We start from the raw sequence: 57671 nt of genomic DNA on the forward strand, positions 1-57671 counted from the left end.
TTTTGGCTTAGATCTAATGTCGCAAGAACATCATTATTAGCAAAGCTCAGATTTTCTAATAAGGTTAATGTCGAGAGTGGTACGGTAGTAAAATTATTGCTGCCTAAATTTAAATCCGTCAAATCGACAAAGATTTCTAACCCGCTAAAGTCGGTAATATCGGTTCTGGTAATGGTAATCGTTGTGATCGTTGTCGCATCACTATCTAGAATATCTCTGGTTAGGCCGTTGGTATCTATGCCTAAATCAATAAGTTCTTGCTCGAAATTGGCATCGGGTATTGGGGTCGTCTGAGCTGCTAGGGTACAAGCGAACAATAGCAACAAATAGGGTAGTATCTTTTTTGTCGTAAGTCTTGATTGGTTACCCGACAAATGGTAGGGTCTTTCGATAACGGAAACTAGTGGCGCTTATTATGTAACTCGCTGATTTTGTTGTGAATATGCGAGTTATGGATGTGGTCGAAAGATATTCTGCAATTTAATGCTGGTAATTTCTGTGATGGTAAGCGGATTTTGGTAACGGCAGAATGTGTTTTGCCATCATTTTCCTAGACTGAAAATTAGTGATACTGAATGATAGTTGTCAAAACTGTTACAACATCAAAACTTGGTGCATTTTACCTATGCCAGCTATATTGATTTTGGTTTTTAGCATCGAATTTTTCAGGCCCTACACTATTCTTTTGGAATATCCTTTTTGATCTCCGAAGCGTTTTCAGTAAAGCTATCTTTGTGCGAAGTTTCCGGTTGCGATACTTCCTGGTTACCCTCCAAACCATGATTATGCTCCCTTAAAGCATCTTCCGCCTCGTTTCTAGCCAAAAGTTCCTCATCAATTTCATCGAGCAGGGTACCCATCTTTTTCTTATCCTTGATCATGGCCCAGGTCATAATAAGGCTGGTGGCAATAATGACAAAAAGTAGCACCCCGGTAGGGAAACTTTCAATTTGAGCTTGCGCAGGTATGGCATAGAACAATAATACGGTAATCAATCCTCGGGGGGCGATAAAGAGCTGCGGTAGAATGTCCTTTCCGATAAACACCCTCAACAACACCCATCGAATGGCATAGATCGAGGCGATGATCAAAATACTGATTAGTGCCACATTGAGGCTAAAGAGGGAAGTCAGTACTATGGTCAGTCCAAAAATAACGAAGAAGAATGTACGCACTACAAAGGCCGTTTCGAGTGTGATAATATGTAGTTCGTGATAGATTTGGTGTATTTTTTCGTGCTCTAAGAACACTTCCATTTTTCCAGGGAAGAAGAGTTTTATGTTTTTGATGACCAGTCCGAAAATGAGTATAATGATTAAAGAAGATAAGTGCATTTTTTTTCCGACGGCATATAACAAAAGCAGTACGGCAATCAATAAAAATTGCTTCGCTTGGCTCTTAATCCGTTGAAAAATAAGGATCAGGGCGTAGCTGGCTGCTATGGCCACGACAATGGTCAAGACAATGTTTCCCGCAAAACCGGCAACACCACCATCTTGGGCAGGGTCTAACCCTCCTGCCAGAAAATAAAACATCATAATACCCATGATATCGGAAAAAGTGCTTTCGTAGATATGGAATTCTTTTTTATCCTCCGATAATCCTCCGACACTAGGTATGATAATCGCACTCGACAAAATAGAAAGTGGCGTGGCATACAACCAGGCCGATTGCATGGTCATTTCCGGAATGAATTGATAAATGATCAAAGCGGCCACCCAGGCCGAGGCGACCAGACCGATTAAGGCAATGGCCATCGATTTCAAGATAGGCACCAACTTTTCACGTTTCAGTTCAAGTTCCAATGCCGCTTCGAGTACGATCATAATCAATCCTACCGTTCCTAAAATCTCAAGCGATCCCGAGAAATCGGGCAAGGTGGGAATGAAATATTTTAAGATATACTGTAAGATGACCCCCAGTACGATCAACATCAGCACCGAGGGTATATTGGTCTTTTTCGAAATACCATTGAACCAAAATGAAAGAATTACGATGACGGCCGCTGCAATAATAAGATCGAATGAGGATAGAATTTCCATAAGGTTGGTTTTTCGAATTGAATTGTTTAAAAATAACATTTAAAAAGTTATGGTACTTTTTTAAGGCATCAAATAACAAGGGTGAGTGTAAAACCACGTATTGAATTCACAGTGGTTTTGTATGCCTAACAAGATATACGGATGACGATTATGTTGCATTTCAAAAAAAATGTATATTTGCACCACTGAAAGAATAGTAAAGTATTCATGAGGGGACCATTATAGTCCTCTTTTTTGTTTGTGAAACTTTGGTTTGAAAGGCTGAGAAGCAGTCGAATCAAACCAATCAGTTGAACAAATTCCCTCAAAGGCGGGAATCTGTAGCAGGCGGGAATCTCTTGAAAAGAAACAGGGCTATGTTGAAAGATAAGGCAGAGGTACTTTTGAAAGAAGCGGTGGCACAAGACGAATCATTGTTTCTGATCGATTTTTCGGTTTCGACCGATAACAAGGTAAAAGTGGTTCTTGACGGTGACAATGGGGTTTCGGTAGAAGATTGCATGAAGGTAAGTAGGGCCATTGAACACAATTTGGATCGTGAGGAAGAAAATTTCTCACTTGAAGTGGCCTCTGCCGGCGCAACGGCGCCATTGCATTTGCCCCGACAGTTTAAAAAAAATATTGGAAGAAAGTTACAGGTCGATACCCTTGAGGAGAGTTTTGAGGCTAATTTGACCGCCACCACGGACAAAGGAATTGTCCTGGAATGGAAAGCAAGGGAACCCAAACCCATAGGAAAAGGGAAAGTTACGGTTCAGAAAAAAAGAGAGATCGATTTTTCTGATATCAAGGAAGCAAAAGTTGTTTTAAAATTTTAATTCTAGTTTAGAAATGGAAAATATTGCGTTGATCGAGTCTTTCTCGGAATTTAAGGATGACAAGTTCATTGACAGGGTAACGCTGATGGCGATTTTGGAAGACGTGTTCCGGAATGCGCTTAAGAAAAAATTCGGATCCGATGATAACTTTGATATTATCATCAACCCAGACAAAGGAGATTTGGAAATCTGGAGAAATAGGATTGTAGTTGAAGATGGCGAGGTAGAGGAGCCCAACGAAGAAATTTCATTATCTGAGGCGCGTAAAATCGAGCCTGATTTTGAGGTTGGGGAAGACGTTTCTGAAGAGGTGAAATTAATCGATTTAGGAAGAAGGGCCATTTTAGCCCTTCGTCAGAATTTGATTTCGAAAATCCATGAACACGATAATACCACTATTTACAAACAATTTAAAGATCTTGAGGGCGAAATATATACCGCAGAGGTACATCATATTCGCCACAAGGCCATTATCTTATTGGATGATGAGGGCAATGAGATTATACTTCCGAAAGACCGTCAAATTCCTTCCGATTTTTTCCGAAAGGGAGATAATGTTCGTGGTATCATTGAAAGTGTTGAATTAAAAGGAAGCAAGCCGACCATTATCATGTCAAGAAGCTCGCCCAAATTTTTAGAGCAATTGTTCTTTCAAGAAATTCCCGAAGTGTTCGATGGGTTGATTACGATAAAGAAAGCAGTGCGTATACCAGGGGAGAAAGCCAAGGTTGCCGTGGATTCTTATGATGACCGTATTGACCCGGTTGGTGCCTGTGTGGGTATGAAAGGTAGTCGTATTCACGGCATCGTACGAGAATTGGGCAATGAAAATATCGACGTAATTAATTGGACGGCCAATCCACAGTTAATGGTCACCCGGGCATTGAGTCCTGCGAGAGTGACCTCGGTGAAACTGAACGATGAGAAAATGACTGCGCAGGTCTATTTAAAGCCAGAAGAGGTCTCCAAAGCTATTGGACGAGGCGGACATAATATTCGATTGGCAGGCCAATTGACCGGATACGAGATAGACGTCTTTAGGGAAGGCGTCGAAGAAGATGTAGAATTGACCGAATTCTCGGATGAAATCGAGGCATGGATTATCGAAGAATTCAAGAAGATCGGTATGGATACGGCACGTAGTGTCTTGGAACAAGATGTAGACGACCTGGTAAAACGTACCGATTTAGAAGAAGAAACAATTGTGGAAGTTGTACGTATACTGAAAGAAGAATTAGAAGATTAGCTATATATTAGCAGCAAATAACAAGGAAACGACTCATTTTTGATGTATTTCCGAAGAACAGGAAACGGTATTTATGGCAGATAATGCAACGGTAAGGCTTAATAAAGTTTTAAGGGAACTTAATATTTCTCTGGATAGGGCGGTTGATTTTCTCAACTCCATAGGTCACGATGTGGATGCACGTCCGACGACCAAAATTTCCAATGAGGTATATCAGGTGCTGCTTGATGAGTTCCAGACCGATATGAGCAAGAAAGTTGCATCAAAAGAGGTCGGAGAGGAAAAACGCAAGGAGAAGGAAGCCATAAGATTACAGTTGGAACAAGAACAGGAAGAAAGGCGTTTGGCACGTGAAAAACGTTCCGCAGCTTCCGAAATCGTAAAGGCCAAGGCAGCTGAATTGAGCGGGCCAAAAACCATTGGTAAAATAGACCTTAATCCCAAGAAAAAAGCCAAAGAAGAAGTCGCTAAGAAAGAAGTCGTTAAAGCGAAGGAGGAAAAACTAGAGGAAACTCCGGTCAAAGAATCAAAAGCTACAGAACCTGCTAAAGAAGAGGTAAATGAGGTAAAAAAGGAAACATCCAAAACGGATGAAGAACTCCCAAAAGAAAAAATAGAAACACAATATAAAAAGCTTTCAGGGCCAACGATAGCAGGAGACAAGATTGACCTTTCCAAATTTCAAAAGCCCAAAAAGAAGAAAGAAGAGCCGAAGACGGGTGATACCAACGACCGTAAGAAAAGAAGAAAACGAATTGTCAGCAATACCGACAGCTCGAGAAGGGGCTCAGGTTCCGATGCAAGAAAAGGTGGAAAACGTTTTGCGACCGTCAACAAGGTAGAGCCTACCGAAGAGGATGTGCAAAAACAGGTTCGTGAAACACTTGAAAAGCTTCAAGGAAAATCTAAAAAAGGGAAAGGCGCCAAATATAGAAGAGACAAAAGAGATCAGCACCGTCAACAGACAGAGGCCGATCTTGAACAACAAGAACTGGAGAGTAAAATCTTAAAGGTAACAGAGTTCGTAACGGCGAGCGAGGTAGCGACCATGATGGATGTTCCGACTACCGAAATCATTTCGGCTTGTATGTCTCTGGGCATTATGGTGACCATGAACCAACGTTTGGATGCCGAGACGCTATCCATAGTCGCCGATGAGTTTGGCTATGAAGTCGAATTCGTAACGGCCGATATCGAGGAAAGCATTATCGAAGAAGAAGATGCACCTGAAGATTTGGAGCCAAGAGCACCTATTGTTACCGTTATGGGCCATGTTGACCATGGTAAGACATCGCTGTTGGACTATATTCGTCAAGAAAATGTAATCGCTGGAGAAAGCGGCGGAATCACGCAGCATATCGGTGCCTACGCTGTAACCTTGGAAAACGGACAAAAAATCTCGTTCTTGGATACTCCGGGTCACGAAGCCTTTACGGCGATGCGTGCTCGTGGGGCTCAGGTGACCGATATTGCGATCATAGTCATTGCTGCGGATGATGACATCATGCCGCAGACCAAAGAGGCCATAAGCCATGCCCAGGCGGCAGGTGTGCCTATTGTTTTTGCAATAAATAAAATTGATAGGCCGACGGCCAACCCGGATAAAATTAAAGAAGGGCTTGCCAACATGAACCTTTTGGTCGAGGATTGGGGAGGAAAAATCCAATCGCACGACATTTCCGCAAAGACGGGTGAAGGAGTTAAAGAATTGTTGGAAAAAGTATTATTGGAGGCCGAACTTTTAGAATTAAAAGCCAATCCAAATAAATTGGCCAGTGGAACCGTAGTAGAGGCATTCTTGGACAAAGGAAAAGGATATGTTTCCACGATATTGGTACAAGCGGGAACCTTGAAAATCGGGGATTATGTATTAGCAGGAACGTGTAGCGGTAAGATTAAGGCCATGCAAGACGAACGCGGAAAAATTGTCGAAAAAGTCGGGCCTTCTTCGCCCATCTCGATTTTAGGTCTTGACGGCGCGCCACAAGCTGGTGACAAGTTCAACGTCATGGAAGATGAGCGTGAAGCAAAAGGCATTGCGAACCGCAGGTCTCAGTTACAACGCGAACAGTCCGTTAGAACGCAGCGGCATATAACGCTTGATGAAATTGGAAGACGTATCGCCTTGGGCGACTTTAAAGAGCTGAATATCATTCTTAAAGGTGATGTGGATGGTTCCGTAGAGGCTTTGACCGATTCGTTCCAACAATTGTCAACCGATGAGATTCAGGTGAATATCATTCATAAAGCGGTCGGACCGATTACAGAGTCCGATGTATTGTTGGCCTCCGCTTCCGATGCGGTAATCATCGGGTTTAATGTGAGACCTATGGGTAATGCGAGAACGGTTGCCGATAAAGAGGAAATCGATATCCGCATGTATTCCATCATCTACGATGCCATTAATGATCTCAAAGATGCCATGGAGGGAATGCTCTCCCCAGAAATCAAGGAGGAGATTACGGGCACTGCCGAAATACGCGAAACCTTCAAAATTTCAAAAATCGGTACCATTGCAGGATGTATGGTAACTAGTGGAAAAATATTCAGAAACTCAAATATTCGATTGATACGGGATGGTGTTGTCATCTATACCGGAGAACTTTCATCGCTGAAGCGTTTCAAAGACGATGTCAAGGAAGTGGCAAAAGGTTATGATTGTGGACTTCAGATCAAGAATTACAACGACATTCAGGAAAGTGATATCGTTGAGGCTTTCCAAGAGGTTGCCGTGAAAAAGAAGTTGAAGTCAAAAGCAAAATAGATGGGGTTTATTAAAACGCTATCGAATAGCTAAAAAAATCGACCTATTTGGTCGATTTTTTTGGTTTTAAAAGCATTGCGTCAGGATATTTTACCCGTACTTCCATAAACTTTCGTTCAGCATCCAGTTTGTCTTTGAATCGACCGATTCTTACACGATATGTAGGTGAGTCAAAATCGATTTTTGTTGGAAGATTAGGGAAATCTATTTCCACTTCCGATTTTATTCTTTCTGCTTTCGAAAGCGGCCCGAAACCCACTTGGATTCTATAATATTCAGCGTTTGAATTGGCTGATTTATAAATCTCGAGCAGGTCGGTAATTTTGGTATCCTGTTGAATGTTTACTTGACCTTGTTGGCCGTACGAGAAAGTAACGGCAAGTAGTATAACCAGTGTATAAATGGATGTTTTCATCACAATTTTCTATTAAAGGTAATGGATGGTACAAATGTAATTTTTAAATCCCTAAAGGGATCAAAATCTCATTTATTTAGAACAATTATAAATTATAAATTATAAATCCGTTAACATTTTCCAAATAAAGTCTATGTCGTATTTTTGCGGTCAATTTAGGTGTCGATAAAGACTACTTTCATCCTTTATATAGGAATTATCGTGCCAAGATTTCGATTGAAATATTCTATATATGAAAAAGGTTACATACCGCGATCAACTAGCCAAAGTTTTAGGTATCAGTTTATTAGTAATCCTATTTTTTTCACATTCTCTTATTGCGCAAGAAGAGGCCACAGATGAAATGATCGATATAGTCGAGACCGCTGTTTCAGATGCGGGTGAGGGTGATCCTGTGAACGGGAAGGCACTTTTCAATCAAAATTGTGCCGCTTGTCATGCCATGGATCGAAAAATGACAGGCCCGGCACTGGCAAATGTAGAAAGTCGTCTTGCCGAGGAAGAAGGTTTGGACAAGGCCTGGTTATATGCTTGGATAAAGAATAGTCCAGCAATGATTAAATCGGGCGATGCCTATGCCGTCAAAATCTACAACGAGTACAATCAGGCGGCGATGACCGCTTTCCCGACACTTTCTGACGGGGATATTGATGATATTTTAGCGTATACGGCAGCACCTGCAGCTGCACCTGCAGCCCAGGCCGCCACTTCGGACTCAGGTGGAGGAGATGCTTCAAAATCATCGGGAATTTCGAACGAACTCATTCTGGGGGCCTTGGCCTTAGTGTTCGCGTTACTGATTTTTATGCTTTTCTCTGTCAACAAAACATTGAGAAGGGTCATGGAGGCCAATGGGGTAGAGGTGGAAAAGGAAGTGGGTAAACGCACTCCTATTTGGAAGGCTTTTGCCAAAAATCAATTTTTGGTGCTTGTTACGGCCATATTTTTGCTTTTGGGAAGTGCTTATTTTGCCTACGGATGGATGATGCAAATAGGTATCGATCAAGGGTATCAGCCAATACAGCCTATCCACTATTCTCATAAAGTACATGCGGGTGACAATAAAATCGAATGTAAGTATTGCCACTCTTCGGCGAGGGTTTCAAAACACTCGGGTATACCTTCTTTGAATGTTTGTATGAATTGTCATAAGTCTATTTATGAATATAAGGGCAATCCTGAAGGGCCAAGTAGTGAAGATTTAGCCAACGGGTATACCAATGAATTCTATACTGGTGAAATCAAGAAATTGTACAAAGCCGTTGGGTGGGATGAAGAGAATCAGAAATACACTGGGGAGTCTCAGCCAGTAGAGTGGGTTCGAATTCATAACCTTCCCGACTTTGCTTATTTCAATCATTCGCAACATGTTTCGGTAGCGGGTATCGAATGTCAAACCTGTCACGGTCCTGTTGAGGAAATGGAAATTATGTACCAATATTCTCCGTTGACCATGGGTTGGTGTATCAATTGCCACCGAGAAACCAATGTGAAAGTCGAAGGCAACGAATATTATGAAAAAATTCATGCAGAGCTTTCCAAGAAATATGGAGTTGAGAATTTGACCGCGGCACAAATGGGTGGCCTTGAATGTGGAAAGTGCCACTATTAAACTATTAAGCAGCTAATTACAGAGATATACGTATGGCATCGAATAAAAAATATTGGAAGAGCGAAGCGGAGTTAAACCCTAACGATTCCATTGTTGAGACGCTAAAGCAGAACGAATTTGTCGAAGAAATTCCAGTGGATGAATTTTTGGGTGACAAAGAAGGTTTGTCATCAAGTAGTACCAATCGAAGGGACTTTTTGAAGTATGTCGGTTTCAGTACTGCTGCGGCTGCAATGGCGGCCTGTGAAGGCCCTGTGATTAAGTCCATACCGTATGTTGTACAACCTGAGAACATTATTCCTGGGGTAGCAAATTACTACGCGACTACCATTGCCAACGGATTTGATTTTGCCAGTATCTTGGTAAAAACACGTGAAGGAAGACCTATAAAAATCGAAAATAATACCGATGTAAAAGTAGGCGGAGGTGCCAATGCACGAGTACAGGCTTCTGTACTTTCGCTATATGATTCAACGCGTTTGCAAGGTCCGGTATCGGGCGGAGAACCTGTGGATTGGGATACTTTAGATACCCGGGTACGTGCCCAATTAGGAACGGCAAGTAATTCAGGAAAACAAATCGCCATATTGACACAGACCTATGCGAGTCCGTCGACAAAAAGATTGATGGCGGAATTCAAGGAGGCTTACCCGACCGCTACTCATATAACCTATGACGCTATTTCAGAAGATGCGGCCCTGACCGCTTTTGAAAACCAATACGGAGAACGTGCCTTAGCCGATTATGATTTTGAAAAGGCAGGACTCATCGTTTCTTTCGGAGCTGATTTCTTAGGAGATTGGCAAGGTGGTGGATATGATGGCAGCTATTCGAAAGGGCGTGTGCCAAAGAACGGTAAAATGTCACGACATGTGCAGTTCGAGGCCAATATGTCTTTGACCGGTGCCAATGCGGACCAAAGAATTCCTTTGACGCCGATGCAACAGAAAGTAGCTTTGGCGCAATTATATGCCAAGTTGAACGGTACAAGTATCGGTGGGGAGTTACCTGAATATGCACAAAGAGCATTGGATGTTATTGTAAAGCAAATCGGAGCGAACAAATCAGGAGCGGTAGTCGTTACCGGAATTGATGACGTAAACGCCCAAGCGGTAGTTTTGTCTATTAATGAAATGTTAGGTAGTACGGCCTTCGATGCCGCTGCACCCAGATATACAAGGCAAGGTAATACAAAAGCTGTCAACCAATTGGTAGCTGATATGAAGGCCGATAAGGTCGGGGTGTTATTGATGGATGGGGTCAACCCCATGTATTCGCTTCCCAACGCTTCCGATTTTAAGGAAGGTCTGGAAAAGGTTGATTTGTCGGTAGCATTTTCGACGAACTGGAACGAGACTACAGAGGCTGCTACGTTCACGGCCGCTGCCAATCATTATTTGGAATCTTGGGGTGATACCCAATTGAAAAAAGGTCATTATAGTTTGATGCAGCCCGCGATTCGTGAATTGTTCGATACCAGACAATTCCAAGGAGCGATGCTACAATGGATGGGCAGTGACAAAAGCTACTACGATTATATCAAGGAGACTTGGAACACTTTCGTTTTGAACGGAGGCAGTTGGAGCCAGGCTTTGCAAGATGGTGTGTTCTCTGGTTCAAGTGCGCCGATGGATTCGGAAAGTGAAATGGCCGATCCGGCCATATCTGCTCCGGTCATTGCCGATAAAGAAGCTGAGGATGAGACGGAAGAAGTTGCCGAAACGACTACGAATTCAATAGCGAATTCGGTTCAAAGTTTGGCTAATGCTACCAGTGGTGGCGGAATGGAATTGACACTGTATTCCAAAGTAGGCATGGGCGATGGTCAGCAAGCCAACAACCCATGGTTACAAGAGTTTCCGGATCCGATTACCCGTGTAACTTGGGACAATTATGTTATTGTTTCAAGAGCAGATTCAGAAAAATTGGGACTTGAAAATTGGAATGTTGCCAATGGTGGCATGAATGGTAGTTATGCGAAAATTACAGTGAATGGCGTGACGATTGACAATGTTCCTGTTATCGTTCAACCGGGTCAAGCAAACGGGTCTATAGGTCTTTCATTCGGTTATGGCAAGAAAGTCGGAATGAAGTCGGAAATGCAGACCGGTGTGAACGCCTTTTTATTATATCAAGGATTCAATAGTATTCAATCTGCAACAATAGAAAAATCTGCCGGGGAGCATGAATTTGCTTGTGTTCAGCTACATAAGACATTGATGGGTAGGGGCGATATTATTAAAGAGACCACTCTAGAAATATTCAATACCAAAGATCATTCGGAATGGAACGAAGTTCCTATGGTGTCTTTAAACCATCAAGAAGTTCCTGCCACAACGGTAGACCTTTGGGATAGTTTTGATCGCTCAATCGGGCATCATTTTAATATGTCCATCGATTTGAATGCCTGTACGGGTTGCGGTGCTTGCATTATTGCCTGTCATGCCGAGAACAACGTTCCGGTGGTCGGAAAACAAGAGGTACGAAAAAGTAGGGATATGCACTGGTTGCGTATCGATAGATATTATTCCTCCGAAGAAACATTTGAAGGGGATAATACCAAAAAAGATGAATTTGATGGTCTTTCTGGAGAGAAGGGTTCTTTGGGTGGGTTTGGTGAGTTGGAGCATCCAGCGGCCAATCCTCAAGTGGTTTTTCAACCTGTGATGTGCCAGCACTGTAACCATGCGCCGTGTGAAACGGTCTGTCCGGTTGCGGCAACATCGCACGGTCGTCAGGGTCAAAATCAGATGGCATACAACCGATGTGTAGGTACGCGGTATTGTGCGAACAACTGTCCGTACAAAGTGCGTCGATTTAACTGGTTCCTCTATAACAATAATGACGAGTTCGATTTCCATATGAACAATGATTTAGGCAAGATGGTATTGAATCCTGATGTGAACGTTCGTTCAAGAGGGGTTATCGAAAAATGTTCGATGTGTATCCAAAAAACACAGAAAACGATTTTGGATGCCAAAAGGGATGGTCGATTGATTAAGGATGGTGAATTCCAGACCGCATGTTCATCCGCATGTAATAACGGAGCCATCGTTTTTGGAGATGTTAATGATAAAGAAAGTAAAATTGCCGAGTTGAAAGAAAGTGATAGGATGTACCATTTATTGGAGAGTGTGGGAACAAAACCCAATGTATTCTATCATGTAAAAGTGAGAAACACTAACGAAGCATAAAAATATAATTAGAAAGTAACTATAATAGAAGTCTATGGCGTCGCATTACGAAGCACCTATACGAAAACCCTTAGTTATCGGAGACAAAGGCTACCACGATGTTACCGTGGATATTGCCGCTCCTGTAGAAGGTAAGGCCAATAAGCACTGGTGGATTGTTTTTACCATTGCGTTGGTAGCATTCCTTTGGGGCGTTGGGTGTATTATCTACACGATTTCAACAGGTATCGGTACATGGGGTCTTAACAAGACCGTAAACTGGGCCTGGGATATTACCAACTTCGTTTGGTGGGTAGGTATTGGTCATGCAGGAACACTAATTTCAGCAGTACTCCTGCTCTTTAGACAAAAATGGAGAATGGCCATCAACCGTTCTGCGGAGGCGATGACCATTTTCTCGGTGATTCAAGCTGGACTTTTCCCGATCATTCACATGGGTCGCCCTTGGTTGGCCTATTGGGTTTTACCTATCCCGAACCAATTCGGTTCGCTTTGGGTCAACTTTAATTCCCCTTTATTGTGGGATGTATTCGCGATATCGACCTATCTGTCCGTTTCACTGGTTTTCTGGTGGACAGGTTTGTTGCCTGATTTTGCCATGATCCGAGATCGCGCGGTAAGACCTTTTCAAAAGAAAATTTATAGCCTTTTGAGCTTCGGATGGAGTGGACGCGCAAAAGATTGGCAGCGATTTGAGGAGGTTTCCTTGGTATTGGCCGGACTAGCTACTCCGTTGGTACTTTCTGTTCACACCATTGTATCCTTCGACTTTGCTACCTCGGTCATCCCCGGATGGCATACTACCATTTTTCCACCCTACTTTGTTGCCGGTGCGATTTTCTCAGGTTTTGCTATGGTGAATACCCTTTTGATAATTATGCGTAAAGTATGTCATTTAGAAAATTATATTACCGTACAGCATATCGAATTGATGAATATAGTCATCATGTTGACAGGATCTATTGTAGGTTGTGCCTATATCACTGAGTTGTTTATGGCTTGGTATTCAGGGGTTGAATATGAACAATATGCCTTTTTGAATAGGGCAACAGGACCGTACTGGTGGGCCTATTGGTCAATGATGACCTGTAATGTATTCTCGCCTCAGTTCATGTGGTTCAAGAAATTGCGTACCAGTATCATGTTCTCGTTCTTTATTTCGATTGTGGTAAACATAGGTATGTGGTTCGAACGTTTTGTAATTATCGTGACTTCGCTTCACAGAGATTACCTTCCTTCTTCATGGACGATGTTCTCACCAACATTTGTCGATATCGGAATTTTCATCGGTACCATAGGATTCTTCTTTGTATTGTTTCTCTTGTATGCAAGAACCTTCCCGGTAATTGCTCAGGCCGAAGTAAAATCCATTTTGAAGTCCTCAGGTGAGAGGTACAAGAAATTGCGTGATGCGGGCCAGCCATTGTACACTATTGAAAAGAAGGGTATTGTTGCGGAACCTAAAAAAGAAATAATTACCGACGATGTTCTTATGGGAGAAGTTGTTCCTGCTAAAGATGATAAACTTGGCGTTAATGAACTTCTTAGTTCCATTGGAACCTTCGATTCCGCTAAGGAAACACCTGATGATTTGAAAAAAGTAAAAGGCATCGGGCCAAAAATGGAACAGACATTGAACCAAATAGGAATTTACACTTTTGCACAAGTAGGCCGAATGACCGCTAAGGAATACGATTTGTTGGATTCTATTACCGAAGCATTTCCCGGTAGGGCACAACGCGATGACTGGGCTGGGCAAGCTCGAATTTTAAATTCTAAGAAATAAGATATGGCATCTAAAGTTATACATGCATATTACAACGATGATGACGTGCTTATGCATGCGGTCAAAAAAGTAAAGGCGGAGAAACATCATATCGAGGAAGTGTTTTGCCCATTTCCGGTACATGGTTTGGACAAGGCGATGGGGCTTGCCCCTACACGGATTGCCATCACATCTTTTATGTATGGATGTTTGGGCTTGGTGGTCTCCATAGTCATGATGAATTACATTATGATTGAAGATTGGCCTCAAGATATCGGTGGAAAACCGAGTTTCAGTTATATAGAGAATATGCCGGCTTTTGTGCCAATTATGTTCGAATTGACAGTATTCTTTGCGGCGCATTTAATGGTGATTACGTTTTATTTGAGAAGTAGACTTTGGCCTTTTAAAAAAGCTGAGAATCCGGACGTAAGAACGACCGACGATCATTTTATTATGGAAATCGAGTTGCACGACAATGAAAAGGAACTTACAAATTTGTTGTTGGATACCGGTGCCGTTGAAATTAATGTATCAGAAAAAACCTTCATTGAATATGAACAGTTTTGTAAAAATAATAGTTGTCTTTGGGCTGATTTTGACGATTGCTTCGTGTAACACGGATAAAAAAGAACCCAATTATCAATACATGCCGAATATGTACGAACCTGTGGGTTACGAGACGTATGGTGAGGTCGATTTTTTACCGAACAATCAAGAGGCCAAGTTGCCGGCTGAAAATACGATTATGAGAGGTTGGTTGCCCTATGAATTTGAGAACACTCCTGAAGGTAAAGAATTGGCAAGATTGAATCCGAGTCCGCTAGATTCGTTGCAAATGGAAGATAATCTAGCTTCGGGCCAAGCCTTGTATACGATTTACTGTGCTATTTGTCATGGCGACAAGGGTGCTGGGCAAGGTACTTTGGTGAAGCGCGAAAAAATACTTGGTGTGCCAAGCTATGCTGATGCCGCGAGAAGCATTACGGTAGGAACGAGTTATCATACAATGCAGTATGGTCTAAATTCCATGGGCTCATATGCCTCCCAAATGAATACGGAAGAAATGTGGCAGGTTTCGGAATATGTGATGAAACTCAAACAAGACTTAACAAAATAATACAGAGAACAGAGCTATGTATACGGTTTCTAATAAGTTGAAAATAGGTTCCATTATTCTAATGGTCGTTGGAGCTTTGGGTATAATCGGAGGATTCGTATCCGCACCGGGTACGGTCGAAGAGGCGAAGGCCATAGTGGCAAGCCACGACGATGGTCATGGTGAATCTCATGGCGAAGATGCCGCGCATGTTGGCGACCAATCCCATGGAGCGGTCGGTGAACATAGTGGTGAAGCAACGCATGACGCCTCTCACGACGAGCACCTACTGCACCAATTACAGAACAAACCTTGGGCCGCACTATATGTTGCCGCCTTCTTTTTCATGATGATTGCTTTGGGGGTTCTAGCCTTCTATGCTATTCAACGGGCCGCTCAGGCAGGTTGGTCTCCACTACTATTTCGGGTAATGGAGGGCATAACGGCTTACTTGGTTCCAGGCGGTATTGCGGTTTTTGTGCTGTTGGTCTTGTCGGTCATGCACATGAACCATCTGTTTGTATGGATGGACCCCGAGGTCGTTGCACACGACGAATTGCTACAGGGAAAAGCAGGGTATCTCAATCCAACTTTCTTTTTAATAAGGGCCGTCATCTTTTTAGGAGGCTGGATTGCCTATAGGGAATATTCCAGAAAGCTATCATTGCAACAAGATGAGTCTGGAGATAATTCGAATTTCAAACTGAACTTTAGAATATCGGCCGCCTTTTTGGTCTTCTATTTGATATCCGAGTCCATCATGTCTTGGGATTGGATTATGAGCGTAGACCCACACTGGTTCAGCACACTTTTTGGTTGGTATATTTTTGCCAGCATGTTCGTATCGGGCATCACGGTAATTGCAATGGTAACCATCTATTTGAAATCAAAGGGACATTTGCCCGATGTGAATGACAGCCACATTCATGACTTGGCGAAATTTATGTTCGGTATCAGTATATTTTGGACGTATCTATGGTTCTCACAATTTATGCTGATATGGTATTCCAATATTCGGAAGAGGTTACGTATTACGTAACCCGAATAGAAGACTATAAATTACCATTTTTTGGAATGGTAGTGATGAACTTTTTGTTCCCCGTGCTTTTATTGATGAATAGCGATTACAAGCGTATCAATTGGTTCGTTATCATGGCAGGAATCGTAATTTTGGCAGGGCATTATATGGATATATTCAATGCAATCATGCCATCAACGGTTGGAGACCAATGGTACATAGGAATGGCCGAGATAGGTGCAGTATTGTTTTTTGCAGGATTCTTTATTTTCTGGGTATTTAGGGCCCTTTCAAGTGCACCTTTGCAGCCCAAACGGAATCCCTTTATCGAGGAGAGCCGTCATTTTCATTATTAGTAAGTAAAGTATAATATTAAATCATACAATGACTACATTATTAACTTTAACCGTTTTGATACTGGTGGCCGTCGCAATTTGGCAGATGACCAAAATATTCGAACTCAGTCAGCTTAGAACGGAAACGGCGCAGATTGCGAACGACAAGGATAACAAGAACAACGGATATCTTATGTTGGTCTTTCTGGTGTTCATCTACGGGATAACGATTTTCAGTTTTTGGAAATACGGTAAATTCCTTTTGCCCGAATCGTCTTCCGCACATGGTGCAGAGTATGATTCCTTGATGTTATGGTCATTTGTGATTATATTTATAGTCCAGACGATTACTCAATTCTTATTACATTATTATGCGTATAAGTATAAAGGTAAAAAAGGAAAAAAGGCTTTGTTTTTCGCCGATAACAATATGCTTGAAGCCATTTGGACCATAATACCCGTTATCGTTCTTGCAGGACTTATTTTATGGGGCCTCTACACATGGACCGATATTATGGATATTAATGACGATGACGATCCGTTGGTGGTAGAGCTTTATGCTCAGCAGTTCAACTGGACGGCTCGATATGGTGGGGCTGACAATGTTCTTGGCGGTGCCAATGTGCGTATGATCGATATTGACAAAGCCAATGTTCTAGGTTTAGATGAAGGGGACTCCTATGCCTCCGATGATGTCATAGTTAAAGAATTGCATCTTCCTGTCGGTAGAAAAGTGAACTTCAAGTTTCGTTCGCAAGATGTATTGCACTCGGCGTATTTCCCCCATTTCAGGGCCCAGATGAACTGCGTTCCTGGTATGACTACCGAGTTTTCCTTTACTCCGATTACCACTACTGCAGAAATAAGGCAAAACCCTGATGTAATTGATAAAGTAGAACGAACGAACAAGATCAGGGCTGAAAGGGCTGCCAATGGTGAACCGAATTCAGACCCATGGGAATATGACTATATCTTGCTCTGCAACAAAATTTGTGGAAAGTCGCATTATAACATGCAGATGAAGATTATTGTGGAGACAGAGGAAGAATATAACGAGTGGATGAAGACCCAACGGACGTTTGGTCAGACAATGGCATCGATGCAATAACGAGCTGTAAAAAGAAAATTTAATATTTTAAAGCATTTATTTATGTCAGCTATAGGACACGAACACGGAGATGATCACGGCCATGATGACGGGCACCACCATCACAAGCAGACCTTTGTAACTAAATACATTTTTAGTACAGATCACAAAATGATCTCGAAGCAGTATTTTATAACAGGCGTTATGGTAATGGGTTTTATTGGTATTGCCATGTCACTCATGTTCAGAATGCAACTGGCATGGCCAGGTGAGGCATTCCCGATTTTCGAAACTTTGTTGGGAAAATGGGCTCCTGATGGCGTGATGGATGCAGATATCTATTTGTCATTGGTTACCATTCATGGTACGATTATGGTATTCTTTGTGCTGACGGCAGGCTTAAGTGGTACCTTTAGCAACCTCTTGATTCCGTTACAGATCGGGGCCAGGGATATGGCATCCGGGTTTTTGAATATGCTTTCGTATTGGATGTTTTTCATATCGAGTGTTATTATGTTGATTTCACTGTTCGTGGAAGCGGGTCCCGCTTCTGCGGGATGGACCATATATCCACCGCTTAGTGCGCTTCCTATGGCTCAATCGGGTTCTGGTATGGGTATGACACTCTGGTTGGTTTCAATGGCCATTTTTATTGCCTCTTCGTTGTTAGGATCTTTGAACTTCATTGTTACGGTCATCAACCTTAGAACGAAGGGCATGTCAATGACACGCTTGCCCTTGACTATTTGGGCATTTTTTGTAACTGCTATTATTGGCGTTATTTCGTTCCCGGTATTATTGTCCGCAGCCTTGTTGTTGATTATGGACAGAAGTTTCGGAACATCCTTTTTCTTATCCGATATCTTTATCCAAGGGGAAGTCTTGCATTATCAAGGCGGTTCACCGGTACTTTATGAGCATCTATTCTGGTTCTTGGGCCATCCTGAAGTATATATTGTAATACTGCCTGCCATGGGAATCGTTTCCGAGGTAATGTCGGTAAATTCACGTAAGCCTATTTTCGGGTATCGTGCGATGATCGCTTCCATTTTGGCCATTGCATTTTTATCGACGATAGTTTGGGGGCACCATATGTTCATTTCTGGAATGAACCCTTTCTTGGGATCGGTATTTACATTTACCACATTATTGATTGCTATTCCTTCAGCGGTAAAGGCATTTAACTGGATAACCACCTTATGGAAGGGAAACCTACAAATGAACCCGGGCATGCTGTTTTCGATCGCTATGGTATCTACTTTTATTACTGGGGGTCTAACGGGTATCATTTTGGGTGACAGTGCCTTGGATATCAATGTTCACGATACGTATTTTGTGGTAGCACATTTCCACTTGGTAATGGGTATATCGGCACTCTACGGACTTTTTGCCGGAGTGTACCATTGGTTCCCGAAAATGTTCGAGGGCAAGATGATGAACAAAAATTTGGGTTACGTCCATTTTTGGATTACCGCAGTGGGTTCGTATGGTATATTCTTCCCCATGCATTTTATTGGAATGGCAGGTGTACCGAGACGATATTATGAGAATACCGCTTTTCCGATGTTCGACGAAATGACCAACATTCAGGTATTAATGACGGTATTCGCCCTAATTACTGCGGGAGCGCAATTGGTATTTGCCTATAACTTTATCAGCAGTATTTTCTATGGCAAAAAAGGACCAAAGAACCCTTGGAAAGCCACTACTTTAGAGTGGACGGCTGAAGTCAAGCACATTCATGGCAACTGGGACGGACCCATACCACATGTACACCGCTGGCCTTACGACTACAGTAAGACCGATGAGAACGGGGAATATGTAATTCCCGGTCAGGATTTTGTCCCGCAGACCGTTCCGCTGCAGGAAGATGAAGAAGAATTACAGCATTAAAGGATAAAATATTTTTAAATAAATGCCCGACAATAACAGTTGGGCATTTTTTTTGATATATTTAATCTGGGACTGCACTATTTGTGGACGTCATTCTGGGTCTGCTTCTGCAATCTAGCGAGCACAATCTAATTGTTGGGGACGGTTTTGGATTCGTAAAAAAATGCTCACCCTAATATAACGGTTCCGTTAAAAATCAAGAATACAACATGAAGAACATTGCCATTTTTATCGCTGTTATTTTTTGCTTTCAGGCTTTCGGTCAGCGCAAACCCAAAATAAAAGGAAACAAAAGTGTCATTGAGGTACGTGAAGAACTTCCACCCTTTAGTGCAATAGAACTAAGGGACGATCTCGATATAACATTACAAAAAGCCTCTAGTGAAGGCTACTCGATTACAGCAGATGACAACCTTATCGATGTGCTAAAGTTTGAAGTAGAAGATAGCATTTTGGTCATTAGTTCGTATTATAAAATAACTGCAAAGAAGAAACTCGGAATAACCGTAAATTACAATTATATCGAGGCCCTTACCATGCAAGATGGGCGTATAGAGATGAAAGATATCGTATCAAGTGAGCAACTTTATGTCAACACTTTCGGAAGTTCTAAACTACAGCTTAATGCAAATGCGCCATTTGTAAGCCTCAATATGGAAGGAAATAGTTCGGGAGATTTCAATATCGATAGTGACTCCTTGAGTATGGTTCTTAAAGACCGTATCGATGTGGGTATTTATGCCGTCAGTGATTCGAGTGTTTTAAAGATGAGCGAAAATGCCTCGGCAAAATTTGAGGGTACGGCCGATACCTTCACTATAAACCTATATGGAAACGCAAACCTTAAGGCAGAAAAATTGGAAGCTGCTTCCGTTTTTGCCACCCTCGAAGAATCACCTAACGCGCGTATTAATGCCTATAAAGATTTTGAATTGTCTTCTCGAGGGTCTTCAAAGACCTACTTTTATGGAGCGGCTAAAATCGTACTCATCGATTTTTTAGATACTTCGCAATTACATCGGGAGAAATAACTTAGTTGGACGCTGATACTACAAATCAATCTTTTTAGTTTGAACTTTATTCAGCTATAGGAGCACTCATACAATGTTCAGGAATACCGAATCCGTCCACGAGAACACCAATATGTGGTCGAAGTTCCGTACAAAGTCTTTCTACGCGTTGTCGAATGGCCTTTGATTTAGTTCCTGCGATATAACCCTGTTCCAAATACCACGCTGCATCTTTTCGAATTTCATGGAGCGCATAAAGAGTCCCTAATTTAAAAAAGAGCGATTTGTTTTTTTCATCTTCGATACCTTCGATAAAATCGCAATAGGTGTTGTAGGCTAACTCATGGCTATACGCTTTTCCCAAGGCCAGCAAATGTGACTGTACTTTTAGGAAAGCTTGATAAGATGGCACTCCTTTTTTGATATAATCTCGAATACGCCTGGCCAGAGTATAGGTCAATCGTCTTGTGCGATAGTTAAAGGCATGTTTGTGGAATTTGGGATTGTACAAATGATCCTTATCCACTTTATTTGAGTACACAGGATTTATAGTGGTCAGTTTATCACTGATCTGTATTCCTAATATTTTAAGAACTGAGGCGAACCCGGCACTATTGAATTCAGCTTTGAAATCGGAAAGAACTCCCTTCGCGGCCAATTGTAACAAAACGGTATTATCGCCTTCAAAAGTGGTAAAGATATCGACGTCGCCTTTGAGGTCGGCAATGCGATTTTCGATTAGATAACCTTTTCCGCCGCAGGCCTCACGACATTCTTGAATCGTATTGTTGGCGTACCATGTGATTATGGATTTCAACCCAGCGACTTGGGTCTCGACTTTTCGTTTATCCGGTTGTGAATCATCACAATAAACTTCCATCATTTTTGCCAATGTCACATCGTAAACAAAGGCACTTGCAACCAAAGGAGTCAAACGCAATTGATGTGAAGGGTAATCCATCAAAAGGTCTTCTTGAATCTTGATACTATCATTGAATTGCCTTCTTTTAAGCGCATGTTTGATAGCTACGGCCAAGGCCATTTTCGCTCCGCCCAATCCTGCACGTGCCACACAGATGCGCCCTCCAACCAAAGTGCCCAACATCGTAAAGAATCTTTTATTCGGGTTTTTTATGTCGGAATGATACGAGCCATCATCATAGATGGACCCATATTTATTCAAAAGATTTTCCCTTGGAACTGAAACTTGATTGAACCAGATTTTACCATTGTCGACACCATTCAGTCCTAATTTGTAACCATTGTCTTCAACCGTAATTCCCGGAAGTTCTTCGTGGTTTTCATCTCGTAGCGGAACTAAAATCGCATGTACCCCTTCATTCTTTCCGTCGACGATAAGTTGTGCGAAAACCGAGGCCATTTTTGAATGCAAGGCGTTGCCGATATATTCTTTATTATCATTTTTACCGGGAGTGTGAATGATAATACGGTCCGTGGCCTTGTCATAGGTTGCAGTCGTTTTGATGCCCCTTACATTGGATCCATGACCCGTTTCGGTCATGGCGAAGCAGCCCAATAATTTAGCAGCCCCCGTTTCATTTAAATAGGCATCGTGATGTTTTTTGGTGCCCAATTTTTGAATGCTTCCTCCGAAAAGTCCGAACTGAACTCCGAACTTTATGGTCAGGCTGCCATCGACGTAGATCATATTTTCAAACATATACGCGTAGCCTTCCATATCTCCGGTTCCTCCATAGGCTTCCGGGTAGGCCATAGCCCCGTAACCTCTTTCCGCCAGAAATTTGACTTGGTCGAGAACGACTTCCCGAAATTCTTCTTTGTTCCGATGGATATCCCACTCAAATATTTTATCCTTTAAAATATCCCTAAAGGTATCTACGACCTCGGCATGTCCTCCTTTTAAAATTATATCGATTTCTGAAGCATCATAAAAATCAGATGTGCTTTCATGTATAACCTCCACATCGAAAAGATGATTGTAATGATTGGGCTGTATACCCAAGTTTACCTCGATATCTTTCAAACTATCGTTAAACGGACAAACATCGAAGTATTCACATACAACTTTCTGGCTAAAAGTGGCCAGCGGATATGTTTCGCTCTCAATAAGCTTTACCTCAGAATTCGAGACTATTTGGTTCCAAGCCTTTAACTCTTTGTCAGAGGGAGGGTTTTTGGGATTTAACCATGATACAAGTGTTTTTTGCTCTTCTTGGGAAAGACTGTCGTCTTGGTCAATCGCTTTTTGAACGACATTGAGTTCTGAAGCGGTTACCAAATCATCGGACCAGATAACATAGAAAAAAGGAATATATTGAAGAATACCGGAGGAGTACTTGTTCTTTTGCATGCATTGAAATTACAACTTAGAAGGGAAAATCAAAATAAAAAATCCCCGTTGACCTATACAACGGGGATTTTTCATCAAATAATAATTTACAAAGCTATTATGCAGTCTCCTTTATTTTCGGCCCAGCTACGATAATTTCTGGATTTACATTGGCTTTGAACTGCTCGAAGTTTTCATTGAACAACCTAACCAATTTGTTCTTTACCTGAGCATACTTGGCCTTGTCGTCCCAAGTATTCTTTGGAATCAGTACTTCCCCAGGTACATTCGGACAGCTCGTCGGAATCTGAACACCGAATTCTTCGTCGGTCACAAATTCGACATTGTCAAAATCGTGGTTGTGAATCGCATCGATCATGGCCCTGGTATACTTTAATTTCATACGTTTTCCGGTTCCGTTCCATCCAGTATTCACCAACCAGGCCGTTGCTTTGTGTGTTTTTATCTTTTCCGCCAATAATTCGGCATATCGGTTCGGATGCCACATCATAAAGGCGGCTCCGAAACACGCGCTAAAGGTGGCTTGTGGTTCTGTAACGCCCATCTCGGTACCGGCTACTTTGGCGGTATAACCAGAAATAAAGTGATAACTGGCTTGTTCGGGGGTCAATTTACTCACCGGGGGAGAACGCCAAAAGCATCACAGGTCAAGAAAATAATGTTTTCAGGATGGCCGGCAATGCAGGGTATCTGAACGTTTTCTATGAAATCGATAGGGTATGAGGCCCTGGTGTTTTGTGTAATAGAAACGTCTGTATAATCTACTTTTCGAGAGTCTTTATCATAGACCACATTCTCTAGCACAGTTCCAAATCGAATGGCATTGAAGATATCCGGTTCATTTTCGGCAGAAAGGTCAATGGCTTTGGCATAGCAACCTCCTTCGATATTGAAAGTACCATCATCTGTCCAACAATGTTCGTCATCACCGATAAGTTTTCGCTTTGGGTCGGCACTCAAGGTAGTCTTTCCAGTTCCGGAGAGTCCGAACAGAATGGTAACGTCACCCTTTTCACCCACGTTGGCAGAACAGTGCATGGGCATTACATTCTCAAGCGGCATAAGGTAATTCATAACACCGAAGATGCCTTTCTTCATTTCGCCTGCATATTGGGTGCCTAAAATCACGATTTCCTTACGTTCCAAATTAACGTCGATACTGGTCTTAGAGGTCATTTCAGAGGTATATCGGTTTGCTGGGAAGCCCCCCGCATTCATTACCACATAATCAGGTTCACCAAAATCGGCCAATTCGGCGACGGTAGGCATGATCAACATATTCTGCATAAAAAGGGCATGGTAGGCACGGGTACAGATAATTCTTATTTTGATTCGATATTTAGGATCCCAGCCAGCATAGGCATCGACGACAAAAAGGTGGTCGCGGGTATTTAGATAGTCCAAGGCGCGTTCATGGTTGACCATATAAGTATGTTCATCAAGACCGATATTGATATCGCCCCAATCAATATTTTTTTCTGAGTCGGGATGTCTAACAATCCGTTTATCTTTCGGACTTCTACCGGTTTTTTCACCGGAAAACGTCATTAGGGCACCGACATCTGATATGGCAGTGCCTTTTTCAAGGCGTAGGCCTAGTTCATAAAGTACGGGAACACTACTGTTTCGGTAGATTTTTTCGGTCTCTATACCGTATTGTTTCAGGTTGAATGTTTCTGCCATGTTTCTCGTTTTTATAATTATGTGCTTTTCTTTTCGATATAGACAAAGGTTATAATTATGTACTTCAAAAAAGATGACAATTGTCATGCAATTAAAAAGGTAAATGTGAGTCAACACAAGATTTGGGTAAAAGGGATGGAAGCGTTTGATTTGCTATCTTTGATTTCATGAACGAATATCTAGACGCGACTGGCGAACATTTTTCCCCAGAGGAAATCGATATTGAAAGGGCCTTACGACCAATTTCATTTGATGACTTTACCGGGCAAGAACAGGTTTTGGAAAATCTGAAGGTTTTCGTAGAAGCTGCCAACCAACGTGATGAAGCTTTGGACCATACGTTGTTTCATGGCCCTCCGGGATTGGGCAAAACAACCTTGGCCCATATTTTGGCCAACGAGCTTGGTGTGGGAATTAAAGTAACCTCCGGCCCCGTATTGGATAAACCTGGTGACCTTGCCGGATTATTGACCAATCTAGATGAACGAGATGTTCTGTTTATTGATGAGATTCATCGGTTGAGTCCGATAGTGGAAGAATATCTCTATTCGGCTATGGAAGATTATAAAATCGATATCATGATTGAAACTGGCCCGAATGCACGATCGGTACAGATTAATTTGAATCCGTTTACGTTGATAGGTGCTACAACGAGGTCGGGATTATTGACCGCGCCGATGCGTGCTCGATTCGGAATTTCGAGCCGATTGGAATATTATGATACTGAACTGCTTTCTACCATAGTGCAACGTAGCTCAGAGATTTTGAAAGTGCCTATTACCAATGATGCGGCAATTGAAATTGCCGGGCGGAGCAGGGGAACTCCAAGAATTTGTAATGCACTTTTGCGACGTGTACGTGATTTTGCCCAGATAAAAGGAACCGGGAATATCGATTTGGAAATTTCGAAATACGGACTAAAAGCCCTTCATGTCGATGCGCACGGGTTGGATGAAATGGACAATAAGATTTTGACCACCCTGATTGATAAGTTCAAAGGTGGCCCCGTAGGAATTACCACGATTGCTACTGCGGTTTCCGAAAGTGCCGAAACCATTGAAGAAGTCTACGAACCTTTCTTGATTCAGCAAGGTTTTATCATGCGTACACCAAGGGGTAGGGAAGTTACCGAGCTGGCCTACAAACATTTAGGAAGAATCAAAGGTGGCACACAACCAGGGTTGTTTTGACGAATAAGATTCCCACCATTTCCCGCTATACCATTCTAAAGAATAAAAATCGAATTCTAGAAAACCCTTTGCCGTTCCACCGCGAAAGCTTCGAAAAATATGGCGATACCTTTAGAATAGATTTGGGCAAAAAAAGTAATTGGCTCTTTACCCGTGACCCTGAATCGATACAGCATATTCTTCAAAAAAATCACAAGAATTACAATAAGTCCGATTTACAGACCAAAGACCTCGGAAAATATATTGGCCAAGGTTTGTTGACCTCCAATGGGGAATTTTGGCGTGTGCACCGACGAATGATACAGCCCACTTTTCACAAGAAAAAGTTAGATGGTTTAATGGATATTATGTATCAGGCCGTTCAAAGTGAGCTACAAGAAATCAAACCCTACCAAGAACAAGACATTTTTCCCTTAATGGGCGATTTGGCGTTTCAGGTAGTCGCACAATCACTTTTTAGTGCCGACAATCTTCGCGAAAAAATTAAAAAGCTCAAAGAGATTACGATACGCATTCAAGAAATGTTGGTCAAGGAGTTACGGTTACCTTATTTAAAATGGTGGTTTCAATTGAATGGAGAAATAAAAAAACATTTGCTGCTACGTGACAAGGCAAGTGAAATTCTAAATAAGATTATTCAAGATCGGGTCGATTCCGGTATAGAAAAAGATGATCTGCTCGATATGCTTTTGGGCGCACGTTACGAAGACGGTACGCCAATGCCCAGAAAACAGTTAATCGATGAAGTAATGGTACTTTTTACGGCAGGGCACGAGACCACGGCAAACGCCCTAAGTTTTGCGCTGTTATTGTTGGCCAAGCATCCTGAAATTCAGGAAAAATTGTTTCAAGAAACGGAGGGCATTGATTTTGAACTTGGCACCGTAATGAAACAAATCGGCAAACTTGGCTATACCAAACAATGCATCGAAGAAACACTTAGACTATACCCTCCATTGTTTGTTTTGGATAGAATTAGCCTGGATTCGGATACCGTGAACGGACAGGATTTTAAAAAGGGACTGTATGGTTGATGAGTTTTTTTGAGTTGCATCGCCATTCCGATTTTTGGGAAAAGCCGGAAGTTTTTGATCCAGATCGTTTTGCACCTGAAAATAAAAAGGATTTTTCAAATTACTATTTTCCATTCGGTGCTGGCCCCCGTATGTGCATCGGAAATAATTTTGCAATGTACGAGATGATAATGACCGTTGCTTCGGTAGTTAAAAAGTACAAGTTATCCAGTCAGTCTAGTGAAATTGTTTTAAATCCTATGCTTACTTTAAAACCGAGTGAGGCTCTGATAAAATTTGATGAACGACAAACATAAAATAAAAATCGAACTAAATCGAGGCCAAACGCCCTAGGTTTTTTAATAGATATAATTAATGTCTCTATCTAATTGTCCTTAGGAAATATTGATTTTCTTTTTGGTATTAGGGTCTAAATAAAGATTTCATGTCCCCGGTACTAATGGATTTTTTATTGTTTGAAATAACTCACATTTTTAATCTATATATGCTAAAATGAGAAAATAGGGTTTGCCCGGATCAATAGCCGTTCAACGAAAAAATATTTAAGATGTTAAACTTTTGTTACTTTTGTATCGGCAAATAGAAAAATAGACCGAATATCATCGTTTTGAAGAAGCATACGGAATTTTCAAAAGGCATTTTCTGGATTTTTATTTTCTGGTTATATTAAAAGGGCAAGGCGTATGATACAAATTTTATGGTCTTTAAAGCAGTATTAAAATTTTACTTAAAAATAAAATGGTATGAAAATTAAAAAAATTGGTTTATTGGGCCTGATGGCCATCGCCCTCTTCGGGTGCAAAAAAAGTGACGATACACCCACTCCTCCTATAGATCCGCCGCCTCCGGCTAATATGGCTCCTGGAGCTTTTGACTTATTGGAGGCCACCGATGGGGCCGAAGGAGTGGACTTTCTGCCTACCTTGACTTGGCAGGCCGCTACAGATCCTGAAGGAGATACTGTCAGTTACGACCTCTTTTTGGATACCGCAGATGATCCAACAACTCTTTTGTCGGGCGGACTTTCCGCTACATCTTTTACGGTAGCCGATAGTCTTGAGAGGGCTACTGACTACAATTGGAAAGTAGTTGCCAAAGACACTGAGGGAAATACGACTTCTAGCGTTGTTTTCGGCTTTACCACGGTGGGATTGGTCACTCCGTCCGACCCGGTAACGTCTGCCGCGGAATTTACGGCACGTCAAGGTCACGCCTCAGCGGCCTTCGATGGCAAACTCTGGGTAATTGGCGGAAATGATATCGACAACATTCAGCATGATGTATGGTCTTCTACCGACGGTGCCACGTGGACGTTAGAGACAGCCGATCCAGGTTTTGAGACGCGTTCAAGTCATGCTTCGGTCGTATTCCAAAATCAATTATGGGTAATTGGTGGGGTTTCTTTTCGCCAGATAGATAACGGCCCAGGAGTACCACCTACGGACGAATTGTATTATCTAGAGGATGTCTGGTCTAGTACGAACGGTACTGATTGGATAGAGCAAGCCGATACTGTAGGTTTCGGGCCACGTGATGGGATAACCGCAGGGGTGCTCGGAGACAAAATTTTCGTAATCGGCGGATTTGATGGTACCGATTACAAAAACGATGTATGGTCGACTACTGATGGCGTGACTTGGGTAGAAGAAACTGCTTCAGCAGAATTTTCACCAAGATCTGGTCACACTACTGCGATTTTTGATAACAAGATCTGGGTTGCGGGAGGTTGGAATGGAGTTGATACGTATAACGACGTATGGTACAGTTCCGATGGAGTTACTTGGACCGAAGCTACCGACGATGGGCCATTTTCATTACCTGTAAATATGACTATGACGGCCTTTGACGGCAAGCTTTGGGTCATTGGAGGTTTTACAACGACCGCAGTGAACGATATTTGGTATAGTTCCGATGGTGTAGAATGGCGACAATCGTTACCCACAGCTGGTTTTTCTGCAAGAGGCGAACATACCACCGTCTTGTTTAATGATAAATTATGGGTTATTGGTGGATATGATGGCACTAGTTTGGTAAACGATGTCTGGGTTATCGATTAAAGAATGACCTTGAAAATTCAAAGAGGATATTCAACGATTGAATTATTAAGTATTGAACAACGGCCGAAAACTGCTAAACAGTTTTCGGCCGTTGTTTTGTAGGCTACAAAAGTTTGGACATCTATTGTTCATCAAGAAATTGGTCAAGTTTCCCTTTTGCGGAAAAGACTACATAAGATTCGTAACTTGGTCTACAGAATTTCAAAACAGAGTTTGCCGCTTTGAAGAGGGAAAATGAGTATACCAGATTGATAAAAACCGAAGCTAAACGCCTCGATTTTTTGTCATGCGGTATTTCGAAGGCCGATTTTTTGGAGGAGGAAGCTCCTCGGCTTGAAAAATGGCTCAGTAAAAACATGCACGGCGAAATGGCCTATATGGAAAACCATTTTGACAAACGGTTGGATCCCAGGTTATTGGTCGATGGAGCAAAATCGGTCATTTCTTTGTTGTTGAATTATCATCCGGAGGAAACCCAAAACGAGGATACATACAAGATTTCAAAGTATGCTTACGGAAATGATTACCACCACGTCATCAAAGCAAAACTAAGGCAGCTCCAAAAATTTGTCTCCGAAGAAATCGGGGAAGTCAACGGTCGGGCATTTGTAGATTCCGCCCCGGTTTTAGATAAGGCCTGGGCTGCCAAAAGCGGATTAGGTTGGATGGGCAAGCACAGTAACTTATTGACAAAAGAAGTAGGCTCTTTCTATTTTATCGCGGAGCTAATCATTGATCTGGAATTAGAATATGATACTCCGGTTACAGATCATTGTGGCACATGCACGGCCTGTATCGATGCATGCCCAACAGAAGCCATTGTTGAACCCTATGTTGTTGATGGAAGTAAATGTATTTCCTATTTTACCATCGAGTTAAAAAACGAGATTCCCACATCGGTAAAAGGTCAGTTCGACGATTGGGTTTTTGGCTGTGATGTTTGTCAAGATGTTTGTCCATGGAATCGCTTTTCCAAATCACATAACGAACCTTTGTTCAATCCGCATCCCGATCTACTTTCCATGACCAAAAAAGACTGGGAAGATATTACGGAAGATGTTTTCAAAAAAGTGTTTCAGAAATCAGCGGTAAAACGCACCAAATTTTCCGGTCTAAAACGGAATATCAACTTTCTTAAATAGCTCTTTGGTTTTAAAGACTAAATCTGTTCCCCTCCTTAGGAGGGGCTAGGGAGGACTTCGAATTTCAAAAATCTCCCGTAATACGAACATAATTTTCTGGTCTTAAAATAAATATTCAATTCGTTAGATCTAAAGAATAGGTAAGGATTCAAAATATTGGCCCCAAATTACTCCCCCTCCCTGAAAGGGGGTTCGGGGGAGGGCGTCGCAAACGTTTTCGCTACAGCTACTTCTTCATTAATTATAAAGCTTAGGTCAAGCGAACGTTTAAAATGGTATCTTGTTTGGCAGAATTTCCACCAAACCTTTAGAAAATGAAAATAGGAAAACCCAGTTTAAGTTTTTGGCAAATATTCAATATGAACGTTGGATTTCTGGGAATCCAATATAGTTTCGGACTGCAACAAACTGCGATCAATCCAATTTTCTTGTATTTGGGGGCTCCTGAAGAGATGCTGCCGATTTTGAATATAGCCGGACCGGTTACCGGGTTGGTGGTGCAACCGATTATCGGAGCAATGTCCGATAAAACATGGTCTCCCAAATGGGGTCGGCGCAAACCCTATTTTTTAATTGGTGCCGTAATCGGTAGTCTCTGTTTGTTTGCTTTTCCCACGAGTCCGGTGTTGTGGTTTGCGGTTGGACTATTATGGATTCTAGATGTCGGTAACAATATGGCCATGGAACCCTATCGCGCGTTTGTGGGTGATAAACTACCCGAAAAACAGTTGAGTATGGGGTACCAAATGCAGAGCTTGTTCGTAGGGGCGGGAATACTTTTGGCAAATGGATCAATTGTACTTTTCCAATATCTTTTTGGTGGTGATTCCATCGAGGTTGCGGGTGAGATCCCCCAATGGCTATACTATTCATTTTACATAGGTGGAATTTTGTCTATTACGACCATCTTATGGTCGGTTTTTAAAACGCCCGAAATTCCTCCTTCAACTGAAGAATTGGCCGAAATCAATCATACCAAGACTTTGCCAATTGGTCAGCGGATTGCCAAGCCCTTTGCCGAGATTTCGGAAGCAATCAAAGAAATGCCCAAATTCATGTGGAAAATAGGGGCGGTCTATCTTTTTCAATGGTATGCGCTTTTTGTCTATTGGCAGTATATTACACCACTTTTTAAACTCACTTTGGGCTATTCCACCTCCGAGGCAGCTTCACAATCCGCCCAGATGAGCTTGACCTATAATATTGTCACCATGGTAGTTGCCTTGGCGTTGGTACCGCTCACCTTAAAATATGGAGGAAAAAAGGTATATGCGCTGAGTTTGGTCGGTACCGGGTTGGCACTTTTCGCAATTCCCTTTATTGGTGACCCCAAACTTGTACTCGCACCTATGGTCTTATTTGGTATAGGTTGGGCGGCCATGATGGGTATACCCTATACCATGGTTTCCAAAGTAGTGCCCCAAGAGCGGCGAGGGGTGTATATGGGTATTTTGAATATGATGATCGTGATTCCCATGGGAATAGAAACGTTGACTTTCGGTCCTATTTATAAATACATATTAGGTAATAATGCTGTGAACGCTATTCTTTTTGCGGGCGTATTTTTTATTATTTCTGCTATTTTGGCCATGCGATTAAACGTTTCAAAGGCAGCGGATGACTAATATCTAAACTTTGAGACGTCTCGCTGATTTTTCCGAAGAATACCCCTAAATTTGTTTCCCAAAACCAGAAGACCATGAGCAAACAAAAGCAACGAAGGGAAGCATTGATTTATCACGCCAAGCCTCAGCCAGGTAAGATAAAAGTGGTGCCTACCAAACCCTATGCTACCCAACGCGATCTAGCGCTGGCATATTCACCTGGCGTTGCTGAACCTTGTCTCGAAATAAAAAAGAATAAGGAGAATGTCTACAAATACACCGCCAAGGGCAATCTGGTCGCCATTATTTCGAACGGAACCGCTGTTTTGGGTTTGGGGAATATTGGACCTGAGGCCTCTAAGCCGGTTATGGAGGGAAAAAGTCTGCTCTTTAAGATTTTCGCGGATATCGATGGAATTGATATCGAGGTAGATACCGAGGATGTGGATAAATTCGTCGAAACCGTAAAAATGATTGCCCCGACCTTTGGAGGAATCAATCTAGAGGATATAAAGGCACCCGAAGCCTTTGAAATAGAACGAAGACTTAAGGAAGAACTTGATATTCCCGTGATGCATGATGACCAGCATGGTACGGCCATTATCTCGGCGGCTGCCTTATTGAATGCGCTAGAGATCACCAAAAAGAAAATAGATAAAGTTCGTATTGTAATTAGTGGGGCAGGGGCCGCAGCGGTCTCTTGTACCAAATTGTATAAAGCCTTTGGTGCAAAAACCGAGAATATCGTGATGTTGGATAGTAAAGGTGTGATTCGCAAAGATGCACCTGATTTGGCCGCCTCTAAAATTGAGTTCGCCACGGATAGAAAAATAGACACTCTCGAAGATGCCATGAAAGATGCCGATGTTTTTGTAGGCCTCTCCATTGCTGATATCGTAAGTCCGAAAATGCTAAAATCAATGGCCAAGGACCCTATCGTCTTTGCCATGGCGAACCCAAACCCTGAAATCGATTATAATCTGGCCGTAAAAACCCGGAAGGATATCATTATGGCTACTGGTCGTTCCGACCATCCGAACCAAGTCAATAATGTATTGGGTTTCCCCTTTATTTTTAGAGGAGCTTTAGATGTTCGTGCGACAAAAATAAATGAGGAAATGAAAATGGCGGCGGTTCGTGCCTTGGCCGAACTGACCAAGGAAAATGTGCCTGAACAAGTCAATATCGCCTATGGAAAGACAAGGTTGGCCTTTGGTAAGGAATACATCATACCAAAACCCTTCGACCCTCGATTGATTGCTGAAATCCCTCCTGCTGTGGCACGGGCTGCCATGGAAAGTGGGGTGGCAAAAAACCCAATTGAAGATTGGGAGAAATATAAGGAAGAACTGTTGCAGCGCTCTGGTAATGACAATAAAATAGTAAGACAATTGCACGATCGTGCAAGAATGAAGGCCAAAAGAATCGTATTTGCAGAGGCCGACCAATTGGATGTCATGAAGGCCGCTCAAATTGCTTTTGAGGAGGGTGTCGCCATTCCTATTTTATTGGGTAGAAAGCATACCATCAAAGTCCTAAAAAAAGAACTTGATTTTGATGCCGACCTAATGGTCATCGATTCACATTCAGATGAGGCGAACGCAAAGAGAGAGCAATACGCACAACAATATTTTCAAAATAGGCAACGACGTGGCGTGACGCTGTACGGAGCTCGTCAAAAAATGCGCGAGCGCACTTATTTTGGGTCTATGATGGTTCTTGAAGGCGATGCCGATGGTATGATCTCGGGTTATTCTCGGGCCTATCCGACTTTGGTAAAGCCAATTTTTGAGGTAATTGGGCGTGCGGCGGATGTAAAAAAGGTATCAACGGTACACATAATGACGACCGATCGAGGCCCAATATTCTTGGCTGATACCTCTATCAATATAGATCCTACCGCAGAAGAATTGGCGGAAATAACCCAAATGACGGCAAACGTGGCGATGACTTTCGGATTTAGTCCCGTTATAGCACTGCTGTCGTATGCAAATTTCGGGTCTTCTACGCATCCATCGGCAACCAAAGTTCGAAAAGCAGTCAAGATATTACATGAAAGTAATCCCGATTTATTGGTCGATGGTGAGATTCAGACCGATTTTGCCTTGAATAAAGAATTGAACCAAAGTAAGTTTCCATTTTCAAAAATATCCGGACAGAAAGTAAACACATTGATTTTTCCGAATCTTGAATCGGCGAATATCACCTACAAATTGCTAAAAGAGCTTAATCATGCCGATAGCATAGGCCCGATAATGGTCGGGTTAAGAAAATCGGTGCACATTATCCCACTTGGCGCGAGTGTTGATGAAATCGTGAATATGGCCGCTGTGGCCGCTATCGATGCGCAAGAACGGGAGAAGAGAAAGAAAGCGAAAACGGGGAAGTAAGTTGGCAGTTGCCGGATGCAGTATGCAGTTAATATTTAGTCTTAATCAGAGGTCGGTAGCCCTTGATCATAATTCAAAAACTCATATCGCTGCACCATAACTTTTAACTCTCTTGAACTTGTATGTGAACCTTGAACTTGAACTTTAAAAATGATCCACCACTTAAAAGGCAAATTGGTAGAAAAATATCCTACCCACGTTATCATTGAATGTAGCGGAGTCGGCTATTTTGTAAATATTTCCCTGAATACATTTTCCAAAATTCAGGATGCCGAGAGCATTTCACTTTTTACCCATTTACAGGTGAAGGAAGATTCGCATACCCTTTTTGGTTTTGCCGAAAAGTCGGAACGCGAGATTTTCAGATTGTTGCTTTCCGTTTCTGGTATTGGTTCAAGTACGGCAAGAACCATGTTGTCTTCATTGTCTCCCTCCGAAATTCGAGATGCTATTGCCAATGGTAATGCCCCTACCATACAGGCTATCAAAGGTATAGGTGCTAAAACGGCCCAACGGGTAATTTTAGACCTGCGTGACAAGATTCTGAAAGTCTATGATATTGACGAAGTTTCCACAAATTCAAACAATACAAACAAAGATGAAGCGTTATCTGCATTAGAGGTTCTTGGGTTCGCCAGACGACAAGCTGAAAATGCGGTTGACAAGGTGTTGAGGCAAGATTCCTCGCTAAGTGTCGAGAATATCATAAAACTCGCGCTGAAAAATTTGTAATAAGTTTGAAAACAGGGGCAAACCAATATCTTAAACTAGCATTTAAGCTCATCTTCCTATTCGTATTTTTCTTTTTGGCAGCCGAAACTTCGTTTGCCCAAGAGACTGATGAAGAGGAGACGAACGAGCAGGAAACCGATTCAGTAAAAACAGGATTTTCCCTGGGTCGCTTGGTACTCGAAAACCCTGAGAGTATTGTTACCAAATATATTTACAATCCCAAACTTGACCGATATATCTACAATGAGAGTATCGGCGACTTTGATATTGGATATCCGATTATCCTCACTCCTGAACAATATTTAGAACTGGTTCGCAAAGAGGGCATCAAAGATTATTTCAAGGAAAAATCGGATGCCTACTCCGGAAAAAAAAGAAGGTAGCGAAGAGGCCCGAAAAAATTTGCTTCCCAATTTCTATGTCAACAATGATTTCTTTCAATCCGTTTTTGGCGGAAATACCATAGAAGTGATTCCTCAAGGATCGGTGGCTATGGATTTGGGTGTAATTTGGCAGAAGAACGACAATCCTTCCTTATCCCCAAGAAACCGTACGAACCTATCTTTCGATTTTGATCAGCGTATCAGTTTGAGTATGTTGGGTAAAATAGGGGAACGTCTTCAGGTTACCGCAAACTACGATACCGAGGCCACTTTTGATTTTCAGAACATCGTAAAGTTGGATTATACCCCGACCGAAGATGATATTCTCAGAAAAATTGAGGTGGGTAATGTGAATATGCCACTGAACAGTTCTTTGATAACTGGTGCACAAAGTCTATTCGGTGTCAAGACCCAAATGCAATTCGGTAAAACCATGGTTACGGCTGTATTCTCTGAGCAGCGTTCGCAGAACAATACAGTAGTTGCGCAGGGCGGCGGAACGATCAACGAATTTTCATTGACCGCTTTGGATTACGATGAGGATAAGCACTTCTTTCTTTCCCATTTTTTTAGGGATAATTATGACGAAGCACTTCAAAGCTACCCTTATATAAGAAGCCAAGTACAAATAACAAGACTTGAGGTATGGGTTACGAACCGTAGTCAACAGACATTGAACGTTCGAAATGTGGTGGCAATCCAAGATTTAGGAGAGTCGAACGGAGACAACACCCGAGTCGGGCAATCTAGTGGCGCCCCGGCAACATTCTTCAATACTACCTCTGAAAATTTACCAAGAAATGCGGCCAACGCATACAACCCTGAAACGATTGGTACAGGTGCGTTAAACAGTAATATTCGTGATATTGCCACTGTCGAGAGTGGATTCAACGGCGGAAGTTTTGTCGCTGGTTATAATCCGAATCAAGGATTTGATTATGCAATTTTAGAAAATGCCAGAAAACTAGAACCGACCCGTGATTATAGTTTTAATACTCAATTAGGCTACATTTCGTTGAACCAGCGTTTGAGTAATGATGAAGTACTGGGTGTCGCTTACCAATATACTTACAAGGGCCAGGTATACCAGGTAGGGGAATTTGCCAATGGAGGCTTGGATGCAACTACGGTGGCCCAGGGAACCAATGGGGCAAATCCGATCATCGAGAACAATACCTTGATCCTAAAATTATTGAAGAGCAATATTACCAATGTCTCCGATCCCATTTGGGATTTGATGATGAAGAATATTTATTCCACGGGCGCTTTTCGTCTAAGTCAAGATGATTTTAAGATGAATATTCTGTATTCAGACCCCACGCCAAGAAACTATATCACTCCTGCAGACGAGGGCACTTGGCCCGATGGCCTTCAAGAACGAATCCTCTTGGATGTTTTTAATTTGGATCGTTTGAATGTCTATAACGATGTGCAGAGCGGTGGGGACGGATTTTTTGATTTTATTCCTGGGATAACTGTCAATACACAAGGTGGACTCATCATTTTTACCAAGGTAGAACCCTTTGGAAGATATTTGTACGAAACTTTAGGAGGGGGCACGAATTACGAAGACGAAACGGAGCAGACCTACAACGCGAATCAGCGAAAATATGTGTTCCGAAATATGTATACCTCAACAAAAGCTGATTCTTTTGAGGATGCTGAAAAAAACAGGTTCTTGCTAAAAGGGCGCTATAAGTCCGAAGGAACCAACGGAATTCCGATCGGGGCTTTTAACGTTCCCCGTGGATCGGTGCGGGTTACCGCCGGTGGCCGACAATTGCAGGAAGGAATCGACTACACCGTAAACTATCAAGCTGGTACGGTTCAGATCTTGGATCCTAGTTTGGAGGCATCCAATACGCCTATCAATATTTCTGTTGAGAACAATGCCGTTTTCGGGCAACAGACAAGACGCTTCACGGGCGTCAATGTAGAGCACCAGTTCAATAAGAATTTTGTCATGGGCGCTACCTTATTGAATTTAAACGAGCGACCTCTGACCCAGAAGTCAAATTATGGTACAGAGCCTGTAAACAATACTATTTTCGGAGTAAATGGTAATTTCTCGACTGAGATTCCCTTCTTGACGCGAATGGTAAACCACCTGCCTAATATAGATACCGATGTGCCATCGAACCTTTCCGTTCGTGGTGAGGTAGCCTGGTTGCGACCGAACTCTCCAAAAAATGCTGATTTTGAAGGAGAGACCACAACATATTTAGACGATTTTGAAGGAGCTCAGGCTTTGATCGATATTCGATCTTCTTTGGGTTGGACTATGGCCAGTACTCCATTGGAATTTGGTGAAGATCCGAACGAAAAACTATATGGCAATACACCTACCGACCCCAACAACTTATTGAACGGGTACGGAAGGGCCAAAATGGCATGGTACACCATCGACCCAATATTTTATACGAACCAGCGTCCTTCGGACATTAGCGACAGCGATATTTCGACCAATGCCACACGAAGGGTTTTCATCGATGAGGTCTTTCCACAGATCGATGTGGCAATAGGGCAGACCACAGTACAGGGAACATTGGATTTGGCGTATTATCCAAATGAAAAAGGACCTTACAATGCCAATCCTGATTTTGATAATCCCACGAACACACCACCCGAAGAGAAATGGGGCGGTATCATGCGTTCTTTAAGTAGTACCAATTTTGAACAGGCGAACGTAGAGTTTGTGCAGTTCTGGGTCTTGGATCCGTATGTTGATGGTATTGCGACCAATGATAATAATGGTGAGCTCGTCATAAACTTGGGAAATATCTCGGAGGATGTACTTAAAGATGGTAAAAAACAATATGAAAATGGTTTGCCCGATTCGGACAATACTGAATTCCCGTTCGAAACTTCATGGGGAGAAGTTCCACAGACACAGGCTTTGGTCTATGCTTTTGATGCCAATGAGAACAATCGAGCTTTACAGGATATAGGGTATGATGGTCTTGACGATTTGGAAGAGGCCGCAACGTATGACGGACCGTTAGAAGACCCTGCGCGAGATAACTATACCTACTACCTGAACCGTGATGGTGGCATTTTGGAGCGGTATCGCGATTTCAACAACCCAGATGGTAACTCGCCGGTGACGGTAACCAACACCAATAGGGGATCGACAACCTTGCCCGATGTGGAAGATATCGATCGCGACCTGACCATGAATACGGTGAACAGCTACTACGAATATCGTATTGCTATTAAACCGTTTACTACGACAAATGACAAGTATGTTACCGATATCAAGGAAGATGTGACTCCTGAACTTCCTGATGGTTCTACTCTGGAAAGAAGATGGATCCAATATAAAATTCCATTAAGTGATTTCACGAATGCCGTTGGCGGAATTACCGATTTCCGTTCCATTAGTTTTATGAGAATGTACCTTACCGGCTTCTCCGATGATGTGGTGCTGCGATTCGCCAGTCTTGATTTGGGTAGAAGTGATTGGCGTGCGTATACGAAGACCTTGCAAGATGAGGCTATTGATAATGACCCTTCGGATGATGGAACTACAGTTGATGTAAATACGGTTAATATTGAGGAGAATGAAGGAAGAATCCCGATTCCGTATGTATTGCCACCCGGAGTGATTCGAGAACGTTTGAACAACAACAATACGATCATTCGTCAAAATGAGGCATCCCTTTCATTTTTGGTTGAAAACTTGCAGTCGCAAGATTCACGTGGTGTTTTCAAGAATTTAGATATAGACATTCGGCAATATGAAAAGATAAAAATGTTCATGCATGCCGAGGAAATCGATCAAAGTGATTTTCCCGAGAGTACGAAGCCCTTAGTGGGTTTTTTAAGAATAGGAACCGACTTTTCCCAGAACTTCTATCAAATAGAACTACCGTTGGAATTCACTAGCTGGGGTGCGTCCTCAGAAGATGAAGTTTGGCCCGAAGCCAATAGGATGGATGTAGCTTTATCAGATTTGAATAAAATAAAATCGCTTCGTCTCACCCAAAATGTGCCCGGTGGCACGGCGTTGAACGAGTTAACTTTTTTCGATGTTTTGGACGGTGAGATTATCCCGGTAACCGAATTCGCCCCAAGGCCTGAGGGTAGCCTTCGTATTGGAATACGGGGTAATCCTTCTTTGGGAAGTATTCGAAGTATGATGGTAGGGGTCAAGAATATTGATAACTTGCCTGCACGGGGCGAGGTATGGTTCAACGAAATGCGCTTGGTAGGATTGGACAATAATGGTGGATGGGCCGCCGTAGCCGCGGTCGATGCCAATATTGCCGATTTTGCAAGCGTATCGGCGACCGGGGGTAGAAGTACTTCCGGCTTCGGTGCCATTGACCAAATGCCGAATGAAAGGTTGCGTGAAGATGCGATTTCGTACGACGTTGTGACCAATGTGAACCTAGGCCAAATGCTTCCTAAAAAATGGGGAATTCAATTACCGTTCAATTATGGTATTTCCGAAGAGATGATAACTCCAGAATTTGATCCGGTCTATGACGATTTGAAACTACAGGATAGAATTGACGTTGCTCCCGAAACCTCTACCGACGGAACACCTACGAAAAAAGATATTCAAGAGCAGGCCGAAGATTATACCAAACGAACCAGTATCAATTTTATAGGGGTTCGTAAAGAGCGTGGCGAAGAGGCCGATGCGAATTTCTACGATATCGAGAATTTTACGTTTAATTATTCGTACAACGAGACCGACCATCGTGATTTCGAAATTGCCAATTTGCGGGATCAAAACGTAAATACCGGTTTTGTATACAACCATGCTTTCGAACCGGTGGAAGTAGCTCCTTTTGCCAAAAAAGATTCCCTTTTTACAGGAAGGTATTGGAAATGGCTAAAAGATTTAAACCTGAGCCTATTGCCGGCCACGGTATCGATGAACGCAGATATAAATCGACAGTTCAACCAACAACGTTTTAGGGATGTTGCCGAACCAGGAATCGAAAAATTGGTCTTGCCCGAATTACAACAACGAAATTATCAGTTCAATTGGCAGTATGCCGTAAATTATAGTTTGACCAAATCACTTCGTTTGAATCTGACGGGAAGCAACAACCGTATTGTACGAAACTATTTTGGCGATGAATTGGATGAGAACAATAACCAAGAAATCTTGAACGAGCTTAATCTCTGGGATGGTTTCTTTGATATCGGAATCCCCAATCGCCATGCCCAGCAGATGGAGCTGAACTATGAGTTGCCGTTCGCCAAAATACCTGCTCTGGACTTTATTAGTGCCCAATACAGTTACAGGAGTAATTTTGATTGGCAACGAGGTGGTGATGCCTTGAACTTGGGCATTGCCGAGCAGTTGGCCGAACAGCGTGCTTTGCATACGGGTCAACCTGTTGTTCCTGTTGATCCCCGTGCCGTTACATCGATAAATACCGTACAGAACGCGAACAGCCATAATATCACCGCTTCTATGAGTATGCAGAAGTTTTATGACCAGTTGGGACTTAAGAAACGAGATGGAAAAACAACGGCCAATGCTGCACCGGTTCGAAAGGATAAAGCGGGCAACCCTGCGAAGGGCCAAGAGACAAAAAATAAGACCAGCGGACTGTTCAATACCGCAGTGGATGTCTTGACGATGGTCAAACGATTGAATGTCAACTACAGCGAAACCAATGGGACGGTCTTGCCAGGGTATACGCAATCCATTGGTTTTGTGGGTACCGCAAGACCTACGATCGGCTTCGTTTTCGGTAGTCAGGCAGATGTACGTTTTGAGGCCGCGCGTAGGGGTTGGCTAACCGGTTTCAATGAGTTTAACGAGCAGTTTATTCAGAATACGAACAAACAATTGAATATTACGGCAACCGCCCAACCGATGCAGGATTTAACCATTGATTTGGTGGCCGACCGACAATACGCAAATAGTTTACAAGAAAATTTTAATGTTGAAGCTTGGCTAGACCCAGACGATCAGTTGGAAGCCCTTGCCAATAATTACGGCAATTTCAGTATTTCTACAATGATGATCGGTACGGTCTTTGGCAAAAGTGATGAGTTTACCTCGGAAAACTTCGAGAAATTCAAGGAAAACAGAATCACCATTGCCAATCGTTTGGCTGCCGATAGGGGAGAAACGCCTGGTACGAACGGTAACTTCCCGGTAGGGTACGGCAATACGCAACAAGATGTATTATTGCCGGCTTTCTTTGCTGCATATACAGGGCAAGATGCCAATCGGGTGAATCTCGATGTTTTCCGTAAGATACCCATCCCGAATTGGAACGTTAAGTATACTGGCTTGATGCGCAACAAATGGTTTAAAAAGAAATTCAAACGTTTTTCATTGAGCCATGGATATCGTGCCGCTTATAGCATAAATTCGTTTCAAACAAATTTGGAAAGAACCCAATTGCTCTCAGAAAATATAAATCCTGTAGATGAAAACGGCGATTTCTTACCGGAACTCATCTTGAACAATGTGGTTTTGACAGATCAGTTCAACCCCTTGATGCGGGTCGATTTTGAAATGAAAAACTCTATCAGTGTTCTGGCCGAAGTCCGTACCGACAGAACCTTGTCCCTAAGTTTTGATAACAGCTTGATGACCGAGATCAATGGAAAGGAATATACGGTTGGCCTAGGCTATCGCGTCAAAGATGTTCAGTTCGTGACCAATATCGGGGGTAACAAAACTAGGCTAAAAGGAGATCTGAACTTAAAAGCCGATGTTACGCTTCGAGACAACATTACCATCATACGAAACTTGGATATCGACAACAACCAGATTACCTCGGGGCAGAACTTGTTATCCATTAAATTCGGGGCCGAGTACGCCTTGAGCAAGAATTTGGCGGCCTTGTTTTTTTATGACCATTCATTCTCTCAATTTGCAGTTTCTACGGCATTTCCTCAGACGACCATCAATACCGGTTTTACGCTTCGATATAATTTTGGGAATTAGAAATGAATTTGTAATTCCGTTCTTTTTTATCATTCCGACGAAGGAGGAATCCCACGCCCCGTTTCTCCGTCCAAGAGATACCTCGTACCTTGGAATGGCAGCTCGGTTCGTTATTTCTGACTTTTGTAAAATTTTACTTTGAAGTTCTAATCTTTAAATTACACAGTAGTGAGCATCACAAAATGTAATTTATGTTTTGAAATCCTTCCTATAATCATTTACATTTGTTTTCCTAAAAAAATTAGAATGAACATACCATCAGAGTTAAAGTATACCAAAGATCACGAATGGATAAAAATGGAAGGTGAAGTAGCCACGGTGGGCATCACAGATTTTGCTCAGGGAGAATTGGGAGATATCGTTTACGTAGAAGTCGAGACCTTGGACGAAACCTTGGAACAAGAGGAAGTCTTCGGAACCGTAGAGGCCGTAAAAACCGTTTCAGACCTTTTTTTGCCTTTGAGCGGTGAGATCGTTGAATTCAACGAGGCGCTTGAAGACGAGCCTGAAAAGGTAAACGCTGATCCTTATGGAGAAGGTTGGATGGTAAAAATCAAGATAAGCGATGCCTCACAAGTCGACGGTTTGTTAAGTGCGGAAGATTACAAAGCATTGATAGGTGCTTAAAAAGCATTTCTATAAAATCGCATATCTAAGCTGGATGGTGTTCGTAACATGGTCCAGCTTATTTTCTTTCAAGGATACCGACCTGCCCAAATTTGAAATTCCGTATTTGGACAAGGCCGTTCATTTCACCTTTTATTTTATGGCCGTAGTTCTCGGTATGATGGCCGTTCGCGAGTATTCGAAAGGTAGGGCCGACTACAGAAAATCCTTGTTTTATACTTTTTTGGCAATGCTATTTTTTGGTATAATTATTGAAGTGGTTCAGTACGCATTCACTTTGGACAGAACGGGTGATATCTTTGATGGTGTGGCCAATGCCGTAGGTGCTTTGTTCGGTGTTTTGGCCATAAAACTCCTTTTTTCAAGGAACGGTAGATTAAATTGGAAGCAATAATTGCTTTTTTTACAATTATTTAATTAAATTAGCGAACATTAAATTTGAAAGATTATGGAACCGAAAAAGAATCCCAAAGCTGATTTGACTAAAAACAGTGCGCTCTATTTTGTTATGGGGTTGTTCGCTGTTATGTTGTTAACTTACATTGCTTTTGAGTGGAAAACGTACGACAAAACGAATGATTATGACATCTCAATGAATGTGGAGGACATGTTGGACGAAGAAGTTCCGATGACGGAGCAGCTTAAAACACCACCGCCACCACCGCCTCCGGCAGCACCTGAGATAATCGAAGTCGTTGAAGATGAGGAAGAAGTGGAAGAAACGATTATCGAGTCTACCGAGACGAGTCAAGAAGAAATCGTTGAAATTGATGATGTAGAAGTTGAAGAAGTAGTAGAAGATGTCGACGTACCTTTTGCGGTCATTGAAGATGTGCCGATTTTCCCAGGTTGTGAAGGCGAGAAAGGAAAGGGTGCAAAGGCAATGCGGGATTGTTTCAATACCATGATTCAAAAGCACGTTGTAAAGAACTTTAGATATCCTGAAATTTCTCAAGAAATGGGTGTACAGGGTAAAGTGTATGTCAATTTCGTTATTCAAAAAGATGGAAGCATAGGTAGTGTTAGAATGCGTGGGCCGGACAAGAATCTTGAAGGCGAAGCTGCCAGAATTATCGGAAAGCTTCCAAAAATGACTCCAGGTAAACAAAGGGGTAGAGCGGTACGGGTTCCATTTAGTTTGCCCATTACTTTCAAATTGCAATAAGTTCACAACTATAAAACAAAAAGCCGGACCATATGGTCCGGCTTTTTGTTTTAGATCACCTTGCTAATCAGACGTCTTCAAGCTCGTATAGAATATTTCTTTCATACGCTCAGGTTTGATAAAGTTGGCCCCGTGCGAAGTATCGTATTTTTCGGTCAATTTGGTATTGGCCTGAATATCTTCCAGTGATCTGCCCGCCTCAATTTCCTTTAGTATGATATCCTTAATCTCTTCGAGCATCGCAATAGAGCTTTCCAATTCTTTTTTGGTGGAGGGTCTACCGTGTCCGGGAACTATTTTAGTATCCTCATTGATTACGGTCAAGGCCTTTTTTTGCGCTTTTATAAACCCATCGACACTGCCCCCGCTATCCAAATCAATATATGGATATCGACCTGCAAAATAAGTATCGCCCATATGTAATACATTATTTTCCAAAAAATAGACCATGGCGTCTCCATCGGTGTGGGCATTGTGCACATGAAATGCCATGATGGTCTCACTTCTATCATAAAAGGTGATGTCATCTGAAAAAGTAACCTCAGGAAGTATTTTGAGGGCCACATTGGCCGTCATCTTTTTTTCATTCACAGCTTTTATTTGATTTTGGACCAAACGCTTCCTGACATTGTCATGGGCCACGACATGAATATCAGTCGAATTGATAGTGGCATTACCGCCTGTATGATCACCATGAAAATGCGTATTGAATAGAAATGCGATAGGTTTGTCGGTCAAAGAACGGATAGCGGTCTTGATTTTATTGCTAAGGTGTTCGAATTGATCGTCGATCATAAAAACATGGTCGTTACCGACATAGATACCGATGTTGCCCCCTTGACCTGTTAGCATGTACATATCGTTGGAAAGTGTATCGATGGTGATGACAACATCGTTGTCTTGCGCGTTTAGGTTTCCGATAAAAAAAATAGAAAGAAGAAAGATGGGGAACATTTTAATTTTGTGCATAGCATTAAGGTTTTTAGTTAAGAGATTGTTTTGAAATATGTGATTAGAATTATTATAGGTCATTTTTGATGCCGGTTTAGGCAAAATTTTCTAGCATAGCCGCAGCTACGGTATAAAATTTTAACAAAGAACGGCGCAAAAAGAGGCAAAAAAATAATCGACATATTTCAAAATAGTCTCTAAAATTTAAGGTATTCAAAGATAAGATAAATAGAGCCGAATGGTTGTGAAAAAAGCACTGGCGGGTTATCTTTGCAATCTTATTTCAAAGGGATAATGAAAACTGCGGTCGGAGCGGCCAAAAGCAACTCAATGAGTTTGGTTTTAGCTGATTTTAAAGAAATTACCAAAGCGCGACTGGCTATCAGTGTGGTTTTCTCCTCTATCGCGGGATATTTCCTCGGAGCCTATCAACTAGACCTCTATTCGATTTTTTTACTTGCTTTTGGTGGTTACTGTATGGTAGGCGCATCCAACGCCTACAATCAAGTTATCGAAAAAGATTTGGATGCGTTAATGAACCGCACCAAAAATCGGCCGATCCCGTCAGGTCGCATGTCGGTCAATAGGGCTTTGGTCATAGCCATTGTGATGACTGTTCTGGGGGTTGTCTCGCTCTACGTCCTAAATCCGAAAACAGCTATGTTCGGTGCAATTTCCATATTTCTGTACACCAGTGTCTATACGCCGCTGAAGACCAAAACTCCCCTTTCGGTATTCGTAGGGGCTTTTCCTGGGGCCATTCCGTTCATGCTGGGCTGGGTGGCGGCAACGAACGATTTTGGCATCGAACCCGGAACATTGTTCATGATTCAGTTTTTCTGGCAATTCCCTCATTTTTGGGCTTTGGGGTGGATGCTCGACGAAGACTATAAAAAGGGAGGCTTTAAAATGCTTCCAACAGGAAAGAAAGATAAGGGCACGGCATTACAGATTATCATGTATACCATTTGGATGATGATCATCTCCGTCATACCTGTTTTCGGTATCACGGGAAGATTGCAATTGTCCATAGTGGCCGCGATTATCATATTCTTAATGGGCGGTGTCATGTTGTTTTTTGCCTTCCGTTTGTTCGAAAGGCGAGATAACGCATCAGCAAGGCAATTGATGTTGGCCAGCGTGAGCTATATTACCTTGATGCAAATCGTTTACGTAATCGATAAATTTATCTAGATTCCTGCTTTGCAGGATTGAAATTAAAAAGTTAACAATGGATCTGACCGAAGGCACACAGTACGAGAAAGATGGTAGGGCAAAAAAAATGATGCTGTGGTTCGGTATTGTAAGTCTTCTAATGGCCTTTGCCGGGTGGACGAGCGCCTATATCGTAAGTAGTTCACGAGAAGATTGGTTGTCCGATTTGGAGTTGCCATCCTCTTTCTTCATTAGTACGGGTGTCATTATTATAAGTAGTATTACCTATATATTGGCAAAAAATGCGATACAAAAAGGTAACAAAAGCACCTGTACAAAGCTGCTTTGGGCAACGCTTGTACTTGGTATTGTTTTTGTCGTTCTGCAATTCAGGGGATTTTCTGAAATGGTGGCCCAGGGCTATTATTTTACCGGGCCGACCAGCAATATAAAATTGTCTTACGTTTTTTTGATAGCCATGGTACACATCGTTCACGTGGCGGCAGGTATAATTTCATTGTTGGTAGTATTGTACAATCAGATGAAGGGAAAGTATTCGGCTACCCGATTTTTGGGAATATCATTGGGAGCGACCTTTTGGCATTTTTTAGACCTATTGTGGGTGTATTTGATGTTGTTTATGATGTTCGTGAAATAATATTTTCGAATATTCAGGGTTTTCATAACGAATCGCTTTTGTATAGATGAAAAAAATGTAAATTTGTGCGACTTCTAATCATACTTTAAAACTTTATGGATTCTACGGTATCAACGACTACGGAAGAAAACGTTTGGGGAGGCGGAAATCGACCTTTAGGTGCGAGCTATGGCAAATTAATGATGTGGTTTTTCCTCGTCTCCGATGCCCTGACTTTTTCCGGTTTCTTGGCCTCTTATGGCTTTTCAAGATTTAAATTTATCGAAACTTGGCCTATAGCAGATCAGGTTTTTACACACGTACCGTTTTTTCACGGCAATTACCCGATGTATTATGTTGCGTTCATGACCTTTATACTGATCATGTCTTCGGTCACTATGGTATTGGCGGTTGATGCGGGGCATAAAATGAAAAAAGATGCCGTGATCTGGTATATGTTCTTGACCATTATCGGAGGTGCCATTTTCGTAGGTTCCCAAGCATGGGAGTGGGCGACGTTTATCAAGGGCGATTATGGCGCAATTGAAACCAAAGGAGGAAGAATTCTACAATTCGTAAAGGCCGATAGCGGTGAACGTGCCGCTTTAGGAGATTTTTCGAAGACAATTCCGGATCAACGGGATGAGCTTACCAGAAATGAAGGGGTCTGGTTTATGTCTGAAGGTTATCTACCAAGCTACTCCGTAAATGAAGTTGTCGAAGGTTTTCGGGCGAACCCGAATATTTTGATTCGAACGGAGACTATTAATGATGAGGGAGAAAAAGTGGTGTTGAACCGAGAAGATTCATTAAAGAAGTTGAACGATGCCGCTCTAGTAGTGGAAGGCGCCAACCTTATTCGAAATGAATATGGTAGTAGACTTTTTGCCGATTTCTTTTTCTTTATAACTGGGTTTCATGGTTTCCACGTATTTTCTGGTGTGGTTATCAATATCATTATCTTTTTTAATGTGATCCTGGGCACCTATGAGCGACGCGGACACTATGAGATGGTAGAAAAAGTCGGACTCTATTGGCACTTCGTGGATTTGGTTTGGGTATTCGTATTTACCTTCTTTTATTTGGTATAATTTTTATTCCCTCGTAGACGGGAATCCGTTTAATAATTTTATTAAGGCATGGCACACGCACACAAACTGGAAATTTTTAGGGGACTTTTAAAATTCAAGTCCAACACCCAAAAGATTTGGGGAGTATTGGTTTTTTTAACTATCGTTACAGCTATTGAAGTTGCTCTGGGTATTTTGAAACCCGCTGCACTTACGGGTACCTCTTTTCTTGGGATGAAATTATTGAATTGGATATTTATTGGCCTAACCCTGGTCAAGGCGTATTATATCGCATGGGATTTCATGCACTTAAGGGATGAAAAGAGTGCCTTGCGAAGAGCCATAGTATGGACTCCGATTTTCTTGGTACTTTATTTGGTCTTTATCCTTCTTTTTGAAGCGGATTATATATACAACGTATTCAAGGACGGTTTTGTGAAATGGAACTTTTAGAAAAGTTATTTTCTATAAAATTAACAGCATGTAAAGACGGTTTCAATACCGTCTTTTTTATTTTTGCCTAGACATTGTTTGATGAGTACTTTGCTTTAAAATTTAATTTTTGGCGTTCCGTATTATGAAAAAAACCTTTGTGCTTACCGTTCTTTTTGTTTTACCTGTGGTGGTATATCTTTTTTTTGCTTCGGGGGTAAATAATTTCGGGAAACTTTCGGTGCTTACTGAAAATATTGCTGAAATAAACGATAATCCTGAAGGGATATCCCTAGAGAATAAGATTACGGTTTTAGGTTTTTTGGGCGATAATGTCGATTTAAAAAAAGGCAACGCCTTCAACCTGAACCAGAAAATCTACAAGCGGTTTTACCAATTTGATGACTTTCAGTTTGTGATGGTGATGCCAAAAGGAACGGAGGAAAAAACCGAGGCCTTAAAAAAAGAACTAGGTACCTTTTCGGATATTGAAAAATGGAATTTTGTTTTTATGGAGAAAGAACAGGTCACCACGTTCTTCAAGTCACTTAAAACAGATTTGTTATTGGATGCGAACATGGGAACTCAATATGTATTTATTATCGACAAGGAGAGAAATCTTCGAGGTCGTGACGATGATGAAGATGTGGGCACGAAATTTGGTTTTAACGCTATTTCTGTAGCCGATTTGAACAACAAGATGGTTGACGATGTCAAAATCATTTTAGCCGAGTACAGATTGGCCCTCAAGAAGAATACGGCAGGTAGAAAAAACTGAAGATGAAGAATAAATACACGTACGTTTGGGTATCGCTCATAATCCTGGTTTTCGGTATTATCTTCATTCCAAAAATTGTTGATCGGATTAGAGCGGGTACCGTGGTACAGAACGACCGTATGAATGTCAAGGATAATTCCCAAGAACTTTCATACGTTCTTTTGAACGGAAAAAGAGAAGGGTTCCCAATTTTGAGTTCATTAATCAAGATAGTCTTCTCATTACGGATAAAGATTATAAGGGAAAAGTATTTGTGGTAGAGTTTTTCTTTACTTCGTGCCCATCCATCTGTCCGGTTATGACAAAGAATCTAGTTCAGCTCCAAGAAGAATTCGGGAAATCGGATGCCTTCGGAATCGCTTCATTTTCGATTACCCCAGACTACGATACCCCGCAGGTATTAAAAGAATACGCGGAGAAATATGGAATAACCGATATGGATTGGCATTTGATGACCGGCGATAAGGAAAAAATCTTTGACTTGGCGAACAGTGGCTTTAATATTTTTGCTGCTGAGGCTCCCGATGTTCCTGGTGGGTTTGAGCATTCGGGTCTTTTTGCCTGGTAGACAAAAAGGGATACATAAGATCAAGGGTTGACGATTTTGGTAACCCCATTGTCTATTATCGAGGTGCGATTACAGAATCACAAGGCGAGAATGATCATGGCGAAACCGAACAAATGAGTGCGCTAAAAGAAGATATTGCAAAACTATTGAACGAATAGTATGGAAACTATTTCGGCAAAAGAAAAGAAGTTTAATAGATTGATTACGGTGGTGTCAATCGTTGTGCCCTTGGTAGTTGCTATTTTGTTCGGGGTGAAGATTCCGAATGTAGAACGGCTCGGATTTCTTCCGCCGATATACGCATCGATAAATGGGCTAACAGCCGCATTGTTACTGGTGGCGGTATGGTCCATAAAAAATGGAAAGCGTAAACTTCATCAAAATCTAATGACTTTCTGTATTGTCTTATCCGTGTTGTTTCTGTTGATGTACATTACCTATCATATGACCGCTGATTCAACGAAATTCGAGGGTGAAGGTCTTATTCGTTATGTTTACTTTTTTATTTTGATTTCCCATATCGGGTTGTCTATCGCTATAATTCCGTTGGTTCTGAAAACATATGCAAGGGCATATTTGGGTAAGTTTGAGGCACACCGAAAATTGGCAAGAATTACGTTTCCAATATGGTTTTATGTGGCTGTTACGGGCGTTGTGGTCTATTTGATGATTTCACCATATTATTCTTGAGAGCTGCTTATGGTCGGTAAATGTCCATTTAAAAGTGCTGCGAAGCACCAGATGTTATGAAAAAAAGACTTGTAATATTAATATTGGTAACGCTGTTACTTCCTCAGTTCATCGATGCGCAATGTGCCATGTGCCGTGCCGTACTTGAAAGTGGCGGCAATACCGAGACTGCTGAAGGTATAAACAACGGCATTGTTTATTTGATGGCCATCCCCTATGTTTTGGTAGCTGGTCTTTTCTACTTTGTTTATCGGAAAATGAGGAATTGACCCGGTGTTAATGAATTTTAACACTTTTTAAGAAATTCGGCTGTAACAATAACATAACATTATAGTCTTATTAAAGCACAATAGCTTTATTGTGCTCATCAATCAAAATCAATCTCATGTTCGACATCGAAAGATGGCAAGAAATCTTTGATACTATCCGTAAAAATAGATTACGGACGATTCTTACTGGCCTTTCGGTAGCTTCCGGCATTTTTATTCTCGTAATCTTATTGGGTTTTGGGCAAGGTATGCAAAATGGTATTGCCCAAGAATTTGAGGAGGATGCGAGCAACCGTCTTGGGGTTTGGACCCAAGTAACGACGAAGGAATACAAAGGACTCAATCCTGGACGCCCTATCCGATTGAGAAATGAGAACTACAAGTATATCGAGGATAAATACGCCGATCAATTGGAGTACAAGTCCCCCAATTTTAGGGTATTCAATGCCAGTATCAACTACAAAAAGGAATCTGGAGCCTATTCTGTTCAGGGCATTTCTCCCGAATACCAGTTTATTGAAAACGAATTCATTTCACAAGGGCGATTCTTAAACTACAAAGATCATGAGACGGTTTCCAAGGTCGCGGTAATCAGTAATAAAGTTCATAGAGAACTGCTTCAAAACGAGGAGAATCCCGTTGGGCGAGAATTGAAAATAGCCGATTTGAGCTTTCAGATAATCGGTGTTTATGGAGATAAGGGTGGTGAACGCGAAGAGGATCGTATTTATATCCCATTAAGTACAGGGCAGCGTGTTTTTAACGGTGGGGATAGCTTGAACATGATGTACTTTACCCTGAAACCGGCCGCTACCTTTGAACAGACTTTGAAAGAGTCGATAAAGTTCACCGAAGAAATGAAGACCTACCTTAAACAAGCTCATACCGTTGCCCCAGATGATGAGAGCGCGATAAATACCTTCAACACTTTGGAGAATGTACAGCGATTTATGAATTTGATTGGTGGCATCAAATTTTTCTTTTGGTTTGTAGGTGTCTGTACGATAATTGCCGGTATTGTTGGTGTAAGCAATATCATGTTGATCATCGTTAAAGAACGGACTCGCGAAATAGGGATTAGAAAAGCATTGGGTGCCAAACCCTGGTCGATTATCGGTATGATTTTGCACGAGGCGATTTTCGTAACGGCGGTGTCCGGTTTTGGCGGACTCATTTTCAGCATGGGGCTTTTGGAACTGGTAGGCCCACATGTTGAAGTCGACTATGTTGTTAATCCCTCCATTGATTTTAATGTTGCCTTTACGACTGTCTTACTGTTGATTTTTGCGGGTACGTTGGCCGGTTTTTTCCGGCGTGGCGTGCTGCAAAAATCAAGCCTATTGAAGCTTTAAAAGAAGAATAAAACCAAAGTACAAATGTTCAAAAGAGATCGCTGGAACGAGATTTTGCAAGTGCTGACCACGAATTGGTTCAGGACGGTGCTTACGGCGTTCGGCGTTTTTTGGGGCATTTTGATTCTGATTATTCTTCTGGCGGCCGGCAAGGGTCTTGAAAATGGTATACGTGCCGATTTCGGTGATATTGCCACCAATACCATGTTCATGTGGACCCGTACGGCGACAAAACCATATAAGGGACTTCCTAAAGATAGACGGTTTAACTATAAGACTAGAGATGTGGCGGATATTTGGGAAAATGTGGAAGGTTTGCAATATGTTTCGCCAAGAAACCAGCTAGGTGATTTTCGGGGTTCCAATAATGTTGTACGTGGATTAAAATCAGGTGCCTTCAGTGTGTATGGCGATTATCCTGAGATTATTAAGCAAGAACCCATGGATATTACCTCCGGCAGATTCATAAATCAAGGCGATATCAATGAAAAGCGAAAAGTGGCCGTTATCGGTGTCGATGTTAGAAATAGTCTGTACGATCAGGAGAGGATTATTTGGGTACCTATATCAAAATCAACGATGTCAATTTTATGGTCATAGGAACCTATAAAAAAACCAACGTGGATGGTGATAGTGAAAATGCGCAACGGGAAATCTATATTCCCTTCACGTCTTTTTCCCAGGCCTTCAATATGGGGGATACTGTTGGTTGGATGGCTATAACCGCGGTTGATGAAGTTCCGATTACCAATATCAAGGAACAGATTATCAACTTAATGAAAGAGAATCATAAAATCCACCCGGAAGATACAAGGGCAATAGGTTTCTTTGATTTAAACGAACAATTTCAGAGGGTTGTAAGTCTTTTCGGAGCCTTGGAGCTCATCGCTTATTTCGTCGGTATATTGGTGTTGCTGTCTGGAATAATCGGGGTCAGCAATATCATGCTGATTGTTGTTAAGGAACGTACTAAGGAAATTGGTATTCGACGTGCATTGGGCGAAAGCCCATGGTCCATCAAAAAGCAGATTTTGATGGAGTCGATTTTTCTTACCATTATATCAGGAATGGCGGGTATAGCGTTCGGGGCCTTGATAATTTATGGGATAAATTATTTATTGGAAGTTAGTGGTCCCGTTATGATGTTCGTGAACCCGAGCGTGAATTTGGGTGTTGTAACGATAGCATTGATCATCTTGATAGTATCGGGTTTGTTCGCAGGGTTCATTCCTGCCAATAGCGCCATAAAAGTCCGACCTATTGAGGCACTGAGAAGGGAATAAAGGATATGATTTCTAAAATGACTAAAAAATATACATCAATCAATCTAAATAGATTTTCGCCTTCGCGGAAATGACAATAAATTCAAATCAAAATGAAGAAAAAAGTAACCGTCATCATATTATTGTTCATCGTCATCGCTTTTGGCGGGGCTATGTATTATCTGTATTCAAAAAATGCGGAAGATCCGGTAGTGTACGAAACTGAAACTCCGTCGACCCAGACCATCGTAAAGAAAACCGTCGCGACCGGAAGCATCTTACCGTTAGAAGAAGTACTTATCAAACCCAATATTTCAGGGGTTATCGAGGAGGTATTCGTTGAAGGCGGAGATTTTGTTAAATCGGGAGATCTTTTGGCACGTATTAAAGTAGTACCCAATCTTAGTGCTCTTAACGATGCCAGAAATACTATTGAGGATGCCAAGATTGCATTGGAAGATCAGAAAAGAAATCTCGATCGCCAAAAAAGCCTCTTTGAAAAAGGGGTGGTCTCTCAAGTCGATTTGGAGCGGGCACAACTTACGTTTGATCAAGCCAAACAATCGTACGCGGCGGCGAACAAAAGATACGATATTGTGAAGACCGGAACCACGAAAGGTTTCGGCAATTCGGCAAACACTCAAATACGTGCCACTGTTAGTGGTATGGTTCTCGAAGTTCCTGTAGAGGTCGGCAATCAAGTCATTGAGGCCAATAACTTTAATGAAGGTACTACCATAGCCGCGATCGCCGATGTTGAAAAGATGATTTTCGAGGGCAAGGTTGATGAATCCGAAGTGGGTAAAATCAGGGAGAACCTGCCTTTGGAAATTACCGTGGGAGCCATTGAGAATGCCGTTTTTGATGCCGTATTGGATTATATCGCACCCAAAGGAAATGCCGAAAACGGTGCCATCCAGTTTGAGATAAAGGGAACCTTGAATAAACAGGACACGACCTTCATCAGAGCTGGACTTAGTGCCAACGCTTCTATCATTCTAGGTCGTGCCGATAGTGTAATGGCCGTCAAAGAGGCTCTGGTCCAATTTGACGGAAAAACCAAAAAACCCTTCGTTGAAGTAGCCACAGGTGACCAGCAATTTGAACGACGCGATTTGGAGTTGGGCATTAGCGATGGTATCTTCGTCGAGATAAAGTCGGGCATTGACAAAGATGATAAAATCAAGGTATGGAACGCCATCAAGCCCGAAGAATTTGGGGGCTAGATTTATTTAACATAAAATTGAGAGCTAATCTTGTAACAATTTAACACCTTCGGTGTCTTATTCACGTCTTCCCCCTGAGACAATCGCATCCGAATAACTAATGTAACCAGCATGATTGAAATTAAGGACCTTCACAAATCTTATAAAATGGGAAGTAATTCCCTGCATGTTTTAAAAGGAATCAATTTCTCGGTAGAAGAAGGAGAGCTTGTTGCCATTATGGGTTCATCCGGTTCCGGAAAATCTACCTTATTGAACATTCTGGGTATGCTTGACGAACTTGATGAGGGAACGTATACACTCGATGGGGTGCCTATCGTAAACCTGAATGAGACCAAGGCGGCAAATTATCGCAATAAGTTTTTAGGATTCGTTTTTCAATCTTTCAATTTGATAAATTACAAGACTGCAATGGAGAATGTTGCACTTCCTTTGTATTATCAGCGTATGCCAAGAAAGCAACGTGAGGAAAAAGCCCTAAAGTATTTGGAACAGGTAGGTTTGAAGGAATGGGCAACGCATCTCCCCAGCGAACTCTCAGGCGGACAGAAACAAAGGGTGGCCATTGCCCGCGCCATGGCGGCAGAACCCAAGGTACTTTTAGCGGATGAGCCGACCGGTGCTTTGGACAGTACCACTTCGTATGAGGTTATGGAACTCATCCAAAAAATCAATGATCAAGGCAATACCATCTTGATTGTAACTCACGAAGAAGATATCGCCCATATGTGCAAACGCATTGTGCATCTCAAAGATGGTATTATTCTAGAGGACAAAAAAGTAAAACAAGTTAGGGCCGTCACAAATGTTCAGTAAAGATACTTGGAAAGAAATATTCGAGACCATTCAAAAGAACAAATTGCGTACGTTCTTATCGGGCTTTACCGTGGCGTTGGGAATTTTGATCTTTGTGGCCTTGTTCGGTCTTGGTAATGGTCTTATAAATACTTTTGAAAAATTTTTTGAGGATGATGCCCAAAACATTATCTATCTCTTTCCAGGGCAGACTTCGATGCCCTATAAAGGATATAAATCAGGCAGACAAATAGAATTTGACAATAGCGATCTCGCCGATATCGAAAAAAACTTCCCCATTTTTCTTGAATATGTCACTCCTAGAATTAGTAGAAGCGGCGTGGTAAAATACAAGAATGAGTTCAATAATTATTCGACTAGGGCGGTAGCCCCATCTCATCAAGATGCCGAAAAGACCATAATAATGAGGGGGCGGTATCTCAATGCGATTGATATTAATAAGAAAACAAAGAATGCGGTAATCGGTCGTTTGGTAGAATTGGATTTATTTGGAAGTCAAAATGCAATCGGAGAATATATTGATATTGCCGGAAGTGCTTTTAAAGTAATAGGTGTATATCAAGATGATGGCGGTGATGATGAAGAACGGAGAATATATATTCCGTATACCACACGGCAGTTGATTGAAAAGAATACCGATAAAGTAGATCAAATAATAGTGGCCTTCAAACCGGAATTGGGCTATGCCGGTGCTTTGGCACTTGACAAAAGCCTTACGGAATTCATCAAGGAAAAAAATATATCAGTCCGAATGATCAAAATGGACTTTTTGTTCGAAATGTTGCCGAGGGTCTGAAACAAACCCAACAACTCGCTAGGGTCCTTCAACTGATTGTTGCTTTTGTGGCCTTTGGAACCATTATAGCAGGAATCATTGGTATCAGTAATATCATGGTATTTGTAGTCAAAGAGCGTACGAAGGAAATCGGGATTAGAAAAGCCTTGGGGGCAACACCTAAATCGGTAATTAGCACCATTCTTTTGGAGTCGGTCTTTATTACGACAATTTCAGGTATCATCGGTATGTTTATAGGTATCGCAATATTGAGTTCGTTGGGAAAAAAGCTCGAAGATTTTTTTATCACGAATCCTTATATAGATATGCCGGTAGCCATATTCGCCACCATAGTTTTGATAATTTTCGGCGGACTTGCCGGGTATATTCCAGCGAAAAGGGCGGCACGAATAAAACCCATTGTAGCATTAAGAGACGAATAATATGAGATTTATATTCGACAGAAATACGTGGCAAGAAATCTTTGGTTCTATCAGTAAGAACAAGACCCGAACGATAATTACTGTCATTGGGGTACTGTGGGGCATCTTCATTTACATTGCCCTTTCAGGTGCAGCCAAAGGTCTTGACAATGGTTTCGATAAGGTATTTAAGACAGTAGCCATCAACAGTATGTTCGTATGGGGCCAAAGTACAAGTATGCCTTACGATGGTTATAAGACGGGCAGGCAAATGCAATTGAAGCTTGATGACGTTGAAACCTTAAAGAATAGAATTCCCGAAGTTCAATACATCGCTCCCAGAATTTCGCAGGGGCAATTTGGTAATGAACCCGTTTATACTGTCCGAGGTCAAAAGTCAGGAAGTTATACCTTAAATGGTGATTATCCTATTTATACCAAAATAGCTACGAAAAAGATATTTGATGGTGGAAGGTTCATCAACCAGGAAGATATTGATCAAGCCAGAAAGGTTATCGTTATTGGGGAACGGGTAGAGCAAGAGCTTTTTGACAAAGGTGAAAATCCGGTCGGTGCCTATATCCGGGTCGGTAGTATTTATTTTCAAGTTATTGGGGTGACAAAATTGGCCGAAGGCGTTAGTTTTGATTCTGACAGCGCCATGTTCATACCCTTTACCACGTACCGAAAACTTTACAATTCAGGGGATAATATTGGCTATATGTGTATTGCTGCCTACGACGATGCAGATGCTGTTCAGGTAGAAAAAGACATCAAGGCTTTACTTAGAAATATTCACCGTGTAGATCCCAAAGATGAAAGGGCTTTTGGATCTGCTAATTTGGGAGAAATTTTTAATCGTACAATGGGTTTCGCCGACGGCCTTACTTTTATGTCGTTAGTCGTGGGAATAGCCACTATTCTCGCAGGGGTTATCGGTATCGGTAATATTCTCTTGATTTCGGTAAAAGAACGTACAAAAGAGTTAGGTGTGCGAAGGGCCTTAGGGGCCACCCCTGGCGAAGTACGTAATCAAATCATTCTAGAATCGGTTTTTTTGACTGTTATCGCTGGAATTTTAGGTATCATTCTGGGTGCCGGTGTTCTTGCCTTGATAAATACCTTGACGAAAGATGCTGATTTTCCCTATACCAATCCTACAGTGCCGATACCCTATGTTTTAGGAGCATTGGTCATTATGGTCGTTTTAGGAACCCTAATAGGTCTTATACCTGCGCAACGGGCCGTTAGTATTCGACCCATTGAAGCGTTAAGAGAAGAATAGCAAAGTAATTTTTAGTATATCGAACCAATTAAAAAACAACTAACACACTTGAAATGAATAAAATTGTAAAATACGTACTCATAGGGGTTTTGGTGCTAGGTGCATTATGGGCCGCTGCATTTTTTATAAAATCCAATAGCAAGTCTTCGGTAACCTATGAAACCCAGAAACCTTTCATCTCCAGCATCGAAATGAAAACGGTGGCTACCGGTAAGGTGGTACCAGAAGATGAAATCGAGATAAAGCCCCAAATTTCAGGTATTATCGATAAGATATATTTGGAGGAAGGTGTAAAGGTCAAAGCAGGCGATTTGATCGCGGTCATTAAGGTCGTTCCCAACGAGCAATCTTTGAATCAAGCTAGCGGCAGGGTACGCAATGCCGAGTTGGCATTGAACAATGCCAAAATAGAATATGATAG

Annotated in this window: 39 protein-coding genes and 7 pseudogenes (3 of these 46 cut by a window edge); 39 read left to right on the forward strand and 7 right to left on the reverse strand. The window is 41.9% G+C overall.

The window, feature by feature from the left end:
- Nucleotides 1-18: the 5' portion of a DnaJ C-terminal domain-containing protein gene (locus N8A86_RS12820; protein WP_337251807.1), read on the reverse strand. The gene continues 426 nt to the left of window position 1, outside the view; only the first 18 of its 444 coding nucleotides appear in the window; its start codon is at nt 16-18; its stop codon lies beyond the left edge, outside the window.
- Nucleotides 1-374, reverse strand: partial view of a hypothetical protein gene (locus tag N8A86_RS12825; RefSeq protein WP_273565756.1) — the 5' portion only. 28 nt of this gene lie to the left of the window's left edge; only the first 374 of its 402 coding nucleotides appear in the window; it begins with the start codon at nt 372-374; its stop codon lies beyond the left edge, outside the window. Before N8A86_RS12825 ends, N8A86_RS12820 begins: the two co-directional genes overlap by 46 nt.
- 303 nt (nt 375-677) lie before the next feature.
- Complete coding sequence (locus tag N8A86_RS12830) at nt 678-2042, reverse strand: cation:proton antiporter domain-containing protein (RefSeq protein ID WP_273565757.1); 1365 nt, start codon at nt 2040-2042, stop codon at nt 678-680.
- Nucleotides 2043-2398: 356 nt separating this feature from the next.
- On the opposite strand from N8A86_RS12830, the gene rimP reads away from it, so the two are divergent.
- From rimP to infB, 3 genes are all read left to right on the forward strand, one after another.
- Nucleotides 2399-2860, forward strand: a complete 462-nt coding sequence (rimP, locus tag N8A86_RS12835; RefSeq protein WP_273565758.1) for a ribosome assembly cofactor RimP — start codon at nt 2399-2401, stop codon at nt 2858-2860.
- Nucleotides 2861-2873: 13 nt separating this feature from the next.
- Complete coding sequence (gene nusA, locus N8A86_RS12840; protein ID WP_273565759.1) at nt 2874-4106, forward strand: transcription termination factor NusA; 1233 nt, start codon at nt 2874-2876, stop codon at nt 4104-4106.
- A gap of 73 nt (nt 4107-4179) precedes the next feature.
- The gene (gene infB, locus N8A86_RS12845) at nt 4180-6870 is read left to right on the forward strand and encodes a translation initiation factor IF-2 (RefSeq protein WP_273565760.1); all 2691 of its coding nucleotides are present in this window, start codon (nt 4180-4182) and stop codon (nt 6868-6870) included.
- A 43-nt stretch (nt 6871-6913) separates the two neighbouring features.
- Here infB and N8A86_RS12850 read toward each other — a convergent pair whose 3' ends face one another.
- Nucleotides 6914-7285: an SPOR domain-containing protein gene (locus N8A86_RS12850; protein ID WP_273565761.1), complete on the reverse strand. Its 372-nt coding sequence runs from the start codon at nt 7283-7285 to the stop codon at nt 6914-6916.
- A gap of 232 nt (nt 7286-7517) precedes the next feature.
- Here N8A86_RS12850 and N8A86_RS12855 point away from each other — a divergent pair, with 232 nt between their 5' ends.
- The 9 genes and pseudogenes from N8A86_RS12855 to N8A86_RS12895 all read left to right on the forward strand — a co-directional run bounded on the left by N8A86_RS12855 (nt 7518) and on the right by N8A86_RS12895 (nt 20319).
- Nucleotides 7518-8897, forward strand: coding sequence for a cytochrome c3 family protein (locus tag N8A86_RS12855; protein WP_273565762.1), 1380 nt, complete (start codon nt 7518-7520; stop codon nt 8895-8897).
- A gap of 32 nt (nt 8898-8929) precedes the next feature.
- On the forward strand, nt 8930-12091 hold the full coding sequence (locus N8A86_RS12860) for a TAT-variant-translocated molybdopterin oxidoreductase (RefSeq protein WP_273565763.1): 3162 nt from the start codon (nt 8930-8932) through the stop codon (nt 12089-12091).
- A gap of 34 nt (nt 12092-12125) precedes the next feature.
- Nucleotides 12126-13877: an NrfD/PsrC family molybdoenzyme membrane anchor subunit gene (gene nrfD / locus N8A86_RS12865; RefSeq protein WP_273565764.1), complete on the forward strand. Its 1752-nt coding sequence runs from the start codon at nt 12126-12128 to the stop codon at nt 13875-13877.
- Nucleotides 13878-13880: 3 nt separating this feature from the next.
- Nucleotides 13881-14474, forward strand: a complete 594-nt coding sequence (locus N8A86_RS12870; RefSeq protein WP_273565765.1) for a DUF3341 domain-containing protein — start codon at nt 13881-13883, stop codon at nt 14472-14474.
- Nucleotides 14413-14976: a c-type cytochrome gene (locus tag N8A86_RS12875; protein ID WP_273565766.1), complete on the forward strand. Its 564-nt coding sequence runs from the start codon at nt 14413-14415 to the stop codon at nt 14974-14976. The genes N8A86_RS12870 and N8A86_RS12875 overlap by 62 nt, the downstream gene beginning before the upstream one ends.
- Nucleotides 14977-14992: 16 nt before the next feature.
- A pseudogene (locus tag N8A86_RS12880) lies at nt 14993-16329 on the forward strand (quinol:cytochrome C oxidoreductase).
- A gap of 28 nt (nt 16330-16357) precedes the next feature.
- On the forward strand, nt 16358-17416 hold the full coding sequence (locus tag N8A86_RS12885) for a cytochrome c oxidase subunit II (protein ID WP_273565767.1): 1059 nt from the start codon (nt 16358-16360) through the stop codon (nt 17414-17416).
- Nucleotides 17417-17458: 42 nt separating this feature from the next.
- The gene (locus N8A86_RS12890) at nt 17459-19288 is read left to right on the forward strand and encodes a cytochrome c oxidase subunit I (protein ID WP_273565768.1); all 1830 of its coding nucleotides are present in this window, start codon (nt 17459-17461) and stop codon (nt 19286-19288) included.
- A 209-nt stretch (nt 19289-19497) separates the two neighbouring features.
- Nucleotides 19498-20319 (forward strand): GIN domain-containing protein, encoded by an 822-nt coding sequence (locus N8A86_RS12895; RefSeq protein WP_273565769.1) that lies wholly within the window; start codon nt 19498-19500, stop codon nt 20317-20319.
- A 46-nt stretch (nt 20320-20365) separates the two neighbouring features.
- Here the strand turns inward: N8A86_RS12895 and N8A86_RS12900 are convergent, their stop codons facing one another.
- Together N8A86_RS12900 and pckA are read right to left on the reverse strand one after the other, a co-directional pair.
- Nucleotides 20366-22630 (reverse strand): acyl-CoA dehydrogenase family protein, encoded by a 2265-nt coding sequence (locus N8A86_RS12900; protein ID WP_273565770.1) that lies wholly within the window; start codon nt 22628-22630, stop codon nt 20366-20368.
- Between the two features lie 97 nt (nt 22631-22727).
- Nucleotides 22728-24313: pseudogene (gene pckA, locus N8A86_RS12905) on the reverse strand (phosphoenolpyruvate carboxykinase (ATP)).
- A 167-nt stretch (nt 24314-24480) separates the two neighbouring features.
- Between pckA and ruvB the strand changes: the two are divergent.
- The 11 genes and pseudogenes from ruvB to N8A86_RS12960 all read left to right on the forward strand — a co-directional run bounded on the left by ruvB (nt 24481) and on the right by N8A86_RS12960 (nt 43562).
- Nucleotides 24481-25503, forward strand: a complete 1023-nt coding sequence (gene ruvB / locus N8A86_RS12910) for a Holliday junction branch migration DNA helicase RuvB (RefSeq protein ID WP_273565771.1) — start codon at nt 24481-24483, stop codon at nt 25501-25503.
- Nucleotides 25504-25571: 68 nt separating this feature from the next.
- Nucleotides 25572-26833, forward strand: a pseudogene (locus N8A86_RS12915) (cytochrome P450).
- 447 nt (nt 26834-27280) lie between these two features.
- Complete coding sequence (locus N8A86_RS12920; RefSeq protein WP_273565772.1) at nt 27281-28594, forward strand: Kelch repeat-containing protein; 1314 nt, start codon at nt 27281-27283, stop codon at nt 28592-28594.
- A 221-nt stretch (nt 28595-28815) separates the two neighbouring features.
- Nucleotides 28816-29736: a tRNA epoxyqueuosine(34) reductase QueG gene (gene queG, locus N8A86_RS12925; protein ID WP_273565773.1), complete on the forward strand. Its 921-nt coding sequence runs from the start codon at nt 28816-28818 to the stop codon at nt 29734-29736.
- Nucleotides 29737-30050: 314 nt separating this feature from the next.
- Nucleotides 30051-31361: an MFS transporter gene (locus N8A86_RS12930; RefSeq protein WP_273565774.1), complete on the forward strand. Its 1311-nt coding sequence runs from the start codon at nt 30051-30053 to the stop codon at nt 31359-31361.
- A 74-nt stretch (nt 31362-31435) separates the two neighbouring features.
- Nucleotides 31436-33730, forward strand: a complete 2295-nt coding sequence (locus N8A86_RS12935) for an NADP-dependent malic enzyme (protein ID WP_273565775.1) — start codon at nt 31436-31438, stop codon at nt 33728-33730.
- Between the two features lie 150 nt (nt 33731-33880).
- Nucleotides 33881-34462: a Holliday junction branch migration protein RuvA gene (gene ruvA / locus N8A86_RS12940; RefSeq protein ID WP_273565776.1), complete on the forward strand. Its 582-nt coding sequence runs from the start codon at nt 33881-33883 to the stop codon at nt 34460-34462.
- Nucleotides 34463-34467: 5 nt separating this feature from the next.
- Nucleotides 34468-41770 (forward strand): annotated as a pseudogene (gene sov, locus N8A86_RS12945) (T9SS outer membrane translocon Sov/SprA).
- Nucleotides 41771-42016: 246 nt separating this feature from the next.
- Nucleotides 42017-42397 (forward strand): glycine cleavage system protein GcvH, encoded by a 381-nt coding sequence (gene gcvH / locus N8A86_RS12950; protein ID WP_273565777.1) that lies wholly within the window; start codon nt 42017-42019, stop codon nt 42395-42397.
- Entirely contained in the window at nt 42390-42791 is a 402-nt protein-coding gene (locus tag N8A86_RS12955; protein ID WP_273565778.1) for a VanZ family protein, read from the forward strand. Before gcvH ends, N8A86_RS12955 begins: the two co-directional genes overlap by 8 nt.
- Nucleotides 42792-42845: 54 nt before the next feature.
- Nucleotides 42846-43562 (forward strand): energy transducer TonB, encoded by a 717-nt coding sequence (locus N8A86_RS12960; protein WP_273565779.1) that lies wholly within the window; start codon nt 42846-42848, stop codon nt 43560-43562.
- Nucleotides 43563-43625: 63 nt separating this feature from the next.
- Here N8A86_RS12960 and N8A86_RS12965 read toward each other — a convergent pair whose 3' ends face one another.
- Entirely contained in the window at nt 43626-44531 is a 906-nt protein-coding gene (locus N8A86_RS12965; RefSeq protein ID WP_273565780.1) for an MBL fold metallo-hydrolase, read from the reverse strand.
- Nucleotides 44532-44807: 276 nt separating this feature from the next.
- Here N8A86_RS12965 and cyoE point away from each other — a divergent pair, with 276 nt between their 5' ends.
- The 16 genes and pseudogenes from cyoE to N8A86_RS13040 form a co-directional block, all read left to right on the forward strand.
- A complete protein-coding gene (cyoE, locus tag N8A86_RS12970) occupies nt 44808-45707 on the forward strand; it encodes a heme o synthase (RefSeq protein WP_273565781.1) in 900 nt (299 codons plus the stop codon).
- A 37-nt stretch (nt 45708-45744) separates the two neighbouring features.
- On the forward strand, nt 45745-46326 hold the full coding sequence (locus N8A86_RS12975) for a cytochrome c oxidase subunit 3 (protein ID WP_273565782.1): 582 nt from the start codon (nt 45745-45747) through the stop codon (nt 46324-46326).
- 95 nt (nt 46327-46421) lie between these two features.
- A complete protein-coding gene (locus N8A86_RS12980; protein ID WP_273565783.1) occupies nt 46422-47396 on the forward strand; it encodes a cytochrome c oxidase subunit 3 in 975 nt (324 codons plus the stop codon).
- Between the two features lie 48 nt (nt 47397-47444).
- Nucleotides 47445-47828, forward strand: coding sequence for a cytochrome C oxidase subunit IV family protein (locus N8A86_RS12985; RefSeq protein WP_273565784.1), 384 nt, complete (start codon nt 47445-47447; stop codon nt 47826-47828).
- 124 nt (nt 47829-47952) lie between these two features.
- Nucleotides 47953-48585 (forward strand): hypothetical protein, encoded by a 633-nt coding sequence (locus tag N8A86_RS12990; protein WP_273569067.1) that lies wholly within the window; start codon nt 47953-47955, stop codon nt 48583-48585.
- Between the two features lie 2 nt (nt 48586-48587).
- Nucleotides 48588-49311, forward strand: a pseudogene (locus tag N8A86_RS12995) (SCO family protein).
- Nucleotide 49312: 1 nt separating this feature from the next.
- Entirely contained in the window at nt 49313-49843 is a 531-nt protein-coding gene (locus N8A86_RS13000; protein WP_273565785.1) for a DUF420 domain-containing protein, read from the forward strand.
- A 56-nt stretch (nt 49844-49899) separates the two neighbouring features.
- Entirely contained in the window at nt 49900-50112 is a 213-nt protein-coding gene (locus N8A86_RS13005; protein ID WP_273565786.1) for a hypothetical protein, read from the forward strand.
- Nucleotides 50113-50228: 116 nt separating this feature from the next.
- Nucleotides 50229-51475 (forward strand): annotated as a pseudogene (locus N8A86_RS13010) (ABC transporter permease).
- 13 nt (nt 51476-51488) lie between these two features.
- Nucleotides 51489-52747, forward strand: a pseudogene (locus tag N8A86_RS13015) (ABC transporter permease).
- Nucleotides 52748-52839: 92 nt separating this feature from the next.
- Nucleotides 52840-53952, forward strand: a complete 1113-nt coding sequence (locus N8A86_RS13020; protein WP_273565787.1) for an efflux RND transporter periplasmic adaptor subunit — start codon at nt 52840-52842, stop codon at nt 53950-53952.
- A gap of 111 nt (nt 53953-54063) precedes the next feature.
- The gene (locus N8A86_RS13025) at nt 54064-54768 is read left to right on the forward strand and encodes an ABC transporter ATP-binding protein (RefSeq protein WP_273565788.1); all 705 of its coding nucleotides are present in this window, start codon (nt 54064-54066) and stop codon (nt 54766-54768) included.
- Nucleotides 54758-55564, forward strand: coding sequence for an ABC transporter permease (locus N8A86_RS13030; protein WP_337251602.1), 807 nt, complete (start codon nt 54758-54760; stop codon nt 55562-55564). The genes N8A86_RS13025 and N8A86_RS13030 overlap by 11 nt, the downstream gene beginning before the upstream one ends.
- 47 nt (nt 55565-55611) lie before the next feature.
- Complete coding sequence (locus tag N8A86_RS21605) at nt 55612-55986, forward strand: ABC transporter permease (protein WP_337251603.1); 375 nt, start codon at nt 55612-55614, stop codon at nt 55984-55986.
- Nucleotide 55987: 1 nt separating this feature from the next.
- A complete protein-coding gene (locus N8A86_RS13035) occupies nt 55988-57250 on the forward strand; it encodes an ABC transporter permease (protein ID WP_273565789.1) in 1263 nt (420 codons plus the stop codon).
- 53 nt (nt 57251-57303) lie between these two features.
- Nucleotides 57304-57671, forward strand: partial view of an efflux RND transporter periplasmic adaptor subunit gene (locus N8A86_RS13040; RefSeq protein ID WP_273565790.1) — the beginning only. Its footprint extends 784 nt past the window's final position; the window shows 368 of its 1152 coding nt (coding positions 1-368); its start codon is at nt 57304-57306; the stop codon falls past the right edge of the window.

Source organism: Maribacter halichondriae (genome assembly GCF_027474825.1).
GTDB classification, from domain to species: Bacteria; Bacteroidota; Bacteroidia; order Flavobacteriales; family Flavobacteriaceae; genus Meishania; species Meishania halichondriae.

Excerpts from the sequence above, each read along its gene's own strand:
- N8A86_RS12830 (WP_273565757.1), bottom strand. The coding sequence starts at position 2,042 with ATGGAAATTCTATCCTCATTCGATCTTATTATTGCAGCGGCCGTCATC.
- rimP (WP_273565758.1), top strand. The coding sequence starts at position 2,399 with ATGTTGAAAGATAAGGCAGAGGTACTTTTGAAAGAAGCGGTGGCACAA.
- nusA (WP_273565759.1), top strand. The coding sequence starts at position 2,874 with ATGGAAAATATTGCGTTGATCGAGTCTTTCTCGGAATTTAAGGATGAC.
- infB (WP_273565760.1), top strand. The coding sequence starts at position 4,180 with ATGGCAGATAATGCAACGGTAAGGCTTAATAAAGTTTTAAGGGAACTT.
- N8A86_RS12850 (WP_273565761.1), bottom strand. The coding sequence starts at position 7,285 with ATGAAAACATCCATTTATACACTGGTTATACTACTTGCCGTTACTTTC.
- N8A86_RS12855 (WP_273565762.1), top strand. The coding sequence starts at position 7,518 with ATGAAAAAGGTTACATACCGCGATCAACTAGCCAAAGTTTTAGGTATC.
- N8A86_RS12860 (WP_273565763.1), top strand. The coding sequence starts at position 8,930 with ATGGCATCGAATAAAAAATATTGGAAGAGCGAAGCGGAGTTAAACCCT.
- nrfD (WP_273565764.1), top strand. The coding sequence starts at position 12,126 with ATGGCGTCGCATTACGAAGCACCTATACGAAAACCCTTAGTTATCGGA.
- N8A86_RS12870 (WP_273565765.1), top strand. The coding sequence starts at position 13,881 with ATGGCATCTAAAGTTATACATGCATATTACAACGATGATGACGTGCTT.
- N8A86_RS12875 (WP_273565766.1), top strand. The coding sequence starts at position 14,413 with ATGAACAGTTTTGTAAAAATAATAGTTGTCTTTGGGCTGATTTTGACG.
- N8A86_RS12885 (WP_273565767.1), top strand. The coding sequence starts at position 16,358 with ATGACTACATTATTAACTTTAACCGTTTTGATACTGGTGGCCGTCGCA.
- N8A86_RS12890 (WP_273565768.1), top strand. The coding sequence starts at position 17,459 with ATGTCAGCTATAGGACACGAACACGGAGATGATCACGGCCATGATGAC.
- N8A86_RS12895 (WP_273565769.1), top strand. The coding sequence starts at position 19,498 with ATGAAGAACATTGCCATTTTTATCGCTGTTATTTTTTGCTTTCAGGCT.
- N8A86_RS12900 (WP_273565770.1), bottom strand. The coding sequence starts at position 22,630 with ATGCAAAAGAACAAGTACTCCTCCGGTATTCTTCAATATATTCCTTTT.
- ruvB (WP_273565771.1), top strand. The coding sequence starts at position 24,481 with ATGAACGAATATCTAGACGCGACTGGCGAACATTTTTCCCCAGAGGAA.
- N8A86_RS12920 (WP_273565772.1), top strand. The coding sequence starts at position 27,281 with ATGAAAATTAAAAAAATTGGTTTATTGGGCCTGATGGCCATCGCCCTC.
- N8A86_RS12930 (WP_273565774.1), top strand. The coding sequence starts at position 30,051 with ATGAAAATAGGAAAACCCAGTTTAAGTTTTTGGCAAATATTCAATATG.
- N8A86_RS12935 (WP_273565775.1), top strand. The coding sequence starts at position 31,436 with ATGAGCAAACAAAAGCAACGAAGGGAAGCATTGATTTATCACGCCAAG.
- ruvA (WP_273565776.1), top strand. The coding sequence starts at position 33,881 with ATGATCCACCACTTAAAAGGCAAATTGGTAGAAAAATATCCTACCCAC.
- gcvH (WP_273565777.1), top strand. The coding sequence starts at position 42,017 with ATGAACATACCATCAGAGTTAAAGTATACCAAAGATCACGAATGGATA.
- N8A86_RS12960 (WP_273565779.1), top strand. The coding sequence starts at position 42,846 with ATGGAACCGAAAAAGAATCCCAAAGCTGATTTGACTAAAAACAGTGCG.
- N8A86_RS12965 (WP_273565780.1), bottom strand. The coding sequence starts at position 44,531 with ATGCACAAAATTAAAATGTTCCCCATCTTTCTTCTTTCTATTTTTTTT.
- cyoE (WP_273565781.1), top strand. The coding sequence starts at position 44,808 with ATGAAAACTGCGGTCGGAGCGGCCAAAAGCAACTCAATGAGTTTGGTT.
- N8A86_RS12975 (WP_273565782.1), top strand. The coding sequence starts at position 45,745 with ATGGATCTGACCGAAGGCACACAGTACGAGAAAGATGGTAGGGCAAAA.
- N8A86_RS12980 (WP_273565783.1), top strand. The coding sequence starts at position 46,422 with ATGGATTCTACGGTATCAACGACTACGGAAGAAAACGTTTGGGGAGGC.
- N8A86_RS12985 (WP_273565784.1), top strand. The coding sequence starts at position 47,445 with ATGGCACACGCACACAAACTGGAAATTTTTAGGGGACTTTTAAAATTC.
- N8A86_RS12990 (WP_273569067.1), top strand. The coding sequence starts at position 47,953 with ATGAAAAAAACCTTTGTGCTTACCGTTCTTTTTGTTTTACCTGTGGTG.
- N8A86_RS13000 (WP_273565785.1), top strand. The coding sequence starts at position 49,313 with ATGGAAACTATTTCGGCAAAAGAAAAGAAGTTTAATAGATTGATTACG.
- N8A86_RS13005 (WP_273565786.1), top strand. The coding sequence starts at position 49,900 with ATGAAAAAAAGACTTGTAATATTAATATTGGTAACGCTGTTACTTCCT.
- N8A86_RS13020 (WP_273565787.1), top strand. The coding sequence starts at position 52,840 with ATGAAGAAAAAAGTAACCGTCATCATATTATTGTTCATCGTCATCGCT.
- N8A86_RS13025 (WP_273565788.1), top strand. The coding sequence starts at position 54,064 with ATGATTGAAATTAAGGACCTTCACAAATCTTATAAAATGGGAAGTAAT.
- N8A86_RS13030 (WP_337251602.1), top strand. The coding sequence starts at position 54,758 with ATGTTCAGTAAAGATACTTGGAAAGAAATATTCGAGACCATTCAAAAG.
- N8A86_RS13035 (WP_273565789.1), top strand. The coding sequence starts at position 55,988 with ATGAGATTTATATTCGACAGAAATACGTGGCAAGAAATCTTTGGTTCT.